53 protein-coding genes (1 of these 53 running past the window's edge) are annotated in these 56,762 nt (G+C 72.6%); 25 read left to right on the top strand and 28 right to left on the bottom strand.

Translation table 11 applies throughout. The features are described from left to right. Window positions 1-117: 117 nt before the first annotated feature. On the bottom strand, window positions 118-918 hold the full coding sequence (locus ACZDYF_RS12520) for a sigma-70 family RNA polymerase sigma factor (RefSeq protein ID WP_191791656.1): 801 nt from the start codon (window positions 916-918) through the stop codon (window positions 118-120). Between the two features lie 233 nt (window positions 919-1,151). On the opposite strand from ACZDYF_RS12520, the gene ACZDYF_RS12525 reads away from it, so the two are divergent. The 4 genes from ACZDYF_RS12525 to fliW are packed head-to-tail and all read left to right on the top strand — an operon-like array spanning window position 1,152 to window position 4,371. After that, window positions 1,152-1,640 carry a flagellar protein FlgN gene (locus ACZDYF_RS12525; RefSeq protein WP_138825802.1) on the top strand — a complete coding sequence of 163 codons (489 nt, stop codon included), beginning with the start codon at window positions 1,152-1,154 and terminating at the stop codon, window positions 1,638-1,640. A 12-nt stretch (window positions 1,641-1,652) separates the two neighbouring features. Further along, complete coding sequence (gene flgK, locus ACZDYF_RS12530) at window positions 1,653-3,071, top strand: flagellar hook-associated protein FlgK (protein ID WP_191791655.1); 1,419 nt, start codon at window positions 1,653-1,655, stop codon at window positions 3,069-3,071. A gap of 59 nt (window positions 3,072-3,130) precedes the next feature. After that, entirely contained in the window at window positions 3,131-4,006 is an 876-nt protein-coding gene (gene flgL, locus ACZDYF_RS12535; protein ID WP_307823970.1) for a flagellar hook-associated protein FlgL, read from the top strand. Further along, on the top strand, window positions 4,006-4,371 hold the full coding sequence (gene fliW, locus ACZDYF_RS12540; RefSeq protein WP_191791654.1) for a flagellar assembly protein FliW: 366 nt from the start codon (window positions 4,006-4,008) through the stop codon (window positions 4,369-4,371). Before flgL ends, fliW begins: the two co-directional genes overlap by 1 nt. 118 nt (window positions 4,372-4,489) lie before the next feature. On the opposite strand, the gene ACZDYF_RS12545 is transcribed toward fliW, so the two are convergent. The 13 genes from ACZDYF_RS12545 to ACZDYF_RS12605 form a co-directional block, all read right to left on the bottom strand. Next, window positions 4,490-4,975, bottom strand: coding sequence for a hypothetical protein (locus ACZDYF_RS12545; protein ID WP_138825808.1), 486 nt, complete (start codon window positions 4,973-4,975; stop codon window positions 4,490-4,492). A gap of 59 nt (window positions 4,976-5,034) precedes the next feature. Beyond that, window positions 5,035-5,397 (bottom strand): response regulator, encoded by a 363-nt coding sequence (locus ACZDYF_RS12550; RefSeq protein ID WP_191791652.1) that lies wholly within the window; start codon window positions 5,395-5,397, stop codon window positions 5,035-5,037. Beyond that, window positions 5,394-5,864, bottom strand: a complete 471-nt coding sequence (locus tag ACZDYF_RS12555) for a chemotaxis protein CheX (protein WP_475057219.1) — start codon at window positions 5,862-5,864, stop codon at window positions 5,394-5,396. Before ACZDYF_RS12555 ends, ACZDYF_RS12550 begins: the two co-directional genes overlap by 4 nt. Then, complete coding sequence (locus tag ACZDYF_RS12560) at window positions 5,861-6,244, bottom strand: response regulator (RefSeq protein ID WP_138825814.1); 384 nt, start codon at window positions 6,242-6,244, stop codon at window positions 5,861-5,863. The genes ACZDYF_RS12555 and ACZDYF_RS12560 overlap by 4 nt, the downstream gene beginning before the upstream one ends. Then, window positions 6,241-7,053, bottom strand: coding sequence for a CheR family methyltransferase (locus tag ACZDYF_RS12565; protein WP_475057222.1), 813 nt, complete (start codon window positions 7,051-7,053; stop codon window positions 6,241-6,243). The genes ACZDYF_RS12560 and ACZDYF_RS12565 overlap by 4 nt, the downstream gene beginning before the upstream one ends. Continuing rightward, a complete protein-coding gene (locus ACZDYF_RS12570) occupies window positions 7,050-8,114 on the bottom strand; it encodes a protein-glutamate methylesterase/protein-glutamine glutaminase (protein WP_475057224.1) in 1,065 nt (354 codons plus the stop codon). The genes ACZDYF_RS12565 and ACZDYF_RS12570 overlap by 4 nt, the downstream gene beginning before the upstream one ends. Window positions 8,115-8,217: 103 nt before the next feature. Beyond that, entirely contained in the window at window positions 8,218-9,981 is a 1,764-nt protein-coding gene (locus tag ACZDYF_RS12575; RefSeq protein WP_475057226.1) for a methyl-accepting chemotaxis protein, read from the bottom strand. A 49-nt stretch (window positions 9,982-10,030) separates the two neighbouring features. After that, entirely contained in the window at window positions 10,031-11,644 is a 1,614-nt protein-coding gene (locus ACZDYF_RS12580; RefSeq protein WP_475057228.1) for a methyl-accepting chemotaxis protein, read from the bottom strand. A 98-nt stretch (window positions 11,645-11,742) separates the two neighbouring features. After that, window positions 11,743-12,153 carry a chemotaxis protein CheW gene (locus ACZDYF_RS12585; protein WP_030152894.1) on the bottom strand — a complete coding sequence of 137 codons (411 nt, stop codon included), beginning with the start codon at window positions 12,151-12,153 and terminating at the stop codon, window positions 11,743-11,745. Next, complete coding sequence (locus ACZDYF_RS12590) at window positions 12,150-14,432, bottom strand: chemotaxis protein CheA (RefSeq protein WP_475057899.1); 2,283 nt, start codon at window positions 14,430-14,432, stop codon at window positions 12,150-12,152. Before ACZDYF_RS12590 ends, ACZDYF_RS12585 begins: the two co-directional genes overlap by 4 nt. A 186-nt stretch (window positions 14,433-14,618) precedes the next feature. Continuing rightward, window positions 14,619-14,891, bottom strand: coding sequence for a DUF7455 domain-containing protein (locus ACZDYF_RS12595; protein ID WP_191791883.1), 273 nt, complete (start codon window positions 14,889-14,891; stop codon window positions 14,619-14,621). Then, window positions 14,888-15,109 (bottom strand): hypothetical protein, encoded by a 222-nt coding sequence (locus ACZDYF_RS12600; protein WP_191791882.1) that lies wholly within the window; start codon window positions 15,107-15,109, stop codon window positions 14,888-14,890. Before ACZDYF_RS12600 ends, ACZDYF_RS12595 begins: the two co-directional genes overlap by 4 nt. Before the next feature lie 95 nt (window positions 15,110-15,204). Continuing rightward, on the bottom strand, window positions 15,205-16,479 hold the full coding sequence (locus tag ACZDYF_RS12605) for a hypothetical protein (protein WP_475057235.1): 1,275 nt from the start codon (window positions 16,477-16,479) through the stop codon (window positions 15,205-15,207). A gap of 163 nt (window positions 16,480-16,642) precedes the next feature. Between ACZDYF_RS12605 and ACZDYF_RS12610 the strand changes: the two genes are divergently transcribed. Further along, window positions 16,643-17,782: a hypothetical protein gene (locus tag ACZDYF_RS12610; protein WP_475057239.1), complete on the top strand. Its 1,140-nt coding sequence runs from the start codon at window positions 16,643-16,645 to the stop codon at window positions 17,780-17,782. On the opposite strand, the gene ACZDYF_RS12615 is transcribed toward ACZDYF_RS12610, so the two are convergent. After that, window positions 17,743-19,236 (bottom strand): helix-turn-helix domain-containing protein, encoded by a 1,494-nt coding sequence (locus tag ACZDYF_RS12615; protein ID WP_475057242.1) that lies wholly within the window; start codon window positions 19,234-19,236, stop codon window positions 17,743-17,745. The two genes, ACZDYF_RS12610 and ACZDYF_RS12615, sit on opposite strands and share 40 nt — an antisense overlap. 216 nt (window positions 19,237-19,452) lie before the next feature. Between ACZDYF_RS12615 and ACZDYF_RS12620 the strand changes: the two genes are divergently transcribed. Then, window positions 19,453-21,306 carry a phosphoenolpyruvate carboxykinase (GTP) gene (locus tag ACZDYF_RS12620; RefSeq protein WP_475057904.1) on the top strand — a complete coding sequence of 618 codons (1,854 nt, stop codon included), beginning with the start codon at window positions 19,453-19,455 and terminating at the stop codon, window positions 21,304-21,306. A 108-nt stretch (window positions 21,307-21,414) separates the two neighbouring features. On the opposite strand, the gene trpS is transcribed toward ACZDYF_RS12620, so the two are convergent. Beyond that, window positions 21,415-22,557: a tryptophan--tRNA ligase gene (trpS, locus tag ACZDYF_RS12625; RefSeq protein WP_475057244.1), complete on the bottom strand. Its 1,143-nt coding sequence runs from the start codon at window positions 22,555-22,557 to the stop codon at window positions 21,415-21,417. 187 nt (window positions 22,558-22,744) lie between these two features. On the opposite strand from trpS, the gene ACZDYF_RS12630 reads away from it, so the two are divergent. After that, on the top strand, window positions 22,745-23,614 hold the full coding sequence (locus ACZDYF_RS12630; RefSeq protein ID WP_475057246.1) for an SMP-30/gluconolactonase/LRE family protein: 870 nt from the start codon (window positions 22,745-22,747) through the stop codon (window positions 23,612-23,614). A gap of 82 nt (window positions 23,615-23,696) precedes the next feature. Here ACZDYF_RS12630 and ACZDYF_RS12635 read toward each other — a convergent pair whose 3' ends face one another. Beyond that, on the bottom strand, window positions 23,697-24,554 hold the full coding sequence (locus ACZDYF_RS12635; protein ID WP_475057911.1) for a fumarylacetoacetate hydrolase family protein: 858 nt from the start codon (window positions 24,552-24,554) through the stop codon (window positions 23,697-23,699). Between the two features lie 41 nt (window positions 24,555-24,595). Further along, complete coding sequence (locus ACZDYF_RS12640) at window positions 24,596-25,600, bottom strand: C-terminal binding protein (RefSeq protein WP_475057249.1); 1,005 nt, start codon at window positions 25,598-25,600, stop codon at window positions 24,596-24,598. A gap of 91 nt (window positions 25,601-25,691) precedes the next feature. On the opposite strand from ACZDYF_RS12640, the gene ACZDYF_RS12645 reads away from it, so the two are divergent. From ACZDYF_RS12645 to ACZDYF_RS12665, 5 genes are all read left to right on the top strand, one after another. Next, window positions 25,692-26,459, top strand: coding sequence for an SDR family NAD(P)-dependent oxidoreductase (locus tag ACZDYF_RS12645; RefSeq protein ID WP_475057251.1), 768 nt, complete (start codon window positions 25,692-25,694; stop codon window positions 26,457-26,459). Between the two features lie 42 nt (window positions 26,460-26,501). Further along, window positions 26,502-26,840 carry a nuclear transport factor 2 family protein gene (locus ACZDYF_RS12650; protein WP_191791872.1) on the top strand — a complete coding sequence of 113 codons (339 nt, stop codon included), beginning with the start codon at window positions 26,502-26,504 and terminating at the stop codon, window positions 26,838-26,840. A 202-nt stretch (window positions 26,841-27,042) separates the two neighbouring features. Beyond that, complete coding sequence (locus ACZDYF_RS12655; RefSeq protein WP_400274430.1) at window positions 27,043-27,630, top strand: hypothetical protein; 588 nt, start codon at window positions 27,043-27,045, stop codon at window positions 27,628-27,630. A 7-nt stretch (window positions 27,631-27,637) separates the two neighbouring features. After that, a complete protein-coding gene (locus tag ACZDYF_RS12660) occupies window positions 27,638-28,858 on the top strand; it encodes a sensor histidine kinase (RefSeq protein WP_475057255.1) in 1,221 nt (406 codons plus the stop codon). Continuing rightward, on the top strand, window positions 28,855-29,520 hold the full coding sequence (locus tag ACZDYF_RS12665; RefSeq protein ID WP_475057258.1) for a response regulator: 666 nt from the start codon (window positions 28,855-28,857) through the stop codon (window positions 29,518-29,520). Before ACZDYF_RS12660 ends, ACZDYF_RS12665 begins: the two co-directional genes overlap by 4 nt. A gap of 66 nt (window positions 29,521-29,586) precedes the next feature. On the opposite strand, the gene ACZDYF_RS12670 is transcribed toward ACZDYF_RS12665, so the two are convergent. From ACZDYF_RS12670 to ACZDYF_RS12690, 5 genes are all read right to left on the bottom strand, one after another. Beyond that, complete coding sequence (locus tag ACZDYF_RS12670; RefSeq protein ID WP_475057260.1) at window positions 29,587-30,666, bottom strand: fatty acid desaturase family protein; 1,080 nt, start codon at window positions 30,664-30,666, stop codon at window positions 29,587-29,589. Window positions 30,667-30,708: 42 nt separating this feature from the next. After that, window positions 30,709-31,335, bottom strand: coding sequence for a hypothetical protein (locus ACZDYF_RS12675; protein ID WP_475057262.1), 627 nt, complete (start codon window positions 31,333-31,335; stop codon window positions 30,709-30,711). Window positions 31,336-31,466: 131 nt separating this feature from the next. Beyond that, window positions 31,467-31,964 carry a DUF1269 domain-containing protein gene (locus tag ACZDYF_RS12680; RefSeq protein WP_475057264.1) on the bottom strand — a complete coding sequence of 166 codons (498 nt, stop codon included), beginning with the start codon at window positions 31,962-31,964 and terminating at the stop codon, window positions 31,467-31,469. Window positions 31,965-32,076: 112 nt separating this feature from the next. Further along, window positions 32,077-32,865: a cation diffusion facilitator family transporter gene (locus ACZDYF_RS12685; protein ID WP_475057266.1), complete on the bottom strand. Its 789-nt coding sequence runs from the start codon at window positions 32,863-32,865 to the stop codon at window positions 32,077-32,079. Continuing rightward, a complete protein-coding gene (locus tag ACZDYF_RS12690; protein WP_204807777.1) occupies window positions 32,862-33,194 on the bottom strand; it encodes an ArsR/SmtB family transcription factor in 333 nt (110 codons plus the stop codon). The genes ACZDYF_RS12685 and ACZDYF_RS12690 overlap by 4 nt, the downstream gene beginning before the upstream one ends. 185 nt (window positions 33,195-33,379) lie before the next feature. On the opposite strand from ACZDYF_RS12690, the gene ACZDYF_RS12695 reads away from it, so the two are divergent. From ACZDYF_RS12695 to ACZDYF_RS12705, 3 genes are all read left to right on the top strand, one after another. Continuing rightward, window positions 33,380-33,787, top strand: coding sequence for a nuclear transport factor 2 family protein (locus tag ACZDYF_RS12695; protein WP_475057271.1), 408 nt, complete (start codon window positions 33,380-33,382; stop codon window positions 33,785-33,787). Further along, a complete protein-coding gene (locus tag ACZDYF_RS12700) occupies window positions 33,784-36,951 on the top strand; it encodes a non-ribosomal peptide synthetase (protein WP_475057274.1) in 3,168 nt (1,055 codons plus the stop codon). The genes ACZDYF_RS12695 and ACZDYF_RS12700 overlap by 4 nt, the downstream gene beginning before the upstream one ends. Window positions 36,952-37,112: 161 nt before the next feature. After that, window positions 37,113-37,742: an RNA polymerase sigma factor gene (locus ACZDYF_RS12705; RefSeq protein WP_475057277.1), complete on the top strand. Its 630-nt coding sequence runs from the start codon at window positions 37,113-37,115 to the stop codon at window positions 37,740-37,742. 16 nt (window positions 37,743-37,758) lie between these two features. On the opposite strand, the gene ACZDYF_RS12710 is transcribed toward ACZDYF_RS12705, so the two are convergent. From ACZDYF_RS12710 to ACZDYF_RS12725, 4 genes are read right to left on the bottom strand one after another with little or no spacing between them, the layout of a single operon-like run. Beyond that, window positions 37,759-38,682 carry an SDR family NAD(P)-dependent oxidoreductase gene (locus tag ACZDYF_RS12710; RefSeq protein ID WP_475057279.1) on the bottom strand — a complete coding sequence of 308 codons (924 nt, stop codon included), beginning with the start codon at window positions 38,680-38,682 and terminating at the stop codon, window positions 37,759-37,761. Then, the gene (locus tag ACZDYF_RS12715) at window positions 38,679-40,007 is read right to left on the bottom strand and encodes an enolase C-terminal domain-like protein (protein WP_475057284.1); all 1,329 of its coding nucleotides are present in this window, start codon (window positions 40,005-40,007) and stop codon (window positions 38,679-38,681) included. Before ACZDYF_RS12715 ends, ACZDYF_RS12710 begins: the two co-directional genes overlap by 4 nt. After that, a complete protein-coding gene (locus tag ACZDYF_RS12720) occupies window positions 40,004-40,816 on the bottom strand; it encodes an SDR family NAD(P)-dependent oxidoreductase (RefSeq protein ID WP_475057286.1) in 813 nt (270 codons plus the stop codon). Before ACZDYF_RS12720 ends, ACZDYF_RS12715 begins: the two co-directional genes overlap by 4 nt. After that, window positions 40,813-42,489, bottom strand: a complete 1,677-nt coding sequence (locus ACZDYF_RS12725; protein ID WP_475057288.1) for a hypothetical protein — start codon at window positions 42,487-42,489, stop codon at window positions 40,813-40,815. The genes ACZDYF_RS12720 and ACZDYF_RS12725 overlap by 4 nt, the downstream gene beginning before the upstream one ends. Window positions 42,490-42,707: 218 nt before the next feature. Here ACZDYF_RS12725 and ACZDYF_RS12730 point away from each other — a divergent pair, with 218 nt between their 5' ends. Further along, entirely contained in the window at window positions 42,708-43,412 is a 705-nt protein-coding gene (locus ACZDYF_RS12730) for a GntR family transcriptional regulator (RefSeq protein WP_475057290.1), read from the top strand. Window positions 43,413-43,501: 89 nt separating this feature from the next. Here ACZDYF_RS12730 and ACZDYF_RS12735 read toward each other — a convergent pair whose 3' ends face one another. Next, a complete protein-coding gene (locus ACZDYF_RS12735) occupies window positions 43,502-44,218 on the bottom strand; it encodes an HAD family hydrolase (protein WP_475057292.1) in 717 nt (238 codons plus the stop codon). Between the two features lie 284 nt (window positions 44,219-44,502). On the opposite strand from ACZDYF_RS12735, the gene ACZDYF_RS12740 reads away from it, so the two are divergent. The 9 genes from ACZDYF_RS12740 to ACZDYF_RS12780 all read left to right on the top strand — a co-directional run. After that, complete coding sequence (locus ACZDYF_RS12740) at window positions 44,503-45,555, top strand: GNAT family N-acetyltransferase (RefSeq protein WP_475057294.1); 1,053 nt, start codon at window positions 44,503-44,505, stop codon at window positions 45,553-45,555. Between the two features lie 375 nt (window positions 45,556-45,930). Next, window positions 45,931-48,186 carry a peptidase C14 gene (locus tag ACZDYF_RS12745; RefSeq protein WP_475057296.1) on the top strand — a complete coding sequence of 752 codons (2,256 nt, stop codon included), beginning with the start codon at window positions 45,931-45,933 and terminating at the stop codon, window positions 48,184-48,186. A gap of 56 nt (window positions 48,187-48,242) precedes the next feature. After that, entirely contained in the window at window positions 48,243-50,498 is a 2,256-nt protein-coding gene (locus ACZDYF_RS12750; protein WP_475057298.1) for a peptidase C14, read from the top strand. A 284-nt stretch (window positions 50,499-50,782) separates the two neighbouring features. After that, complete coding sequence (locus ACZDYF_RS12755) at window positions 50,783-52,054, top strand: Gfo/Idh/MocA family protein (RefSeq protein ID WP_475057300.1); 1,272 nt, start codon at window positions 50,783-50,785, stop codon at window positions 52,052-52,054. A 139-nt stretch (window positions 52,055-52,193) separates the two neighbouring features. Next, complete coding sequence (locus ACZDYF_RS12760) at window positions 52,194-53,465, top strand: ABC transporter substrate-binding protein (protein WP_475057302.1); 1,272 nt, start codon at window positions 52,194-52,196, stop codon at window positions 53,463-53,465. Between the two features lie 78 nt (window positions 53,466-53,543). Further along, complete coding sequence (locus ACZDYF_RS12765; protein ID WP_475057304.1) at window positions 53,544-54,566, top strand: carbohydrate ABC transporter permease; 1,023 nt, start codon at window positions 53,544-53,546, stop codon at window positions 54,564-54,566. Beyond that, the gene (locus ACZDYF_RS12770; RefSeq protein WP_051703238.1) at window positions 54,563-55,489 is read left to right on the top strand and encodes a carbohydrate ABC transporter permease; all 927 of its coding nucleotides are present in this window, start codon (window positions 54,563-54,565) and stop codon (window positions 55,487-55,489) included. The genes ACZDYF_RS12765 and ACZDYF_RS12770 overlap by 4 nt, the downstream gene beginning before the upstream one ends. A gap of 5 nt (window positions 55,490-55,494) precedes the next feature. Continuing rightward, window positions 55,495-56,601 (top strand): NAD-dependent epimerase/dehydratase family protein, encoded by a 1,107-nt coding sequence (locus tag ACZDYF_RS12775; RefSeq protein WP_475057306.1) that lies wholly within the window; start codon window positions 55,495-55,497, stop codon window positions 56,599-56,601. Between the two features lie 8 nt (window positions 56,602-56,609). Further along, a protein-coding gene (locus tag ACZDYF_RS12780) for a dihydrodipicolinate synthase family protein (protein ID WP_475057307.1) crosses the window boundary here: on the top strand, window positions 56,610-56,762 show its 5' portion. The gene runs 993 nt beyond the window's last position; only the first 153 of its 1,146 coding nucleotides appear in the window; the start codon lies at window positions 56,610-56,612; the stop codon falls past the right edge of the window.

Consider the following 56,762-nt stretch of genomic DNA (forward strand, 5'->3'; position numbering starts at 1 on the left):
AGATGGTCCCCCAGCCCATCCATGGGCCGGTCGACCACGACTGTCGGCACGGATCGCGCCGTCGTCTGGCACCGAGCGGGTGAGATCTCGCCGCAGGTCGTCGCCGCGACCTCGGGGTCAGGAGGCCGCGGGGGTGGACCAGGCGGCACGGCGGGTCGCGCCACCGGCGACCCTGTCCCCCACGTCGGCCAGGTACTCGCGACGGCGCGCGGACAGCGGCGCCGTCGAGCCCCGTGCCTCCCGGTCCGAGTAGTGCGCCTCGAGCCCCTCCCGCAGCAGGCGGACCGCCTCGATCCGCGCGTGCGAGACCGTCGAGTGCCCGATGCCGAGCTCCTCGGCGAGCGCGCCCACGGTACGGCCGCCGAAGTAGACCTCCTCCACGATGTACCGCAGCTGCTCGGGCAAGGCCGCGACGGCCTCGCGCACGACGTGCCGCTCCTCGGTCGCGAGCACCTGCTCCTCGGGGCTCGGTGCATCGAGGACCACGTGCTCGTACATCGTGTCGTCGACCGCGACGATCGAGCGGCCGGCGTCGTCGCGGATCGCCCGGACGTCCGCGACCACGACGCCCATCGCCTCGGCGACCTGGGCGTCGGTCGGCTCCCGACCCAGCGACGCCGTCAGCGTGGCCTCGACCGCGGTGAGCTCCTTGATCCGCTTGCGCGCCGACCGGGGCGCCCAGTCCTGGGACCGCAGCTCGTCCGACAGGGCGCCGACGATGCGGCGTCGGGCGTACGCACCGAAGGGCACCCCCCGGGCCGGGTCGTACGCCGTCGCGGCCGTCGTCAGCGCGATCGCCCCCACCGACGCGAGGTCCTCCCGCGAGAGGTGGTCCGCTCGGGCGCACAGGTCGGACACGAGGAAGCCGACGAGGGCAAGGTTGTCGACGACGAGAGCGTTGCGCTCGGAGAGGTTCACGCCGAAGCACCTTTCTGCTGGGCATCTGCTGGGGCACCCTGCGTCGCACCGCCCCGGGTGGGCACCGGGGAGGACGCTGCGAGGTACGCGGTAGCGACCGCGTCAAGGACTCCCATGCGGATCGGTCGACGATCAGTCGCCACATCCGCGCCGCAGCGACCGACAGTGGTCTCCGAGCGGGCCTCGCGGCCCGCCGTCCCGACCGACCACGCCGCACGTAAGGGAGAGCCGCATTGGGCCCTCAGGAGCTGTCGACCCTGTTGTGGCGAGAGCGTGAGCTGTTGGAGATGCTGCTCTTCAAGCTCGAGGAGGAGCAGCTGCTCCTCACGGCCGGCCGCACCCGCTGGCTCGCGCACGCCAACCGTGAGGTAGAGACGGTCATGGAGAAGGTGCGCGAGGCGACCCTCGTGCGCACCGTCGCCTCCGAGACGGTCGCCTCGTCCTGGGGGTTGTCCCCCGACGCCACGCTGCGTGAGATCGCGGCGGCCGCGCAGAGCACCGGACCGTGGCGCGAGATCTTCGAGGGGCACCTCGCCGGCCTGACCGAGCTGACCGTGCGCATCAAGACCGTCCGGGACACCAACACCCAGATCGTCAACCACGCCTCACGTTCGACGCAGGAGACCCTCGCGACGCTCGGCGGTGAGGCGCGGACCTACGACGCGACCGGCGCCGCCACGGCGCAGTCCGCCGTCGCCCGCCTCTTCGACACGATCCTGTAAGGAACCGCGCCCATGAGCTCGTTCGCCATCCTCAACACCGCCCGTCAGGGCCTGAACGCCGCACAGGCCGGTATCGACGTGACCGGTCAGAACGTGGCCAACCTCAACACGAACGGCTACACGCGTCAGCGCATCCAGCAGTCGTCCGTCTCCCCGCTGGCCGAGATGGGCCTGGCGCGCTTCGCCCAGCCCGTGCGCAACGGCCAGGGCGTGAGCATCGACGGCGTCGCGCGGCTCGGGAACCTCTTCCTCGAGTCCCGCGTGCGGCAGACCGCGTCGAACGAGGGGTACTCCGTGGTGCGCGCCACGGCCTTCAACGCGGTCGAGGACATCCACGGCGAGCCCTCGGACACGGGCATGTCCGCGACCCTGCAGTCGTTCTGGAGCGGTTGGCAGGACGTCGCGAACGCCCCCGGGAAGGAGGCCCAGGCGCGCGTGGTCATCGAGCGCGCGGTGGGCATCGTCGACCGGCTCGTCGCGGGTCGCGCGGAGGTCGCCGGGCAGTGGCAGCAGTCCCGCACGAGCGCGACCTCCCTCGTCTCGGAGGTCAACGCGATGGCGGACAAGGTCGCGGCCCTCAACGCACAGATCCGCGACGCCGCAGGTCAGGGTGTCTCGACCAACGAGCTCGTGGACCACCGGAACCAGGTGACGGCCTCGCTCGCGCAGGTCGCCGGCGCCCAGGCCAGCATGAACCCGGACGGCACGGTCAGCGTCCTGCTGGGCGGCAACCTGCTCGTCGACGGCACCACGACCAACCCGGTCAAGCTGGCCGGGTCGCAGTCGATGGACGGCGTGACCACGGACCCTGTCCGCCTCGAGTGGGCGCACCGCGCCGGCGCGCAGGTCGCCCTCGAGGGCGGGGACCTCGCGGGGCACCTGTCCGCCCTGGCGCCCGCGTCGTCCGGTGGCGTGTACGCCCAGGCTGCGGCGGGCTACGACGCCCTCGCCTCGACGATCGCCGCCCAGGTCAACGCGCTCCACACGACGGCCCAGACGACGACGGGCGCGCCGGGCGGTCCCTTCTTCGTCTTCGACGCGGGCAAGCCCCCGGCGTCGGGCATCAAGGTCGCCGTCACCGACCCCTCGCAGGTCGCCGCTGGCGGCGGCGGTGGCGCGCTCGACGGGTCCGTCGCGGACAAGATCGCACGACTCGGCGTCGCGTCCGACGGTCCCGATGCCGGCTGGTCCGCGCACGTCGCGACGATCGCCGTGAAGTCGAGCTCGGCGACGTACGACGCGAAGCTCGCGACCATCGCGTCCACCGCGGCGTTCTCCGACCTGCTGTCCAACTCGGCCGTCTCGCTCGACGAGGAGACCGTGAACCTCGTCCAGTACCAGCACGCCTACCAGGGGGCCGCGCGCGTCCTCACCGCGGTCGACGAGATGCTCGACCAGCTCATCAACCGCACGGGCCGCGTCGGCCTGTGACCCACCAGAACCGTCCGCCGCGCCGGCCCGCCGGCCCGCCCGCCTCCTAGGGGAGAACCGTGCGCATCACCAACCAGATGCAGGCCTCGTTCGTCACACGAAGCATGCAGGCCAACCTCGCCCGGATGGCCGAGCTCCAGGAGCAGGGCACGTCCGGACGCAAGCTCGTCCGTGCGTCGAGCGACCCTTCTGCGGCGGCGGACGCCCTGTCCGTGCGCAACCAGCTCGCCACCGAGAAGCAGTACCAGCGCAACATCGAGAACGGCGACGGCTGGCTCTCGACGCTCGACTCGGCGCTGCGGTCCGTCACGGACGTCGTCCAGCGCGTGCGCGACCTCGTGATGCAGGGGGCCTCCGACACGGCGTCGCCCGACGCGCGCGAAGCCATCGCGGTCGAGCTCGACGAGCTCCGCTCCGAGCTGCTGCGCCAGTCGAACACCACCTACCTGGGGCGCAACGTGTTCGCCGGCACGTCCGACGAGGGGGTCGCGTTCCGTGACGACTACACCTTCACCGGTGTCCCTGGCAGCAGCGTCGAGCGCCGTATCGGTGCCGACTCGACCGTCCAGGTCGACATCGACGGGGCCGCGGTCTTCGGCGCCGGAGCGGGCTCCGTCTTCGCCCTCCTCGACACGGTCGTGGCCGACCTGCGGGCCGGCACGAACGTCCGGAGCCACCTCGGGGCCGTGGACTCCCGGCTGTCCGCCGTCCTGACCCAGCACACCACCGTCGGCGCACGGCAGAACCAGCTCGAACGCGCCACGGACACCAACGCCGACTCTCAGCTCGCGCTCAAGACGCAGCGCGCCGGGATCGAGGACGCCGACATCGCCGAGATCGCGATCGACCTCCAGCTCAAGCAGGTCGCCTACCAGGCGACCCTGAGCATCGGGTCCAACCTCCTGCAGCCCACTCTCATGGACTACCTCCGCTGATGACCACCATCACCTTCGTGACCCCGCCCCCCGGCCTCGCGGCCCGCCGGTTCGAGCTGCTCGAGGAGCAGACGGACGGTGTCTACACGCTCGCGGCGCTCGACACCCCTGGAGTCGACCTGCTCGTCGTCGACCCGAGCCGCTGGGTGCCCGACTACGCGCCCGCCATCCCGGCGGGCGACCTCGACCTCATCGGGGCGACCGACGAGGACCCCGTGGTCCTCGTGGTCGCGACAGCACGTGACGGGGTCGTGAGCGTCAACCTCATGGCCCCGGTCCTGGTGCACCCGGACACCGGTGCCGCGATCCAGACGATCCTCGACGGTCAGGGCCTCGACCTTCGTCGGGAGCTCGTCCCGGCCTGACCGCCGTCCGCACCGCACCGGGTGCTCTGCTCGTCCACCCTCGCTCGACGCACGACGCACGAAGAGAGGCCCGTCCGGTTCCCGGACGGGCCTCTCTTCGTGCGTGGAGACGTGACGACTACCGCAGGACGACCGTGTACGCGCCCCCGCCGTAGCCCGCGACCTCCACCTCGGCGTCGAGCCGGCGTCCCGTGCTGCGCAGGAACGACACGGCGGTGCCCGGCAGGGCGGCCCGCGTCGAGTCGAACACGTCGGCGAGCACCAGGTGCGGGGCGTCCTGGGTGTTGAACAGCCCGGCCGTAACGTTGAGAACCTCGGAGACGTTCTCGAGCAGGACGTCGCTGAGACGCCCGTCCGCCGCGGCGTCCTTCGCCGGTCCGGGAGGCATGAGCCCGATCGACGCGCCCAGGTACGCGCCCAGCGGGACGTCGACCGCGACCACGGCCTCGACCTGGCCGCGGTTGCTCAGGTACGTGGCCACGACGAGTCCCTTCGTCTCGGGCGTCATGAGCCGGCCGGCCGGCACGGCCGTGCACGCACGGCCGACCAGGCCCGCGTACAGGTCCTTGATCTCCTTGAGCTGGGGCAGGGGCGTGGTGGTCACGAGTGGGGTCCTCCGGGGTCTCTCGGTGGGTGGTGCGCTGGGGTGCGCGCGTGGTGCGGTCAGCGGAAGTGCGGGCGCAACGCCGACTCGAACGTGCCGGCGTCGAAGGGCTTGGCGATGAGGAACAGCGCCCCCTCGCTCTCCGCGAGCTCGCGCATCTGCGGCGAGCCCTCCGACGTGACGAAGCCGAACGGGACGCTCGAACCGCCCGCGCGCAGGGCACGCAGGAAGTCGATCCCGTTCATCTCGGGCATGTTCCAGTCCGACAGGACGAGGTCGGGCTTCTCCGCGCGGGTCAGGGCGAGCGCCTCGGCGCCGTCACCGGCCTGGACGACGTCCCAGTCGCCGAAGCCCGCCTGGCGCAGGGTCCGCAGGACGATCTGTCGCATGACGCGGCTGTCGTCCGCCACGAGGACTCTCACAGGTCTTCTCCGTTCGTCGAGGTCCACAGCTGGATGAGGATCGGGCCGCCCCACCAGAGCAGCGCCTGCTCGTGGTCGGCCGGGCGGGAGGCCGAGGGCTCGGAGTGCTCGACCACGGGCAGCGTCAGCGAGGCCCCCTCGGGCATCATGGCCTTGAGGTTGCCCCCGACGACGTTCGCGACCTCCCCGAGCGCGTCCTGGACGTCCTCGAGCGTCACGGGCTCGTCGTCCTCCTTGAGCAGGAGCGAGCGGGCGAGACGGTCCGCGGTCTCACGGGCCGTGACGACCAGCGTGCGCGAGACCGCCGGCCCCACGATGTCGACCCAGGCGTACAGGGGGTCGGCGATCGGCTCCTCCAGAGCCTCCATGGGCAGGAGGAGCCCCGGCTCGCCGTCGACCATCGCCGTGAACAGGTCCTGCGCCATCGGGACGACGCTCTGGGCGAGCGTCGAGGTGGTGTCGGTCATGCGAGCTCCTTCTGCGGCAGCAGCCCGAGCATGTCGAGCTTGGCCTCGAGCGCGTCAGGGGTGAACGGCTTGATGAGGTACTCGTGCGCCCCTGCCGCGAGGGCGCGCACGATCTGGTTCTGCTCGGACTCGGTCGTGACCATCATGAGCGTGAGGTCGCGCCAGTCCCGGCGCTTGCGGACCTCCTGGACGAGCTCCAGTCCGTCCATCACGGGCATGTTCCAGTCGACGCACGCCAGGTCGAAGCGTTCACCGGCCTCGAGCAGGTCGAGCGCTGCGCGCCCGTCCCCCGCCTCGGCGATCTCGAAGCCGAGACCCTTCAACGTCGACGCGACGATGCGGCGCATCACGCGCGAGTCGTCGATCACCAGCGCTCTCATGCGCTGCCTCCTCGGAGTCGGTAGATGGAGCCGTGTGCGCCGTCGACGCGTTCCCACGCGGGATCGACACCGACGGTCGTCTCGGCGGCACCCAGGATCAGGTAACCGCCAGGTCTCACCCGGCTACGGAGCCGGGCGAGGATCGACTGCTTGGTGGGCATGTCGAAGTAGATGAGGACGTTGCGCAGGAAGACCACGTCGAACGTCCCGACGCCCGGAGGCGGCGTGAGCAGGTTGTGCTTCTCGAAGGTCAGGTTCCGTCGCAGCGCGGGGTCGACCTCCCACTCCGCGCCGGCCCGCCGGAAGTGGCGGACGAGCATCGGGGCGGGCAGCCCCCGGTTGACCTCGAGCTGGCTGTACCGACCCGCACGGGCACGGTCGAGCACCTGCGCGTTGATGTCGGTCGCGAGGATCCGGAAGCGCTGGTGCCCCTGCTCGGCCAGGACCATCGCGATGCTGTATGGCTCCTGACCCGTCGAGCACGCCGCGGACCAGATCGACAGGTCACCGTCGCCGTGGGCCGGCAGCACGACCCGTCGCAGGGCCGTGAACGGTGAGGTGTCACGGAACCACGACGTCTCGTTGGTCGTCATGGCCTCGATCACGCGCACGATCTCACCGCTCGAGCCGGTGCGCACGTACCGCTGCACGTACTGCTCGACGGCGTCGATGCCGTGGAGCCCCTTCTCCCGGGCCAGCGGTCCGAGACGAGACTCGACGAGGTACTCCTTGCCGGGGGCGAGCTGGATCGCGCTGTGCCGGCGGACCAGGTCGCTCACGAACGAGAACGACTGGGTGGACACGGTCATGCGTGTGCTCCTTCGATCGCCGAGACGACGGCTCGGGCGAGGTGGTCGAGCGGGAGGACCTGGTGGGCGTGCCCGGCCGTGACCACGGCACCCGGCATGCCCCACACGACCGACGAGGCCTCGTCCTGGGCGACGACGTGTCCCCCGGCCCCGGCGACCGCACCGGCACCGTCGCGCCCGTCCGAGCCCATGCCGGTCAGGACGAGCGCGAGCAGGTCGCCACCGAGCACCTGGACCGCGGACCGGAACAGGACGTCGACCGAGGGGCGCGTGAAGTTGACCGGTGGCCCGTCTGTGACGGTGGTCGCCAGGCTGGAGCCACGGCGCACGACCTCGAGGTGCCGCCCGCCGGGCGCGAGGTAGGCGTGACCGGGCGCGAGGATCTCTCCTCCGACGGCCTCGACAACGGTCGTGGGCCCCTCACGGTCGAGCCGTTCCGCGAGCTGGCGGGTGAAGACGGGCGGCATGTGCTGGACCACGAGGACCGGCACGGGCAGCGGCTCGCGGATCGCCGAGAAGACCCGTCGCAACGCGTCGGGCCCTCCGGTCGAGGAGCCGACGACGACGGCCCGGACCGGGCGTCGCGGTGCAGCCCTGCGTGTGGTCGGCACGGTGGACGCGACCGCGCCGCCGGACCGGGCCGCCACGGGTCGGCGGGCACCTGGCACGAGCGCCTTGATCTTGGGGACGAGCTCGAGCCCGACCCGTTCGAGGGCGGTCTGCACGGAGCCCGTGCCGCTGGGCTTGGTCACGTAGTCCGTGGCCCCGGCCGTGAGCGCGTCGAGGGTCGCCCCTGCTCCGCGCTCGGTGAGCGTCGAGAACATGATGACCGGCATGCGCCGCCCCGCGGCGCGCAGCGCGCGCACCGTCTCGATCCCGTCGAGCACGGGCATCTCGATGTCGAGCGTGATCAGGTCGGGCTCGAGCTGCTCGACCTTCGCCAGGGCGAGGCGGCCGTCGGCGGCGGTCCCCACGACCGTGATCTCGGGGTCGCGCTCGAGGGTCTGCGTCACGAGGCGTCGGATGACGACCGAGTCGTCCACGACGAGCACGCGGATCACGCGTGACCTCCTGGGACCGTGGACGAGGCCGTGCGTCCGGCCGGGCACCTCGCGGTGCTCGCGGCCGGACGCACGGTCGACGGGCTGTGCTTCACCGGCGGGCTCAGATCCGGAACTGGGCGACGCGGGTGCGCAGCTCGACCGAGACCTGGGCCAGCTCGTCGACCGCGACGCTCATCCGCTGCATGGTCGCCGCGCTGTCCTGCGCGGCGGTCGCGATGCCGGTGATGTTGCCCGCGATCTCCGAGGCCCCCGTCGCGGACTCCTGCACCCCACGAGACATCTCCGTCGTCGTCGCGGTCTGCTCCTCCACCGCCGAGGCGATCGTCAGCTGATAGTCGTTGATCCGCCCGATGATGTCCGCGATCTCACCGATCGCCCCCACCGCACTCGACGTGTCGTCCTGGATCGCCTCCACCCGACGAGCGATGTCCTCCGTCGCCTTCGCCGTCTCCTGCGCCAGCTCCTTGACCTCAGAAGCCACCACCGCGAACCCCTTGCCCGCCTCCCCCGCACGAGCCGCCTCGATCGTCGCGTTCAACGCCAACAAGTTCGTCTGCTCCGCGATCGACGTGATCACCTTCACCACATCACCGATCTCCTGCGAGCTCGTCCCCAGCTTCTGCACCGTCACGTTCGTCGACGCCGCACGATCCGTCGCACGATTAGCCACCTTCGCCGCCTCGTTCGAGTTCTGCGCGATCTCCCGGATAGAAGCCCCCATCTGCTCCGCCCCCGCAGCCACCGTCCGCACGTTCTGCGACACCTGCTCCGCAGCAGCCGCCACCACCCCCGACTGAGCCGCCGTCTCCTCCGACGACGCCGAGAACTGCGACGACACCCCCGCCAACGACTCCGCACTCGACGCGATCGTCACCGACGACTCCAGGACGCCCGCGAGCGTGGCACGCAGGTTCGCCTGGGCCGAGGACAGGGCGCGGGCCATGTCCCCCAGCTCGTCCCGGCCGCGGACGTCGGGCTCGTGGGTCAGGTCGCCGTCAGCGATCGCCTCGACCGTGCGCTGCACGCCCACGATCGCGGTCTTGATCCGACCGGAGGTCAGCAAGCCCAGTACGATCCCCCCGAGCGCGCCGACCGCGATGATCACGACGAGCGTGACGATCGCCGTCGACGCCTCGCTCGCGGCCGCTTCCGTCTCTCCCGCGAGGATGTCGTCGATGTACGACTGGAGCCGGTCGAGCGCGTTCCCCATCTGCTGACCGACGTTGTCGAGGTCGGTGTCCGCCGAGCGGTACGCCGCGCGGTCCCCGCCCTCGAAGGCCGGAAGCTTGCGCTCCTCGACGATCGAGATGTACTCGTTCACGGCCCGCGCGAACGATCCGTACTGGTCGGGCACCGGCTCGCCGATCCCTGCGTAGATGTCCTCGAACGCGCGCATCTCGGCCGTGACGGCGCCGTGCGCCCCGTCGATCGCGACGAACTGCGGACCGGCGGCGTCGGGGTCGCCCATGTAGTCGCCGAGGCCGTCGGTCGCCAGGCGGTAGGACCACACGGAGCTCTGAAGGTCCATGACCCGAGCGTTGAGAGTGCTCTGGATCGTCGCGATCGTCTCCGTGCGGTCCCGGAGCGAGACCGTGGTCGAGACGGCCACCGCGCCCAGCACGATCATCGCGACCACGAGGAGCGCGACGAGGCCCAGGATCCTGGTGCGGACCGAGCGCAGGACGCTGCTCCCTGCGGTGCGTGCCGTCCGCTCACCGGTTCCCTGCGCGGGGTCCACGTCGGACACCTCGCCCGACGTCGCGCCGAGGTCGGACAGGCCGTCGGGGTAGGGCTCGACGAGCACCTCGGGCGCGTGCTCGAGCGTGGGGGCGAGGTCGTCGGGTGCTTCGCTCTGCCGGTTCACGGGCTGGTCCTTCCTCTGGGGCTGACTGCGGCGGGTCGTGGGGAGCGGGTCAGTAGACGAACTTCGCGGCGTCCGACTGAAGGTCGGCGCTCATCCGGGCGAGCTCGGCGATCGAGTCGTTCATCTGCTGGATCGCTTCCGCGGTCGACGACGCGGCGGTCGCGATGCCGGTGATGTTGCCCGCGATCTCCGAGGCCCCCGTCGCGGACTCCTGCACCCCACGAGACATCTCCGTCGTCGTCGCGGTCTGCTCCTCCACCGCCGAGGCGATCGTCAGCTGATAGTCGTTGATCCGCCCGATGATGTCCGCGATCTCACCGATCGCCCCCACCGCACTCGACGTGTCGTCCTGGATCGCCTCCACCCGACGAGCGATGTCCTCCGTCGCCTTCGCCGTCTCCTGCGCCAGCTCCTTGACCTCAGAAGCCACCACCGCGAACCCCTTGCCCGCCTCCCCCGCACGAGCCGCCTCGATCGTCGCGTTCAACGCCAACAAGTTCGTCTGCTCCGCGATCGACGTGATCACCTTCACCACATCACCGATCTCCTGCGAGCTCGTCCCCAGCTTCTGCACCGTCACGTTCGTCGACGCCGCACGATCCGTCGCACGATTAGCCACCTTCGCCGCCTCGTTCGAGTTCTGCGCGATCTCCCGGATAGAAGCCCCCATCTGCTCCGCCCCCGCAGCCACCGTCCGCACGTTCTGCGACACCTGCTCCGCAGCAGCCGCCACCACCCCCGACTGCGCCGCCGTCTCCTCCGACGACGCCGAGAACTGGGCGCCCGCGTAGGACAGGCGGTCTGCTGCACCGGCCACCTCCTGGGCCGTGCCGGCGACCGTGGAGATGATGGACCGCAGGCTCGTCTGCGCGGTCGCGAGAGCCACGGCCATCTGACCGATCTCGTCCCGGCTGTCCACGTCGGCCCGGACCGTCAGGTCGCCCTCGGCGAGCGCGACCAACGAGCGTCGCACCTTCTCGGCAGACCGGCGGATCCCGTTCGCGACCACGAGCGCGACCACCAGGGCGACCACGAGCCCGGCCAGCCCGAGGACGACCATCGTGACGACCGTCTGGTTGGCGTGGTCCGTGGCCTCGTCCGCGATCGACGCGGCGTACTCGTTCGCCGCGTCACCCGCGCGCGACAGGGCGGCGACGTGGGCGGCGATGAGAGCGTCGTTGCGCGACTGGATCTCCTGCGTCACGGCCTTGTCCTCGACCGCCGGCATGAGGGTCGAGTCGCGGTAGGCGACCCAGTCGGCCCACGCCGTCTTGAACGCCTCCCAGTTCGGCTCGGTCATCGTCCCCAGCATCGTGTCGTACGCGGCGATGTCCGCCTCGAGGTCCGCGTCCGTCGCGTCCATCTGCGCGACGACGGCGGACCGGGCCGCCCCTTCGACGATGTCGTACTGGTACGTCAGCCGCCACGCCTCCTGGGCGCCGTGGTCGATCTGAGCATTGAGGCGCAGCGCGGTGTTGCCCACGTCCGCGACGGTCGCCGTGTCGTCGAGCGTCGAGCGCAGGCCCTGCAGGGCGACGGCGACGGTCGCCACGAGCACGAGGACGAGGACGCCGAGCGCGACGATGATCCGGGTCCGGACCGAGAGGTCGCCGAATCGGGAGCGGCGCGCCCGAACGGTCGGGGGCGTCAGGGACGAGGACATGGGGGACTCCTGGGCGGTGTGATGTGCGGGGAGGGGGGTGCTGACTCGACCTGCGGGCCCGCTCGCGGGCCGGCTCGCAGGACTCGTCACGAGTCGGCTCACGACGCCACGGCGTCGACGTCGAGCGCGAGCAGGAGCTGGTCGGAGAGCTTGTAGGTGCCGAGAATCACGGCGCGCAGCGCCTCGGACAGCGTCTGGGGAGGCAGCTCGAACTGGTCCTCGTCGACCACGAGCACGTCGCCGATCCGGTCGACGAGCAGGCTCACGGTCTCGTCGCCCACGAAGACGACGGCCATCATCTGCTCGCCGTCGTGCGCGGGCATGCCGAGCCGTCGTCGCAGGTCGACCGTGAGCACGACCTGGCCGCGAAGGTTGACGAGGCCCGCGACGTCGTCCGGCGCGAGGGGCACCCGCGTGCGTGGGCGGCTCGGCAGGACCTCCTGGACCCGGTCGACGGGGATCCCGCAGAGGCGGTCGCCCAGCGTGAAGGTCACGAGTCTCGTGCTCATCGCACACCTGCCAGGAGGTCGTCGTCGAAGGCCGCCCGGTCGGCGAGGCCGTCAGGATGGTCGTCGTCGAAAAAGCCTGCGTCCGCGGCGCGGACGGCGCTGCGGACGTCGAGCAGCTCGGTGACGCGCTGGTCGAGGACGGTCGAACCGACCAGCCCGTGGTCGTCGATGTCGCTGTGCAGGCGGTCGTCGTCCTCGACGATGTCGAGGATCTCCGAGACGGCCATCGCGATGCTGCGCCCGCCGCGGGTGTACACGACGACGTCGAGCTCGTCACCGGTCGGGGCGCCCACGGCGCCGAGCACCCGGTCGAGCCGGACCAGCGGTACGAGCGCGCCCCGGTACTGCAGCACCTCGCGGGTGCCCACCTGCTCGATCCGCTCCGTGCGGATCCGTTCGAGCCGGGTGACCGCGGACAGCGGGATCGCGACGCGACGGTCCCCGGCGGCGACGACGAGCACCTGCTGGGTCGCCTTGGCGGCCTGCGCCGTCGTCTGCCGACGCACCTTCGCGAGCTCCGCGATCTCGGTGCTGAGCACACGCCGGGCGATCGCGGGGAGGTCGAGGATGAGGGCGACGCCTCCGTCGCCGAGCACCGTCGCGCCCGAGTACATGCCGATCTGCTTGAGCCGGCTCGCGAGTCCCTTGACGACGATCTCCTCCATGTTCAGGACGCGGTCGACGATCACGCCGAACCGCTGGTCGTCGGCCTCGACGACGGCGATGACGCGGCCGGCCGACTCGGAGGCGAGGTCCAGGACCTCGGCGAGCGAGACGAGCGGGAGCAGCGTCCCGCGCAGCCGGAACACCGGGGCGGTGCCGACGTGCTCGATCCGGGTGTCCTGCCCTCCGAGCGCGACGAGCTCCAGGAGGCTGACCTGCGGGATCGCGTAGACCGAGCCGCAGCACGTGACGGTGAGGGCGGGCATGATCGCGAGCGTGAGCGGGATGCGCATGCGCCACGTCGTGCCCTTGCCGACGCTCGACTCGACGTCGACCGATCCGCCGATCGCCTCGATGTTGGTCCGGACGACGTCCATGCCGACGCCGCGGCCGGAGACGTTGGTGACCTTCGCGGCGGTCGAGAAGCCGGGCAGGAACAGGAGGTCCAGCACCTCGGACGAGGACATCGCCGCGATCTCGTTGGCGCTGCGCAGCCCCTTCGAGACCGCCGAGCGTCCCACCTTCTCGGGATCGATGCCCGCGCCGTCGTCGGTGATCTCGACGACCACCTGACCGTTCGAGTGGTAGGCGCGCAACGACACGAGCCCCTGCGAGGCCTTGCCCACGGCGAGCCGCTGGTCGGGGGCCTCGATCCCGTGGTCGACGGCGTTGCGCACCAGGTGCGTCAGGGGGTCCTTCACGGCCTCGAGCAGGGAGCGGTCAAGCTCGGTGTCACCACCGGTCATCTCGACGCGCACCTCGCGCCCCAGCATCTTCGCGAGGTCCCGCACGATGCGCGGCATCTTCGACCACACGTGCTCGATGGGCTGCATACGGGTGCGCATGACACCCTCCTGCAGCTCGGAGGCGATGAGGCTCAGACGCTGCGCGGACCGCTTGGTCTCCTGGTCCTCGCCCGCACCGGCGATACGGTCGAACTGGTTGCGCACGAGCACGAGCTCGCCGACCTGTCGCACGAGGGAGTCGAGGAGGTCCACGTCGACACGGATCGAGCCGTCGGCCGCGTTGCGCCCGGGCAGCTCGATCTCCTCGTGCTTGGGCGTGGTCGCGGGCACGGGTGCCGAGGCGGGCAGGGGCTCCGGCGCGGCGAGCGCCGCGAGAGCCGTCGCGAGGACGGGTTCGACGACGGAGGGTGCCGCGGGTGCTTCGGGCTCGGGCTCGGGCCCGGGCTCGACATCGACCGCAACGGGCGCGACCGCCGCCCGCTCCTCGGCAGGGGCCGTCGCTTCCTGCACCGCCACGATCTGGGCGACCATCGGCGCGACGTCGACGTCGTCGCCGGATCCCGCCTCGACCTTGGCCAGGATGGCGCGCAGGGTGTCGACGAGAGCGAGCAGGACGTCCGTCACCTGGGGGTCCATGACCCGCTCGCCGTCGCGCAGCTCGGACAGCAGCGACTCGCCGACGTGCGAGACCTTCTCCAGGTTGCCGAAACCGAGGAAGCCGCTCGTCCCCTTGATGGTGTGCACGGTGCGGAAGATGCTGCTGAGCAGCGCGCGCGACGAGGGGTCGCTCTCCAGCGCCACGAGGTCCTGGTCCAGCTGATCGAGGTTCTCGTAGGACTCGACCAAGAACTCGTGGACGATCTCGTCCATCTCGTCCACGCCCGCACCTCCACGCCATCGCTGGCATCGTCGTCGTCGCTCGGAGCGACCTGTCGTCAGGGACACCGGTCCCCCAGCCCTGGCGTCCACCGGGGCTGTCGTCGGTGACTGTCGGTCGTCTCGTGCGGTTGGTGGGGGTGATACCGGCGCCTCGGGCAGACCCGTCGACGCTCGGGGTCAGGCCGCGTTGTCGAGCGCTCGTGCGAGGGCGAGGGCGAGGGCGATGTCGTCGTCGAGGCTGCGTCGTTCGTCGCGCACGGCGTAGCCGGCCGTGACGATCGCGCTCTCGTGCCGGCGGTAGTGCGGGTCGCAGAAGAGGAGCGGGCCCCGGCCGGTGACGGTCACGCGGACGCAGGCCGTCGCGCCGCACGCGTCGCACTGGTCGCAGCGGTCGAGCGCGTCGTGCGGGTCGGCGTCCGGGGGCTCCCACGGTCGCCGCAGGTGGTTCATGCCGCCGTGGCCTTCTGGGCTGCACGGTTGACGAGCCCTGCGGCCTCGGCGCGCGTCAGGCCCTGGATGACGAGCTCGTCGACGAGCGAGGCGATCTGCTCGTGGACGTCACCGGGATAGAGAGGGGCGCCCGCTCGTCGGCGCGCGAGCTCCTTGGTCAGGGGCGCGCAGCGTTCGGCGATCGTCTTGGGTCTGGGGCGTGCGGGGGTCGCAGCCATGGGGTGCTCCTCTCGTGGCCTCTGGTGGAGGCGTCGACGGTCCTGCTTCCTATGCAGCGACGTCGGTGGTCGTGCGGCCTGGCGACGAGGGTCGGTCAGCCTGCCTCGGCGACCCTCGTCGTCTGGCGGGCCGCGGCGACGATGTCGGCGAGCGTGCTGCGCACCTCGTCGGGGGTGCGCCCGAGCGGGCGGCCCGACAGGGCGGCGGCCGCCGCGAGGGTGTCCAGGTAGCGCGCGGTGTCGCGGGTCGACTCCCCCGTGCCGCGGTCCGGGTCCCAGGCGGAGCGGGCCTCGTGCTCGTGCTCGACGAAGACCGCGGTGAGCTCGGTGACCCAGGCCGCGTCGACCCCGCACCCTGCGACGGCCTGCTTGACCGAGACCCGGGTGCGGGACAGCGCGGGCCGCCCCGGGCGGGCGCGGTCCGCGAGGACGTCGCGCACGAGGAGGTGGGCGATCTTCTGCCCGTACTCGTGCGTGGCGACCGTCTCGAGGTGCTCGTCCTCGTAGGTCGCCCACAGGCCGGCGAGGGTCGCGATGCGCGGGTCCGACGGCGGGTCGGTGAGCGCGAGGACCGAGCGGAGGGCGAGCCCCTCGTCCTCCTCGATCCAGGCGAGCATGCGTGCCCGGACGTCCGGGTCGAGGGGGCGCTCGAGGGTCGGCAGGGCGAACGCGTCGCGGATCGCGGCGGCGTCGATGTGCATGCGCAGCACGCCGCGCTGGCGTGTGGCTGCGCTCTCGTGCGCGGCGCAGAGGCGGTCGATCTCCTCGTCGCGGCCCGCGTCGAGCACCTGGACCGCAAGGTCGGGGACCACGGGGAGCTCGTGCACGAGGCCCGCGAGGCGCCCTTCGGCGTCGATCGTGCCCTCGAGGAGGTCGGTCGAGACGATCTGCCCGACCTTGCGCGCGGACCGCACGCTCCGCAGCAGCGTCCGGTGCATGAGGGTGTAGTCGCCGAGCGCCTGACGGATCGAGCCCGCCGCGCTCGCTCCGCCCGCGAAGACCTCGAGGTCGAAGAACTTGGTGCCGTTGCGGCCTCGGGAGTCGCCCTCGGCTCCGTCGGTGCTCGGCAGGTCGAGGATCTTGCGGGTGTAGAAGTCCACGGCGGCGTCGACCATGTCGTCGTGCAGGAAGCGTGCGATCCCGTGGCGGTGGCAGTAGCGCGCGGTCTCGGAGCGCACGATCCCCGTGCGGAACACCGCTTCGAAGACGATCATGCGGGCCTCGCGCTCGGTGAGGTCGCCCGCGCGCACCCGACGGGCGACGTCGGTGGTGGTGCGGTCGAGCTCGTCGCTCGCGCGGTCGTGGACGGACGTTCGGGCAGCGGCGGTGACATCGACGTCGACGTCGGCGGTGACGGTGATGGTCTGCATGGCACGTGTGTGTGCGGCGTGCTCGCGAAAATCGGGCCTCCGAGCCCTTCGGGCGATGTGATGTGCGTCACGTCGCCTGCGAGGGCGCGCCTCCGCCCGACGCAGGCTGGCGCGTGCTCCGTCGGCATAGGCAGCCCAGACGGTCAGCGAGGAGAGGACGAACGTGGAGCACAGGCGCCGAGCGCTCGACGTCGGGCCCGGGGAGCATCTCCTCCTGCCCGCGTCGGCTCTCGACACGGCGGGGCGGCTGCACCTGTGGCGCGCCTTCACGGGGCTGTACGACGGCGAGCTCCTGCTCTCCCCGCTCACGGCGAGCCCGCTGCCCATGCCGTGGACCGTGCCTGCCGGGCACCGCCGGTGGCCCGGCCTGCGGCCGGCCGCGATGTGGCACCCCCTCCTGTGGCTGCCCGCACGCCTCCGCTCACCGATCACCCTGCGCGACCCGATGACGGGCGATACCTGGGGCGAGACCTACGACGAGTGGGCGACCCGCGTCGCGCTCGAGATGACCGAGTCGGGCCCGGTGTCCATCGACGGCGAGCGGTGGGTGCTCCTGCACGACCCGCACCACGGGCGACACGTCCGGGCGCTCGACCCCGGCGACGAGGACCTTGTTCCGTTGTACGACCCGACCACCGGGACCTGGCTCGACGTGCTCTCGACCGTCGGCCTCGACGTCGACGACCCGGCCGACCTCGCCCGGGTCGAGCGTTGGCTCGCGGGAGAGCCGGACGAGGTCCTCGACGCCGTCGACCTCGACGTGTTCCTGCAGGCCGCGGGCCGCGACCCGGCCTGGGCCCTCGACCGCACGCAGCGCCCCCTCGCCGAGGGCGCGGGCTACCGCACCTACGTCGAGGACCTGCGCGACGCGTCGTCGACCCTCGTCGCACGCGAGCTGGACGACCGCGTGACCGATCTCGCGTCCGCGCGCCTGCCCGCCCGGGAGCTCGGGCAGCACGTGGGCGCCCTGGCCCGGGCCGCCTCCACGCTCCTGTCACCGGGCGTCGACGTCGTCGACGACCTGGGCCTGAGCCTCGGGCTCGTCACTGCCCGCGCCGAGCGTGCGACCACGGTCGAGGCCGTCTCCGCCGCCGTCGCCGACCTGCGCGTGCTGCTCGGCACGGTCGCCGACGCCGCGGCCCTGGGGCTCGACCGCATCGAGCTGCGCGTCGAGATCGAGACCGCCGAGGTCCTCGGTCAGGTCGCCGAGCTCACCCGGACCACCACGCCGCCCGACGACGGCACGCACCCGCCCGTGGAGGGTCAGCCCTCGCGCGGCGCGTGCTTCTCGAGGAACGCGTAGACCTCCGAGGCGTCCACCCCGGGGAACGCCCCTGACGGCAGCGCCGACAGGACGTACTGGTGCATGCGCGCGCTGGGCCAGGCGACCTCCTCCCAGTGCCGCGCGAGCTGCGCCGCCGGCCGGCGGCAGCAGGCCTCGTCGGGGCAGGTCGAGGCACGGCGCGCGGTCGTCTCGCGTCCTCGGAACCACTTGGCCGAGGAGAACGGGACCCCGACCGTGATCGAGAACTCGCCCGTCGTCGTCGTGCCCGTCTGGGTGCTGCACCAGAAGGTGCCCGCGGGGGTGTCCGTGTACTGGTAGGACTCGGTCGCGCGGTCGCGGCGCGCGAACGCCTCGCGCGCGGCCCACCGACGGCACACGAGCTGCCCCTCGATGGCCCCCGTGACGTCCGCCGGGAACGGCAGGCCGTCGTTCGCGTAGCCCCGGTACAGGGCGCCGTCGTCACCGACGCGCATGAAGTGCACAGGGATGCCCAGGCGCGAGGTCGCGAGGTTCGTGAAGCGCTGGGACGCGGCCTCGTGCGAGACGCCGAACGCGTCGCGGAAGTCCTCGACCGCGAGGTCCTTGTCCTTCTTGCGCTGCTCCAGGAACTCGACGGCCGCCGACTGCGGCATGAGGCAGCACGCTGCGAAGTACGTGATCTCGACGCGCTGGCGCAGGAAGTTCGCGTACGACGTCGGGCGCTGGTGGCCCAGCACGCGGTGTGCGATCGCCTGGAGGCCGAGCGAGCGCAGCCCGTGGCTGCCCGGGATCGAGGCCGGCGGGAGGTAGATGCGGCCGTTGCGCAGGTCCGTGACCGTGCGCGTCGAGTGCGGCAGGTCGTCGACGTGCAGCAGCGTGAACCCGAGCTGTTCGGCCATGCGCGCGACCGTGCGGTGCGTCAGGGCGCCCGACGTGTACCCCGCGCGGCGCGTCATCTCCTCCGCGAGGTCCTCGAGCTCGGGGATGTAGTTGTTGCGCGTCTGGCGTTCCAGGCGGAGCTCGGTGTTGGCGCGGCGTGCCTCCTCGGGCGTCGCGATGGCCTCCGACGCGCGACGGGCCAGCTCGCCGTGCAGACCGACCAGGTTCTCCAGGACCGGCAGGGGCAGCTTCTGCGACGCCTTGACCGCGGGCAGGCCGAGGGTCGCGAACAGCGGGCCGCGCTGGGCCCGGTCCAGCTCGATCTCGAGCGCGGCCCGGCGCGAGGGCGGTTCGTCCGCGAGCAGGTCCGCCACGGCGACGCCGAGCGCACCCGCGAGCGCCTGCAGCAGCGAGAGCCGCGGTTCACGCTTGCCGTTCTCGATGAGCGACAGGAGGCTCGCGGTGGTGCCCACCTGCGCACCGAGCGCGTCGAGCGTGAGCCCGCAACCGGTCCGGAAGTACCGGATCCGGCGACCGAGCGTGATGAGGTCGGTGCTCGGCGGCGTGTGGACCTCGGGGGTCGTGGGGATCTTGCGGTCTTCGTCGACGGCCATTCCTTGACTCTATGTCAACATCCGCGATTCTTGACAGCGATCCAGGTGGAAAACCGGGGTGTTCCGGGTCGAAGGTGGAAACAGCAGCACCGACACCCACCGGGTGGACCCGACGACCGCCCAGGACCGGAGACCCTCATGACCGCGACCGCCCCTCCCCGCCGCACCCGCCACGCCGCCCTCACCGAGGAGCTGCCCGACGTGCTCAGCACCGCGATGGCCGGTGCCGCGTTCGGCTCCGGTACCCGCACCGCCCGCGACCCGCGTGCCTGGGTCCGGGAGATCGCGGAGCTCACCGAGCCCGACGCGGTCGTGTGGTGCGACGGCTCCGCGGCCGAGAAGCAGCGGCTCGTCGACCTCATGGTCGACGCCGGTACGCTCCTGCCCCTCAACCCCGAGCTGCGCCCCGGCAGCTACCTCGCCCGCTCGAACCCGAGCGACGTGGCCCGCGTCGAGTCGCGCACCTTCATCTGCTCGCGCGACGAGGCCGACGCCGGCCCCACCAACAACTGGCGCGAGCCCGACGCCATGCGCGCCGAGCTCCGCGACGTGTTCGACGGGTCGATGCGCGGTCGCACGATGTACGTCGTGCCGTTCTCGATGGGCCCCGTCGGCGGCCCCCTCTCGCAGGTCGGCATCCAGGTCTCCGACTCGCCCTACGTCGTGGTGAGCATGGGCGTCATGACGCGGGTCGGCAGCGACGTGCTCGCCCTGATCGACGCCGGGGCGCCGTTCGTGCCCGCCGTGCACAGCGTCGGCGCGCCGCTCGTCGACGACTCGGGAGCCGTCACGCAGGACGTGCCCTGGCCCTGCAACGACACCAAGTACATCGCCCACTTCCCCGAGACCCGCGAGATCTGGTCCTTCGGTTCCGGCTACGGCGGCAACGCGCTGCTCGGCAAGAAGTGCTTCGCGCTGCGCATCGCGTCGGCCATGGCCCGTGACGAGGGCTGGCTCGCCGAGCACATGCTGCTCATCCGGGCCACGTCGCCCGAGGGACGCGCCTACCACCTGGCCGCGGCCTTCCCCTCGGCGTGCGGCAAGACGAACCTCGCGATGCTCCAGCCGACCGTCCCCGGGTGGAAGGTCGAGACCATCGGGGACGACATCGCGTGGCTGCGCCCCGGTCCCGACGGGACGCTGCGCGCGATCAACCCCGAGGCCGGGTTCTTCGGCGTCGCCCCCGGCACGGGGATCGACACCAACCCCGTCGCGGTCGCGACGTTCGACCGCGACACCATCTTCACCAACGTCGCCCTGACCGACGACGGCGACGTCTGGTGGGAGGGCCTGACCCCCGAGGCGCCCGCACACCTCACGGACTGGCTCGGCAACGACTGGACGCCGGCCGACGGGGCCGCGGGCACGCCCGCCGCGCACCCCAACTCGCGCTTCACGGTCGCAGCCGCGCAGTGCCCGACGATCGCCGACACCTGGGAGGACCCCGCGGGCGTCCCGATCGACGCGATCGTCTTCGGCGGTCGACGTGCGACCAACGTGCCGCTCGTCGCGCAGGCGTACAGCTGGGAGCACGGCGTGTTCATGGGCGCGACGATCTCGTCGGAGCGCACCGCAGCCGCCGAGGGCGCTCTGGGCGAGCTGCGCCGCGACCCGTTCGCGATGCTCCCGTTCTGCGGTTACAACATGGCCGACCACTGGGCGCACTGGCTGAGCGTCGGAGCGGGCCTCGACCCGGAGAAGCGGCCCAAGATCTTCCAGGTCAACTGGTTCCGCAAGGACGCGGAGGGCTCGTTCCTGTGGCCCGGGTTCGGGGAGAACTCTCGCGTGGTCGAGTGGATCGCGCAGCAGGTCGACCGCTCGCGCGGCCTGCGGACCGACGCAGGGGCCGTCACGAGCCCCGTGGGCCTGCTGCCCGCGCCCGGTGCGCTGGACGTCGACGGGCTGGACCTGCCGGAGGGCGACCTGGAGGCGCTCTTCGAGGTCGACGCCGACTCCTGGCTCGCAGAGACCGAGCTCACGAGCGAGTTCTTCGACACGTTCGGCAACAGGGTCCCGGACCAGCTGTGGGCGCAGCTCGCGCGTCTGCGGTCGCGGCTCGGGGCCGAGTGAGCCGCGGACCCGGCTGAGCCCCTTCTCGCCGAGGGTGACCGGCACGCCCGCCGAGGGTGACATCTGATGTCGCCCTCGGCGGGCGTTCGCGTCACCCGGTCAGCCACGTCACCCTCGGCGGTAGACCATGCCCATCAGCTCGCGCACGTCGTCGAGCGTGCGGTCCGCGATCTCGTTGGCCCGCGCGTTGCCGCGCGCGAGGATGTCGAGCACCGCGGGACCGTCGCCCGCCGCGAGCGCCGCCCGCCGAGCCCGGATCGGTCGCAGGTGCTCGACGAGAGCCTCGGTCACGAGGGCCTTGAGCCTTCCCGCCCCCGCGCTGCCGACCTCGTCGGCGATCTCCTCCGGGGCCCGTCCGGTGCACAGCGACGCGATCGTCAGGAGGTTCGCGACCTCCGGCCGGGCCTCGGGGTCGTAGGTGATGGCCCGCTCGGCGTCGGTCTTGGCCCGCTTGACCCACCGGGCCGTCTCGTCCTCGCTCGCCCCGAGCGGCAGCGTGTTCCCGCGGCTCTTGCTCATCTTGGTCCCGTCGGTCCCGAGGATCGTGGGCGAGGACGCGAGGAGCGCGTCGGGCTCGGGGAAGTACGGGTTCGCGGCGGCGTACCGCTGGTTGAAGCGGCGCGCGACGGTGCGCGTCGTCTCGAGGTGCGGAAGCTGGTCCTGCCCGACGGGCACGAGGTTGGCGTGGCAGAACAGGATGTCGGCGGCCTGGTGCACGGGGTAGGTGAGCATGAGTCCGCTCATGGCCCGCCCGCCGGTCGCTGCGGTCTCGGCCTTGACGGTCGGGTTGCGGTCGAGCTCGGCGACGCTCACGAGGCTCAGGAACGGCAGCAGGAGCTGGTTGAGCGCGGGGACGGCGCTGTGCGTGAAGACCGTGGTCCGGTCCGGGTCGATCCCGGCCGCGAGGTAGTCGAGCAGGATCTCGCGCACGGTCCCGCGCAGGTCTCCGGCTTCGTCGCGGTCGGTGATGACCTGGTAGTCGGCGAGGATCAGGAAGACCTCGACGCCTGCCTGCTGGAGCCGCACGCGGTTGGCGACGGTCCCGAAGTAGTGCCCGATGTGCAGGGCGCCCGTCGGTCGCTCGCCCGTGAGGACGCGGAACTCCGCAGGGTTGGCGGCGATCCGTGCTTCGACCGCGCGGCTGCGGGCGCGGGCCGCGTCGAGGGTCCCGACGGCGGAGCCTGCCTCGGGCGGACGGGTCCCCTGGGCAGGGGTGGTGGCTGCGGCGGTGGCCGCGCTGGTGAGGGTCATGGTGCTCCTGAGGTCAGGAGCCGCCCTCGTCCGCCGGAGGCGACGGAGGGTCGACCCGGGCTGCACGGAGGGCAGCTCGGGGGACACGACTGGTCACGGCTGCGAGGGCAGCCACCACCAGGTGCGCGTTGTCATGGGGTCAAGGGTACGCCTCGTGTCACCCGCGGCGGTCCGGGACAATAGCCTCATGCGCGCCGAGAACATCACCGGTCCAGTCGCCCACCACGGCGAGGGGCCCGTGTGGTCCCCGACCTGGGGCGGACTGCGGTTCGTCGACATGATGGCCGGCGACCTCCTGACCCTCCAGCCCGACGCCACGGTGACCCGCCGCCACGTGGGCGACTACGCGACCATGGTGCGCCCGCGCTCCCAGGGGGGCTACGTCGTCGGGCTGGAGCGGGGGCTCGCGCTCGTGGACGACGAGGCGCCCGACTCCCCCGTGCGTCCCTTCCCCGAGCTGTGGAGCGACCCGACGGTCCGTCTCAACGACGGTTCGACCACCCCGGACGGCGCGTTCTACGCGGGGTCCATGCCGTTCGACGACCGGTCGGGCGCGGGCGCCCTGTTCCGCGTCGAGCCCGACGGCGCCGCGCGCCTCGTGCTGTCGGGCGTCACGTGCTCGAACGGGCTGGGTTTCTCGCCCGACGGGACGCTGGCCTACTACGTGGACACGCTCACGTGCCGGGTCGACGTGTTCGACTACGACGCGGGAGCGCCCGAGCCCCTCGTGAACCGGCGGGTCCTGGTCGAGATCCCGCGCGAGGACGGCCTGCCCGACGGGCTCACGGTCGATGCCGAGGGGGGCGTGTGGGTCGCGCTGTGGGGCGGCAGCGCGGTGCGCCGCTACGCGCCGGACGGGACGCTGACCGCGGTGGTCGAGCTGCCCGCCTCGCACGTCACGGCGTGCACGTTCGGCGGCGAGGACCTGGACGAGCTGTTCATCACGACGTCACGGCTCATGATTCGCGAGCCGTTCGAGCCCGAGGTCGACGCGGGGTCGGTCTTCCGGGTCGTCCCCGGGGTCGCGGGGCTGCCGGTCCTGCCGTTCGCGGGCTGATGCCCGCCGAGATGCTGCTCGTGGTCGCCGTCGTGGTGGACGGGGCGACGACGAGCAGCATCTCGGCGGGCGCAGGACGGGATCACACGACCGCGTCGCGGACCTTCTGCTCGCAGCGTCCCAGGCCCTCGATCTCGACGGCCATGACGTCGCCGTCGACCAGGTAGGGGAAGCGCCCCGAGAGGGCGACGCCCTGCGGCGTCCCGGTGTTGATGACGTCGCCCGGCTCGAGCACCATGTACTGCGACAGGTGCCACACGAGGAAGTCGACGTCGAAGATCATGTCGGCCGTCGAGGAGTCCTGGCGGATCTCCCCGTTGACCCACGAGCGCAGGCGCAGGTTCGAGGCGTCGACCTGGTCGGCAGGGACGAGCGCCGGACCCATCGGGTTGAACGTCTCGCAGCTCTTGCCCTTGGACCACTGGCCGCCCGAGACGGCCATCTGGTAGTCGCGCTCGGACACGTCGTTGGACACGGTGTACCCGGCGACGTGCGCGGCCGAGTCCGCAGGGGACGCGAGGTAGCGGGCCTTCTTCCCGATGACGATCGCGAGCTCGACCTCCCAGTCGACCTTCTGCGCGCCCGGGGGGAGCAGGACGTCGTCGTCGGGCCCGACCACGGTGTTGGAGTGCTTCCAGAAGATGATCGGGACGGTCGGCGGCTCGGAGCCCGACTCGGCCGCGTGCGCGGCGTAGTTCATGCCGACGCACACCACGGCCGTGGGGCGGGCGACCGGGGGGCCGACGCGCAGCGCGTCGGCGTCCGCGACGACGGGCAGCTCGCCCGCGTCGAGGGCCGCACGGACCCGGGAGATGCCGTCGTCCGCGAGGAACGCGCCGTCGACGTCACGCGTCAGGGAGTCGAGCGAGTACGTGGTGCCCTCGGCGGTGCGGACGACGGGGCGCTCCTGGCCGGGAAGGCCGAGGCGCATGAGCTGCAGGTGCTGCACGGGGTTGCTCCAGGTGTCGGGGGACGGGAAGGTCAGCGTGCCAGGGCGCGCGCGTAGTCCGGGTTGACGATCGAACCGACGGGACGACCCGCGAGGAAGTCGATCGCGTTGCGCGCCGTGTGCACGGGCAGGTCGGCCATGGCCTCGGGCGAGAACCACGCGGCGTGCGGGCTGAGCAGCACCTGGTCGAGCGTGCGCAGGCGCGAGTCGGCGGGCAGCGGCTCGTGCGAGAACACGTCGAGGGCCGCGGCCCCGAGGTGGCCGGCCTCGAGCGCGTCGGCGAGCGCGTCCTCGTCGATCAGCGGGCCGCGGCACGTGTTGACCACGACGGCGCCCGGCTTCATGGTCGCGATCGACGCGGCGTCGAGCAGGTGGCGGGTGGCCTCGCTGAGCGGGGCGTGCAGGCTCAGCACGTCGGCCTCGGCGATGGCCTGCTCGCGCGAGACCGGCAGGTAGCCGGCCGCGGCGACGTCGACGTCGGGCACGAAGGGGTCGTGGACCAGGACGCGGTAGCCGAGCGCGGCGCAGCTGCGCGCGACGAGCGACCCGATCCGGCCGTAGCCGATCACGGACACGGTGGTCGCGGACAGGCGCGCGGCCATGGGGCGCGGGGCGGTCGCGGCCCAGACGCCGTCGCGCACGGCACGGTCGTAGCCGACGAGCCCGCGGCTGAGGCCGAGGACCATCGCGACGGTGTGGGACGCGACCTCCTCGATGCAGTAGGTCGGGGTGTTGGCGACGGCGATGCCGCGCTCGGTCGCGGCGGCGACGTCGACCATGTCGTAGCCGATGCCCATGCGGCTGACGAAGCGCACGCCCTCGATCTCGTCGAGGACGCGGGCGGTGAGTGGCGCCCACTGGACGACCAGGGCGGACGGGGCGGCACCTGCGGCCGCGGCGTCGCGGACGAGGGCGATGACGTCGTCCTCCGTGCGGGCCGTCCCGCGCACGACACCGAGGCCGGCGGCCGTGACGGTGTCTTCGCACGCGGTGCCCGGGAGGTCGCAGTCGGTGATGACGACGGTGTCGGGGTTCATGAGCCGAAATGCTATAGCATCTAGCAACTGACGGCCAGCGTCCCTGGACAGGACGCTTGCGGTCCCCGCAATTTGCTATAGCGTTCACGTCATGGCTCGACGACTTGCGCTGATCACGGGCGCCAGTTCCGGGATCGGTTCCGCGACCGCCCTCCAGCTCGCCCGTGACGGATACGACCTCTGGCTCACCTACGCCCACGACGAGCTCGGGGCCCGCACCACCGCGGACCTCGCGACCGAGCTGGGCGCGAGCTGCCACGTCTCACGCCTCGACCTGCGCGACGTCACGTCCGTCGACAGGCTCGTCACCCAGGTCACCCGACGCTGGGGCAGGCTCCACGTCCTGGTCAACAACGGCGGCATGTGTCCCTACCGCGCGCTCGACGACATCGAGCTCGACGAGTGGGACGCCGTCATGGAGACCAATGCGCGCGGCACCTTCGTCCTCTCGCGGGCCGCGCTCCCCCTCCTGCGGGCGGCCGCCGCCCCCGAGGGCGAGGAGCCGGTCGACCGCAGCATCGTCAACGTCGCCTCGATCGCGGGCCAGCAGGGCGCGCTCAAGACCGGCGTCCACTACGCCGCGAGCAAGGGCGCGCTCCTCGCGATCACGCGGAGCTTCGCGCGCCTCCTGGCCGCCGAGGGCATCCGCGCGAACGCGGTCACGCCCGGCCCGGTCACGAGCAACATCACGAACCAGCTCGACGACGCGGGCCGCGAGGCCCTCACGTCCTCGATCCCGCTGGGGAAGTTCGGCACGCCCGACGACGTCGCCTGGGTCATCGCGTCCCTCGCCTCCCCGCGGGCCGGGTTCGTCACGGGCGCCACGTACGACGTCAACGGCGGCGTCCGCATCGACTGACCGACCGGCCCGCACGACACTCCCCACGAGACGAGGACTCCCATGCCGCAGCACCCGACCGCCCACGCCGTGGTCACCGAGCAGGTCGACGCGTTCAACGCGCACGACCTCGAGCGATTCGTCGCGACCTACGCGCAGGACGTCGTGGTCGTCGGCGTGACACCCGAGCCGATCGTCGGCAAGGACGCGCTGCGCGCCTTCTACGGCCCCCGCCTTGCAACGGGCGATGTGCATTGCACAATCGACGCCTCCGTGGCGTACGGTGAGCGATGGGTGGTCGCACGCGAGATCGTGTCGACCTCGAACGGGTCGGGCGAGACCATCGCCACCTTCGAGGTCCAGGACGGCGTCATCACCCGGGCGAGCATGCTCAAGGCCTGACGCCCCCACGGACGCGGAGCCCGGTCGGTCACCCCCCTTGATCGACCGGGCTTCGCTCTGCCCGGACGCACCCTGCGCAGGCTGCGTCTCCACCCGGCCACGGCCGGGATCTCCACCCGGATCTCCACCCACGGGCCGTGTGCGGCCGAGCACCGACCGGGCAGGCTGACGACGTCGTCCCGCCTCGCCCCAGGAGCCCACCGTGAACCCCGAGAACCTCGAGCCCGCACTGATCGCCGTCGCCGTCCTCTGCTGGCTCGGCTACCGGCAGACGACCTGGCGTGCGGTCTCGGCGCGCATGTGGACGCTCCCCGCGGTCCTGGGTGCGGTCGGGCTGCTGGCGCTCTCGTCCGCGATCACCGTCCGACCGACCGCGCTCGACCTGGTCGTGGTCACGAGCGAGCTCGTGGTCTCGGTCGGCGTCGGCGCCCTGATCGGGATGATGACCTCGTTCCGGGCGATCGACGTGGCCGCCGCACCTGCCCCGGGGGTGGCGGCCCGCCGTCGGGCCCGCGCGGTCGCCGCGGGGGCGACGCTCGAGGCCCGCGCCGGCTGGGCGGCGCTGGCACTGTGGATCGCGCTCGTCGTCGCACGCCTCGTGACCGGCATCCTCGCGGGCGCCGCCGGCGCGCACCTCGCGGCCTCGGCCGGCGTGATCCTGCTGCTCCTCGCGGCCAACCGAGCCGCCCGTGTCCTGGTCGTGAGCGCACGGGCAGGGCGCGTCGAACGCGAGCACGGTGCGTCCGCCGCTCGGGGTGCCGGTCTGCGCACCCCCGCGCAGGTCGCATGATGGTCGGGTGAGCACGCCCACCCTCGCCGAGGACATCCCCGTGACGCCCCGTGGTGAGACCACCCTGCGGCAGCAGGTCCTCGCGGCCGACACCGGGCACAGCCGGACCGGGCAGATCCTGAACCTGGCCGGGGCCGCGGTGGTCGCCTACGTGCTCGTGACCCAGCTCGCGCGGCCCCCCGCTCAGCCCCTCCCCTCCCTCGTCCTGTGGCTGGGGCTGGCCGCGGTGACCGCCTGGGTCGTCCGTGTGCTCGTCCCGCTGCGGCGCGTCGGCGTCGTCACGGCGGCCGAGGTCGTGATGACGGTCTGCGGCGCGCTCGTCGTGGTGCCCACGGGCGGCCTCACGATCGCCCCCGCCTTCGCGGCCGTCGTCATGGCGATCGGCCGACCCGCCCGCCCCCTGGGCTACGGGATCGGGCTCGCCGCGACGGCCGTCGCACTCCAGGGAACGTTCCTGGTCGTCCGCGGCGACTTCCCCGCGGTGCTCGTGCTCGGGATGGTCGCGATCTTCGTGCTCGCAGCGACGCTCGGGTTCAGCCGTCGACAGTCGCGCCTCGCGACCGCCGGAGCCCAGCTCCTCGCGGCCGAGCGGCTCGTCGCCGCGCACGACCGCGTCCGCTCCGCAGCCCTCGAGGAGCGCGCCCGGATCGCTCGCGACATCCACGACGTCCTGGCGCACAGCCTGGGCGGGCTCGTCGTCCAGCTCGACGCGATCGAGGCGCTGCTCGAGGTGGGGGACGTGGCCGGGGCGACGTCCCGCGTCGCGGCCGGACGACGGCTGGCCGCGACGGGCCTGCGGGAGGCGCGTTCCGTCGTCAGCACCCTCGCACCCCTCGCACGTCCCGAGGACGACCTCGCCGCGCTCCTCGCCGACCACCGAGAGCTCGGCGGCACGGTGAGCCTGGTCGAGTCGGGCGATCCTCGCACCCTCGACGAGCGCCAGTCGGCCGCGCTCCGCCGGGCGCTGCAGGAGGGGCTCAGCAACGCGCGCAAGCACGCCCCCGGGATGCCGGTCCGGGCGACGATCGTCTGGGACGATGCTCGCGTGCTCCTCACGCTCACCACTCCCCGCGCGCCGGGCCCCCACCCCTCCCTCGCCGGGACGGGGGCCGGTCACGGACTGGCAGGGATGCGCGCCCGGGTCGCCGCCCTCCCGCTCGGCGGTGACGTCCACGTCGACGACGGCGCCGAGACGTTCACCGTCACGGTCGCCGTGTCCCTGCGATGACCGGCGAACGCATCCGGCTCCTGGTCGTCGACGACCAGGCGATCGTGCGGGACGGCCTCGTGACGGTCCTGTCCCTCGTCCCCGACTTCGAGGTGGTCGGCGAGGCCTCCGACGGCGGGCAGGCCGTGCGGCTCGCCGCGACCCTGCACCCCGACGTGATCCTCATGGACCTGCGCATGCCGGGGGTCGACGGGGTCGAGGCCACGACCCGGATCCTCGCCGAGCACCCGGCCACCGCCGTGCTCGTCCTGACGACCCATGCCGACGACGCGTCGATCCTCGGCGCGCTGCGCGCAGGGGCCCGCGGCTACCTCACCAAGGACGCCGGACGGGCCGAGGTCGCGCACGCGATCCGCACGGTCGCGCTCGGTCAGACGCTCCTGGCGCCCGCGGTCAGCGACGTGCTCGTCGGGTCGCTGACCGGGCGGCATGTGGGGACCGTCTCCGCCCCGTCCGCCTCGCTGCCGCTGTCCCGGCGGTTCCCCGCCCTGACCGCCCGGGAGCGCGAGGTCCTGGAGCTGGTGGGGCAGGGGTTGAGCAACACCGAGATCGCCGAGCGGCTCGTCGTCGGCATGACGACCGTCAAGACCCACATCAACGCGATCTTCGCGAAGCTCGGGGTACGCGACCGGGCGCAGGCGATCACGCTCGTCCGCTCGTAGCACGGGGCGTCCCCGGCGCCCCGCACGATGACGGCCCCGGCGTCCGGGGCGCGACGAGGAGGCGCACTACCTCCCCAGCGACGCCGCGAGCGGGCACGTGAACGGCTCCTGCGCCCGCAGGCCCACGCGGTTGAGGTAGCGCACGACGATCCCGTACGACCGGAACAGCCCCACCTCGGTGTAGGGCACCCCCACGTCCTCGCAGTAGGAGTGCACGATCGGTCGCACCTTCTTGAGGTTGGGCCGCGGCATGCTCGGGAAGAGGTGGTGCTCGATCTGGTAGTTGAGGCCCCCCATGACCGCATCGACCGCGTACCCGCCGCGCACGTTGCGCGACATGAGGACCTGGCGCCGCAGGAAGTCCAGCGTCATGTCCGGGGGCACGATCGGCATTCCTTTGTGGTTCGGGGCGAAGGACCCGCCGAGCAGCACCCCGAACACGGCGAGCTGCACCCCCAGGAAGGCCGCGGCCTTCCCCGGAGGCAGGAGCAGCGCGAGCACCCCCACGTACACGGCGAGCCTTCCGAGCACCAGGGGCGCCTCGACCCCACGGTGGGGCACCGATCCCCTGCGCAGCACGGTCCGCACGCTCGCGACGTGCAGGTTCAGGCCTTCGAGAGTCAGCAGGGGGAAGAAGAACCACCCCTGGTGGTGGGCGAACCACGACCGCCACCCCGTCCTCGCCGCCAGGGCCGCAGGGGTGAACGCGATGACGCCGGGCGAGATGTCGGGGTCCTGGCCCTCCTGGTTGGGGGCCGAGTGGTGCTGCTCGTGCTTGGTCCGCCACCAGCCGTAGCTCAGGCCCACGAACCCGCCCGCGAGCACGCGGGCCGTCCAGTCGTTCCAGGCCCTGGACCGGAAGATCTGCCGGTGCGCGCTGTCGTGCCCCAGGAACGCGATCTGCGTCACGACCACGGCCATCGCGGCCGCCAGGACGAGCTGCCACCACGAGTTCCCGACGAACGCGACCGCGACCCAGATCCCCCCGAAGGCCAGCACCGCGAGGACGAGCCGCGTCCAGTAGTACCCGTAGCGGCGGCGGAGCAGGCCCGTCTCCCGGACGAGCCGGGCCAGCGCCGAGTACTCGTTCGTCACCCGGCGGGCGGCTGGTCGCGCTCTGGGGGGATCGTTCGGCACGGTGTCCATGGGGTCCTCATCACTCGACGGCCGCTCGACGACCGCTGTCGGTCACTCGAAGCGGATCTGCTCCGCCTCGACGACGACGGCGGCGGCGCGCCGGTCCTCCTCCTTCTGCAGCTCCGCGATCTCGGCCGCCAGGCGGTCGTGCTCGGCGACGAGGTCCCGGCCGAGGTCGCGCAGGGTCGGCGCGATCTCGTGCGCGAGGCCTCCTCTCAGCGCTGCGAGACTCGTGTGCTCGATGAGCAGCCGACGGTCCGAGACCCTCAGCTCGACGTCCTCGAAGCCGGCGTCCGCGAGGCGATGCCGGAGGGCGTCTGCCTCGATCACGTCCTGCTCCTCGCGGGTGACCCGCCGGGAGAAGACCGCCGGGACGGTGTACGTGACGGGCTCGTGAGGCGTGCCGATCTCGGGGGGCAGCGCCGTCGCCAGGACGCCGGTCAGCCACAAGGCGTCGGGCGGCCGCGCGGTCTCCTGGTCGGAGGCCGGCGGGTGGTGGGCGACGTGCCCGCGCTCGTGCCCGCCCTCGTTGTCCCAGTCCCGTGTCGCGTCGGCCTCGTCGGCCGGGGCGACCTCCTCGACAGGGCTCCACGCGGCCGCACCGGGCAGCTCCGCGAGCACGCCCCGTCCCCCGCTGCGGAGGGTTCCAGCCGGTCCGTGCGTGTCGTTTCCGGACATGCTTCGACGCTACGCCCGATCCGGCAGCGCGCCGGGCGCGCCGACGTGCAGGTTGCGTGTGGGTCGGACCCACGACGACGGCCCCGGTCCGCGAAGGACCGGGGCCGTACGTCTCGCGGGTGGGGAGGTCCTCAGACCGCGTCGTCGAAGGCCGCGCGGAGCTTGGCCTCCTCGTCGGCCGACAGGTTCGTCTGGATGAGCTCGCCGTGGATGCCCTGCGCCTTGAGGGCCTCGTGCACGCGGTCCATGACCGCACCGGACGTCATGACGAACAGCGCCGACGTTCCCGGCGTCACCTTGGACCGCACCGAGTCGATGAAGTCGTCGTCGATGCCCACGTCGGTCAGCGACCCCGCGAGCGCCCCAGACGCCGCGCCGATCGCGACGCCGATGAGCGGGATGAAGAAGATGATCCCGAACAGCAGGCCCCAGAACGCGCCGCCCAGCGCTCCGATGCCCGTCGTGTTGTTCGACTGGTGCGTCTTGGGCTTCTTCTTCCCCTCCTCCCACGACACGATCGCCGCGTCCTGCACCTGGATGAGCTCCTGCTTCTGCAGCGCCAGCAGGGCGTCCTCCGCCTGCTGCGCGCCCTCGGGAGTCTCGAACTTCCACACGGTCAGTGTTGCCACCACAGCCTCGTTCCGTCGTTGGTACTCGCAGGACGCCGTCCGGTCCGGGCGGGTCCTCCTCGACCGTAGGTCGGGTCGTCCGGGGCCGCCATCGGAGCCGTCTCAGCCGGGCTCAGTCGGGACAGCAGGTGCAGCCGTCCGCGGCGGTCGCTGCGCCGTCCGGGCGAGCGACCGTGCCCGACGGCGCAGCCTCCCCGCTCTGGTGGCGTGCGCCCGGCGCGTGGTGCGCCGCGGCGACGTCGGTGTGCAGGCCGGCGACCGGCGAGCAGCACGCGTCCCCGCGCCAGGCCTCGACGCCCTCCTTGATCGCGACGGCCGCGATGACGAGGGCCGCGACCGGGTCGGCCCACGTCCAGCCCAGCGTGGTGTTGAGCAGCAGCCCCACGAGCAGCACAGCCGAGAGGTAGGTGCACAGCAGCGTCTGGCGCGAGTCCGCGACGGCCGAGGCCGAGCCCAGCTCACGGCCCGTGCGACGCTCGAACCAGGACAGGAACGGCATGATCGCGAGGCTCACGGCCGCGAGCACGATCCCGACGGTCGAGTGGTCGGGCTCGGAGGCCCCCAGGAGCGTGCGCACCGCGTCGACGCTCACGAAGACCGCGAGGCCGAAGAACGACACCGCGATGAGGCGCATCGCGGTCCGCTCGCGGCGGTGCGGGTCGGGGGCCGTGAACTGCCACGCCACGGCTGCGGCGGACAGCACCTCGACCACCGAGTCGAGGCCGAACCCGACGAGCGCGGCCGATGACGCGATGCGCCCGGCGGTGATCGCGACGACCGCCTCGACCACGTTGTAGGCGATCGTCGCCGAGACGGTCCAGCGCACGCGGCGCTCGAGGAGGGCCCTGCGGGCGGGCGCGAGGCCTGCGGGCGGCCGAGGACCGATCGACACCGAGGTCATGAGCACGTGCACCCGTCGGGCGAGCAGCACGTCGGGTCGACCGTGACCACGAGGCGGAGCAGGTCGTCGAGCGCGGGTGCGAGGTGGCTGTCGGCCAGGCGGTACCAGGTGCGGCGACCGTCGGGGATCGCCTCGACGAGCCCGCAGCCGCGCAGGCACGCGAGCTGGTTGGACATGACCTGGCGGGAGACGCCGAGCGCGTCTGCGAGGTCCGAGGGGTAGGCGGGCGCCTCGCGCAGCGTGAGCAGGATGCGCGCGCGGGTCTCGTCGGACAGCGCGTGCCCGAGGCGCGCGAGCGCTGCCGTGTGCGTGAGGGTGACGGTCTCCACGCGTCGGACAGTACACGGGATCCTGAATCCAGAGAAGCAGGTACTACGCGCTGGGCAGCGGGGCGGTGATGGCAGGTGGCGGCAGGTGACGAGCGTTTCCGTGCGAACCCCGCCCGCACTGCCGGACATCCACCAGGACGAGGGACACCTCGTACCCGTCCGTCCACCGAGCAGGGAGCCAGCTGATGGCAGCGACCCAGAACCGAGAGATCCTCGACGAGGTCTACCGCGCGTTCAACCGCGGCGACGTCGACCGACTGAAAGAGCTCTTCGCCGACGACATGACCATGGTGATACCGGGGGGGACCCAGATCTCGGGCACCTTCCGCGGCCACGACCAGGTCTTCGGCGCCTTCGCGCAGATGGCGACGATCACCGGCGGCACGTCGCACGCCGCCGTCGAGCGCGTGCTGGTCGACGACGCCGGCGGGGTCGTGATCGCCGTCGACTCGGCGCGGCGGGAGGGCGAGGAGGTGCGCGCGCGGTTCGCGGACGTCTACCGCATCGAGCAGGGACGTGTGGCCGAGCTCCGCCCCTTCCCCGAGGACCCGATCGCGATGGACCACTTCTGGCGACGAGGGGGCCGGTCATGACGACGAGCCAGCGCGAGCCGCGCCCTGCGCTGACCGACCCCACCGGCCGACCCTCTGCGACAAGCGGTCCGGTCCTCGAGCAGGTCCGCAACGCCTCGTCCGTCCCCCATGCCTTCGACGCCGTTGCCGACACCTGGCCGAACCGCACGGCCGTCGAGTGGGACACGGGCCGCTGGACCTATCGGGACCTGCAGGAAGCCTCCCGGCAGGTCGAGCGCCGGCTCCGGTCCGCAGGCGTCTCGCCCGGTGCGGCCGTCGCCGTGCTCGGAGACCGGTCCGCGGAGACCTGCGCCGCGATGCTCGGCATCCTGCGGGCAGGGGCCGCCTACGTGCCGGTCGACGCGAACGTGCCCGCCGTGCGCGTCCGCGCGATGCTCGACACCGCGGGCGTGACCCTCGCGGTCCGCCCGGCCGGGAGCCGGGCAGCCGCCCCCGAGGGGGTCGACGTCGTGGACCTCGCGCCGAACCTCACCGGGGCGGACCGCGCACCGGACCGCGCTGCACCGGACCGAACCGGGCAACCGGCCGACGGGCTCGCGGCGGACGCCGCCGGCGGCGAGGTCCGGTCCGACCTCGACCGGACCGCGTACGTGATGTTCACGTCCGGCTCGACGGGGACGCCCAAGGCCGTGGCCGTACGCCAGCGCGGCGTCCTGCGCCTGGCGACCGACAACGGCTTCCTCGTCCTCGACCCCGCGAACCGCTTCATGCACGCGGCCTCGCTGTCGTTCGACTCGTCGACGCTCGAGATCTGGCCGACCCTCCTCTCGGGGGCGTGCCTCGTGATCGTCGACCAGTCGCTCCTCCTCGCTCCTGTCGCGCTGCGCGACACGCTCCGGGCCGCGCAGATCGACTCGGTCTTCTTCACGACGGGCGTCTTTCATCACGTCGCCCGGTCCTGCCCCGAGGTCTTCGACGGCCTGCTCTACGCGATCGCGGGCGGCGAGGTCCTCAACCCGGCCCTCGCCGCGCGCGCCGTGGGACGGGCCCAGCACGTCGTCAACGGCTACGGGCCGACGGAGACGACCGTCGTGGCCGTGGCCCACGTCCTCGGCGAGGCCGACGAGGGGCCCGTGCCGATCGGCACCCCGCTCCCCTACGTCTCGGTCGCCGTCCTGGCCCCGGACGGCTCCCCGGTCGCCCCGGGCGAGGACGGCGAGCTGCACGTCGCCGGGGACGGCCTCGCGGCCGGGTACCTGGGCGACCCGGAGGAGACCGCCCGACGCTTCGTGCACCTGAGCGTCGACGGCGCTCCTCCGGTCAGGTACTACCGGACCGGCGACCAGGTCCGGCGGGACGAGGACGGTCTCCTGGCGTTCCGCGGACGGCTCGACGACCAGGTCAAGGTCCGCGGTCACCGCATCGAGCTCACCGAGGTCGAGGGGGCTCTCTCGGCGGTCGAGGGCATCGGGGAGGCCGCCGTCGTGGCCGTCGAGGACGGGACGAGCCGGGTCCTGGTCGCCTTCTGCACTCCCGCGAGGCCCGACGCGCCTGTCCCCGACCTCGCGTCGGTCCGCCGCGCGCTCGCCGCTTCCCTGCCCGACTACATGCTCCCGGCGACGGTCGTGCCCGCCGAGGCCCTCCCGTTCACCACGAACGGCAAGGTCGACCGACGCGCCCTCGCCGACCGGGCGTCGGCCGCCGCGACCCGCCCCGCGACGGAGGACCCGACGGCCGCTGCACGGGACGCCCGCGAGGCCGTCGAGCGCGCCTGGCGCGAGACCCTCGCGCTCGACGTCGTCGACCCGGACGGCGACTTCTTCGCACTGGGCGGCAACTCGCTCATGGCGGCGCAGCTCATCGCGCGCGTCCAGTCGTCGCTGTCGCTCGACGGCGCCCACGGCCACGACCTGATCCGCGGCCTGCTGTCGGACCCGCGCCCTGCGGCCTTCGCCGCTGTCGTCGACGAGATCCGGGTGCGCCCGACCGGCGATCCGGCTACCGACGGCACGGACCGGTGGCGCCCCGACGTCCGCCTGCTCTCCCGACCGGCCCCGGTCGACCGAGCCCCTCGGTCCGAGCCGCCCGCAGAGGTGCTGCTCACGGGCGCGACGGGGTTCTTCGGTTCCGCGCTGCTGCGAGAGCTCGTCGACCGCACGGGCGTCACGGTCCGCTGCCTGGTCCGCGCTGCCGACGAGGACGCCGCCATGGCTCGCGTGCTCGCGGCACAGCGCAGGTACGGCCACGGTCTGCTCGACACCGACCGGGTCGTCGCCGTGCCCGGGGACCTCACGGCCCACCGCCTCGGGCTGGACGACGTGGCGTGGGAGACGCTCGCCGCACGCACCGACCTGATCTACCACTCGGGCGCCCACGTGAACTTCGTCTACCCGTACGAGTGGCTGCGGCGGACGAACGTCGACGGCACGCGCAGCCTGGTCGAGCTGGCCGAGGCCGGCGGTGGCGTCCCGCTGCACTACGTCTCGACCATCGCCGTGCTGGCGGGCTCGGGCTCGGCGGCCGTCCGGCACGTCACCGAGGACACCCCGCTCGACCACGTCGAACGGCTGTCGATGGGCTACCCGGAGAGCAAGTGGGTGGCCGAGCAGATCCTGCGCGCGGCGTCGGCACGTGGACTGCCGGTCGTTGTCCACCGGCCCTACGAGATCACGGGCAGCACCGTGGACGGCCACTGGAACACCGAGGCCGCGATCTGCGCGTTCTTCAAGGCGATCGTCGAGATGGGACGGGCTCCGGACGTCGACCTGCCGCTGGACTTCGTGCCGGTCGACCACCTGGCCCAGGCCGTGGTGCACCTCGCGCAGTCCCGGCCCGCGGAGGGGCAGACGTACCACCTCACGAACCCGCGGTACGCGCTGCTGGGGCTCATGGTCGAGCGGCTGCGGGCGCACGGCCACCCGATCGACGTCGTCGACTACGACACCTGGCTGCACGACCTCTCGGAGTTCTGCAGGTCACACCCGGAGCACCCGATCGTGTCGTTCCTGCCGATCTTCACGAACATCGCGACGTCGAGCACGCTCACGGTCAAGGAGCTCTACTTCGAGGGGACGTTCCCTCGGTTCGGTCGGGAGCGGGCGGACGAGCACCTCGCCGGGAGCGGGATCGTCTGCCCGCCGGTGGACGCGGAGATGCTCGACTCGTACATCCGGTGGTTCCACTCCGTCGGGTACATCGACCGGCCCCGGGTGGGTGCCCGCTGACCGCGTCCGATGCATCGAGGAGGCGGCCCCGGGGAACGACGCTGCCCGGGGCCGCTTCCTCTCGCCCGCGCGGGGCCCGCGGGTGACGATGGTCCGAGGGGTGCCACCGTGCGGGCAGGGGCGGAGCGGTACCCGCAGGCGGGCAGCACCAGGGGGCAGTGATGCGTGAGCAGTCGTCGGTGTTCGACGAGGGGTCCGTGGCCGAGGTGGACCTCTGGAGCCGGGTCCAGGAGGGTGACGAGCAGGCGTTCGCGGTCGTCTACCGGCGCTACTCGCGGCGTGTCCACGGCCTGTGCCGCGCGCTGCTGATGTCGGGCGGCCTGCGGGACGACGTCGCGGGGCGGTGCGAGGACCTGACCTCGGGCGTGTTCCTGGCGGCGTGGCGCCGACGTCGGGAGATGGTCGTCCGTGACTCGGTGCTCCCGTGGCTCCTCGCGACCGCGGCCAACCTCTGCTCGAACGAGCAGCGGGCCGCTCGGCGGCACCGCTGGCTGGTCGCCCGCGTCGCGCAGATGCACGGGCGGGCCGCGTCGGCGGCGGACGGTGCCGAGGAGAGCGTGCTCGCTGCGAGCCTCGCGGGTCGTGCCCGCCGCGAGATCGCGGCACTTCCCTCCGCGCTGCGCGAGGTGGCCGACCTCTGCATCCTGCACGACGTCACGACGCGTGACGCGGCCGCGTTCCTCGAGCTCCCCGAGGGCACGGTCAAGTCGAGGCTGCACCGCGCGCGGCGCCACCTGGGCCGGGCGGTCCTCGACCGCGAGGTCCGTCCCGGCGGGCAGCCCAGCCGGTAGCGCCCGGGGACCGGTCTCAGTCGAGCCCGTACCGCGCGTCGAGCCGGGCGTCGTGCGGCAGCGTCCCGAACGACGCGGTCCACGCGCCGTCGGCCGCGATCGACTGGCCGGAGACGTACGACGACTCGTCCGAGAGCAGGAACGCGACCACGGCCGCGATCTCGGCCGACTCGGCGATGCGGCCGAGCGGCGGGCCCTCGGCGAGCCCGCGCTCCTCCGCCTCGGGGTCGACGGCGTTCGCTATCTGCGCGTCGAGGTGCGGCGTGCGGACCCCGCCCGGTGCGACCGTGTTGGCCCGGATGCCGTACCGCCCGTACGTGACGGCGACGCTGCGTGCGAGGGCGTCGATCCCGCCCTTGGTCAGCTCGTAGGCCGCGTGGTCGACGAACGAGGACCGCCCGTGGATCGACCCGACGTTCACGATCGACCCGCCGCTCACCTGGTCGGTGAACGCCTCGACCGCGGCGGCGGCCCCCCAGAGGTAGCCCAGGCCGTTGATCTCGACGATGTCGCGCGCCGTGCGCTCGATCTCCGCGGCGCGCGCGGGGTCGCCGAGCGCGTGCAGCGGCGTGGTCCGGGTGATACCCGCGTTGTTGACCCAGCCCGCGAGCGGCGCGAGGGCCCGGGCGACGCGCGCGGCCTCGCGGTGCGACTCACGGTCGCGCGAGTCGGCGAGCACGACGGCCGCGCAGACGCCCTCCTCGACGGTCCCCGAGCCGGCGCTCCGTTCGAGCCCGACGACGGCCCAGCCGTCCGCGGTCAGCCGCGCCGCGATGGCACGGCCGATGCCCTTGCCGCTCCCGGTCACCACGACGCTGCGGGTCGCGGCTGGTCCTGGCACGGAGGCCTGTCCGGTCGGGTTCTGGGCGGACACCGGTCCTCGCTCGTCGTCGTGCCCGACGGCGGAGCCCGCCCGGGGCGTGCTGGTCGGGTCGGTCATCGGTCCTCCTGGTCGCCGAGCATGCGGTTGTCGTCGGTCGAGCATGCGGTTGGCGTCGTCCCGGGGCCCGTTTCGGACGCCAACCGCATGCTCGGCAGCGAGGGGGCGGGCTCGAACGTGAAGTACGTGGGCGAGAGGGTGAAGCCCAGGCCGGGGACCTCGGGCGGCAGCGCCGTGCCGGCCGAGAACTCGGGGCCGCCCTCGACGAGCAGCGGTGCCGGGTCGTAGGGGTTGCCCTGCGGCGAGCGCTCGAACGTCTCGACCCCGATCCCCTGGGCGCCACCGAGGTGCACGCTGACCTCGGGGTACACGTGGCTCGACGTCACGAGCCCCGCGTCCTGCCACGACCGGACCAGGGGGTCGGCCGCCGTGAGGCCGCCGATCCCGACCACGTCCACGCGCGCCACGTCGAGCGCGCCGAGCGCAGCGAGCCGCGCGAAGACCTCGGGGTCCGTGACCTCGTCGCCGATCGCGAGCGCCAGCCCGGTGACCTCGCGGATGCGCGCGGCCCCCGCGGCGTCCTCGGGCAGCACGGGGTCCTCGAGCCAGGCGAGCGCGGGCGGTTCCCCGGCCGGTGACGGAGCACCGATCCCCCACGCGTCGAGGTCCGCGAGCGCCTCGTCCGCGTCGCGCCAACCGAAGCCCACGTCCACGACGACACCGCTGCGACCGGCCTCGGCCTCGCGGCCCGTCACCCCGGGCAGCTCGGCGCGCAGGATCGCGAGCAGGTCGCGCATGAGGTCGCGGTCGGGGGATCGGGAGATCTTGAGCAGCGGCCAGCCCTCGCGGGCACGGTCGAGCACCTCGTCGGCGACGGCGCGGGCCGTGCGTCCGGGGGTCGGGTAGGCCGCGACCAGGATCGCCGGGCGGGCCGAGGGCGCGACCGGGCCGGACTCCAGGAGGCGCCACACCGGGACGCCCGCGACCTTGCCCGCGACGTCCCACAGCGCGACGTCGACCAGGCCGATCGCCCGGCGGACCAGGCCCACGCGCCCCACGATCGCCGAGCCGCGCAGCGCGGCGTCCCACGCCGCCCGCACCCCCGCGGCCGGGTCGTCGACCGGGAGGTCGCGGCCCACGACGTGCGGTGCGACGAGGCGCTCGACGATCTCCGCCATGGGCGCCTCGCGCGTCAGGGCGTAGGAGACGCCCGTGATCTCGGTGCCGCCCGGCAGCACCGCACGGACCTGGACGCCCACGTACTCGCGGCGCGTGACCGTCATGGCCCCGAGCTGCAGGGGCTGCGGCAGGGCGACCACGGTCGTCGACGTGCGGACCTCGGTGATGCGCGCGAGCCCGCCCGGGCTCGTGGCTCGGCTCGTCATTCCGGCTTCTTCGCGAGCGGGACGCCGTAGTCGACGATGAACCCGCCGTCGACGTAGAGGGTCTGGCCGATCACGTACCGCGACTGGTCGGACACGAGCCAGCTCACGGCGTTCGCGATCTCCGAGGCGTCGGCGAGGCGGCCCGCGGGGATGCGCGCGAGGATCGTCTCCTCCTTGAGCGTCCCGGCCGCGACGCCCTGGCGGAAGACGCCCGTGTCGATGTACCCGGGCGCGACCGCGTTGACCCGCACCCCGCGCGCGGCCCACTCGGCCCCCGCGGTCGAGGTCAGGCCGATCACGGCCGCCTTGGTCGTCGAGTACGGGGCCCGGCCCGCGGAGCCGCGCGCCGAGACCGACGAGATGTTGACGATCGCGCCGCGGCACGCAGCGAGCATGTGCCGCCCCGCAGCCTGGAGGCAGGTGAAGACGCCGTGCAGGTTGACGTCGACCACGGCCTTCCACTCGTCCCAGCTCAGGTCCTCGATACCGCGGTGACGCTGGATCCCGGCGTTGTTGACCAGGACGTCGATGCTGCCCGTCGCGGCGGCGACCGCGTCGAACGCCGCCCCCACGGCCGCGTGGTCCGTGACGTCGAGGGGCATCCAGACCAGGCTCGGCTCGGCGGGCAGGGCCGCGAGGTCGAGCGCGGGCAGGTCGTGCTGGACGACGTCCGCGCACACCACACGGTGGCCGTCGGCCGCGAGCCGCTCGGCGATCTGTCGGCCGATGCCGGCCGCGCCGCCCGTGACGATCGCGGTGCGGAGCGGGGCGCCCGTGGGTGTGCCGGTCGGGGTGGTCGTGGTGCTCACTGGTCCTCCGTGGAAGTCTGCGCGGGTGCCGGCGTCGCCGCCGTCAAGGTGTCGATGAGGTGGTTCGCGTGCTGCTCGAGCCGTGCGAGCGAGCCGGGCGCGAGCGGCGACTGCCACGCCTGGTAGGCGCCCCGCACGTACGCCTGGTCGGTCGGCAGGTACACGAAGCCCGGGCCGTTGGTCAGGTTCGCGACCACGACCGGACGGTCGCCCGCGTGCTCGCGGACAGTGCGCTGGAAGCGCGAGTAGGCCTCGCCCGGGTGCGCGACGAGGAACCCGTCCCCGATCTGCCACACCCACGTGGGGTGCTCGACGGTCGGGCCGGTCACGTAGCCGTCGCGCAGGTTGCGCGCGCGACGCAGCCGCTCGTCGCGGCTGCGCGGGTCGATGTCGGCCCACTCGGCCTCCATCTGCGCGAGGCTCGGCAGGTCCCGCAGCTCCAGCACGACGACGTCGCTCACCGCGCGCAGCACGCGTGAGCCCTCGACGGGGCGCGGCTCCCACACGCCCAGCGGCGCTCCGGACTGCACGACGTGCGTGAGTTCGAGAGCCGTGCCGGGCGGCGGCAGCTCGGCGAGCGCCGCGAGGACCGCGTGCCCCAGCGAGGTGCCGTGCCGGTCGGCGACCGCCAGGTCCCCCGTGTACTGCTCGCGCGGGGCCAGCTCGCCCGAGGCGCCCTGGAAGAACGCGACGGGGGCCCCGGTCGACTCCTCGACGAGGTTGCGCATCGCGCCCACGTAGTCCGGGGAGACCAGGGTGTTCTGCCACGCGAGCGTCGTGGGGTGGCACGCATAGTTGACGATGGTCGCGAGAGGCGTCGTGGTCGGCAGGGGCTCTCCGGTGGGCCCGGGCTCGACCCGGCTGAGGCGGCCGATCACGACGGTGTCGTCGACGGCGGCCCGCGGAACCGTCGGGTTGAAGCCGATCACGGGGAGCCCGAAGTCCTCGGTCACGTCCACCGGGGCGCCGGGACCGGCGGACGCCGTGGCACCGGACGCGTCGGGTGCCGTGACGACGGGTTCGCCGTGCGACCCGCCCGCGCCGAGGATCAGCTCGCGGTCGGCCGCGAGCGAGCAGCGCCCGGTCGTCCACTCGAGCGTCGCGGGGGCGAGCGAGGCGACGGCCTCGCGGCCCGCGTCGACGGCCTGCGCCGCGAGGTGCTCGAGGTAGGCGGGGACGAGCTCGCCACCTTCGAGGTCGGCGTCGTGGCTGCACAGCACCGGGCCCGCGTGCGTGTGGGACAACGAGACGAGCAGCCGCTCGGGCGCCAGGCCGAGGCCCGCGAGGACCGCGTCCCGGACGCCGCGCTCGTCGTCGACGCGGCGCCACCACGTGGCGTCCACGGTGATCATCACGAGAGGTTCGGCGTGGGGAACATCGGGGTGCTCAGGGGAAGCAGGGGGCTCGGGGTGAGCGGCGCCGTCGGGCGTGCTGACCTGCCCGGGGCGCGCGGCGCCGTCGGGCGTGGGGCGCGACGACGCGCTGCCGGGCGTCTCCTGCCCGAGGGCGATCGCGGTGAGGGTCATCGCGCGGTGCGTGCCCTGCGAGGCGTTCCAGTCGGCGGGCCCCCAGTTGCGGGCGCGGATGCCCACGGGCGGCGTGACGTCTCGGCGGGCGACGCCCGCCAGTCCGCGGAAACCAGGCACCTTCACCTGGTCGTGCAGGGACACCATGGATCCTCCTCGAGCCTGTGCGTCAACCCTCGAATGCTATAGCATGTAGGGAGGGGGCAAGCCGTCCGGTGGCCCTTCGCCTCGATGGTGGCACGACGGTGCGCCCCGCACAGCCCTCGCCCCGGCACGCACCGCGGGCGGGCAGCCGGGCCCAGTTCGCCGACCGCTATCCTTCGGGGCACCTCCCGGATCGGACCGCAGAACACTACGGAGAACCCATGGCGCTCAAGAGCGTGCCCGACCTGAACGTCGCCGACCGCGTGACCGTCGAGCTGCGAGAGGCGATCTTCAGCGGCGACCTCGCGCCCGGGTCGCGCCTCGTCGAGCGCAAGCTCGCCGAACGCCTCGGCACGAGCCACATCCCCGTGCGCGAGGCCCTGACCCGCCTCACCGAGGAAGGGCTCGTCGAACGCCTCCCCCACCGGGGCGCCCGCGTCGCCGCGCTCACGAGCCGCGACCTCGAGGAGATCTCGAGCTTGCGCACGCTCCTGGAGCAGTTCGTCGTCGTGCGCGTCCAGGCCGAGTGGGACGCCAAGACCGAGGCCCGCCTGCGCAAGACCGTGCAGCAGATGGTCGACGCCGCCGAGCGCGGCAGCTCGGCGCGCGTGTTCGAGCTCGACCGCCGCTTCCACGAGCAGCTCTGGGAGCTCGCCGACCACCGCATGCTCATGACCATCACGTCCCAGCTCCGCTCCCGGATCACGGGCTTCCTGCGCGCAGCGAACGTCGCGCTGGACCCCGAGGCCCGCGTCGCGCACGCCGAGACGCACAACCTCATCATCGACGCGATCGCGAGCGGCGACCCCGAGCGGGCGCGGGCCGTCATGGCCGAGCACATCGGCGAGGCCGCGGCACGGCTCGAGAGCCACACCGAGGACGGCGACGTCGCCGAGGAACCCACGGAGGAGGGCGGCGGCGCCTGACCGGGGCGCGGCGCCGCGACCGTCGCGCCGTCGCTCGCGTCGAGCGTGCAGTTCGGGTCGTCACGAACCCGGCCCTGACAGCCCGAAAGTCACACTCGGCGCGCCTCGCGGGACACGTCGAGGAGCGCGTCGAGCACCTCGACCGTCGAGCCGCGCACGACGTCGGGCGCCCACTCCTCGGTCCAGGCGCGGCCGTGCGCGACCCACCCGGTCCGCAGGCCCGCATCCCGCCCCCCGGCGACGTCCGCCACCGGGTGGTCGCCGACCATCCACGCGCGCCCCGCACCGGCGACACCCTGCCCAGCGGGAACTCCCGGGGCACCCGCCACCGCGAGCGCCGCCTCGAAGATTCGCCGGTCGGGCTTCGCGAAGCCCGCCTCCTCCGAGATCACGACCCCCGGCACGAGGTCCGCGAGGCCGGTCCGGTCGAGCTTGGCCCGCTGCTGGTCGACCGTCCCGTTCGTCACGACGACGACGGGAATCCCCGCCGAGCGCAGCGCGTCGAGACGCGCGGGCACGCCCGGGTACGGCGCGACCCAGGGAAGGTGCTCGAACAGCAGACGCTCGACCAGGTGCGGAACGTCGTCGGGCAGGTGGAACCGCGCGCACATCCGCTCGGCGAGCACGGCCCGGGGCGTGTAGCCGTCGCCGTCGGCCTCGACGAGCCACGCGGCGGCGGCGGAGCCGAGCCTGCGGTCGCTCGCGAAGGCCGAGGCCCAGGCCGCGAAGGCCCCGGCCCGGTCGACGAGGGTGTTGTCGAGGTCGACGAGCACCGCCCCGGGGACGGTGCGGCGATGGTCGACCATGCGGAAGGCGCTCCTCGAACATGCGGTGGGCGTCGGAATCGGGGCGAATCACGACCGTAGCCATCATGGTCGGCAGTGGGAAGGGGGACGGTCGAGGGATGGACACTTCGTGCGAGGTCCAGCCCGACCTCGCACGTGCTTCGTTGCCGTGCATCGTTCACTCGAGAACGTGGATGCGAGACTATTCTTGCTATAGCAAACCGTCAAGGCGAAACCGCCGACCGCCCCGCGCACACGCCTCACCTGCACCGACGCGCCCCGCTCACCGCTCACCGAGGAGCCCCATGGACTTCCGCACCGCGAATCCCGCCGACGTCCCGTCGCTGTACGCGCTGTGGGCCGCCGCGTTCGACGCGCCCCTCATGGTCCCGGTCTACGAGACCGACGAGGGCCGGCTCGACCGCACGGTCGTCGCCGTCCTCCCGGCCGTGACCGCGGCCGAGGACCGCGTCGTCGCCTCGGTCTACTGGGCCCCCCGCACGCTCATGGGCCTCTCCGGCCCCGACGGAGCGCCCACCACGCTCACCGTGGGCGGCGTCGCGAACGTCGCCTCGGCCCCGGACCTGCGCGGCCGCGGCCTCGTGCGCCTCACGCTCGCCGAGGCCGTCGTGCACATGGCCGCCGCAGGGATGGATGCCTCGCTGCTGTTCACGGGCACCCCGGGCGTCTACCGCCCGAGCGGCTGGGAGACCTTCGAGGTCCCCGTCACCCGCGGCCCCCTCCTGCCCGACGGCGCCGCTCGCCCCGAGCAGCCCGGCTCGGCCGGGATCTTCGCTCGCCACGAGCAGCCGCCCCGCGCGAACTCCCCCGTCCCCACGACGTTCCCCGCCTGGGGTGCCGACCTCCCGTGGCAGGACCTCGCACGCCTCCACGACGCGTTCCACGCCTCCCCGCTGACCACGCGCCGCACGGCCGAGCACTGGCAGCGCCGGATCCCCCTCTGGTACTCGTCGGCCGAGCTCCTCACGGCCCGGCGACCCGACGGGTCGATCGTGGGCTACCTGGTCGTGGAGGTCGAGGGCGAGGTGCTGCGCGTGCGGGAGCTCGCCGTCGGGCCTGATGCGCCCGCGCGGCGCCAGGCGCTCGGCGTGCTCGCGCTCGCTGCACGTTCGCTGGCCCGCGAGCACGGGGCGACCCACGCCGAGGTGCGCCTGCCGCGCATCCCTGCCACGGCGGTGCTCACCGACGCGCTGCTGACGCCGGGCGGACGCGAGACGACGCCCGACGTGACCGGGATGCTGCGCCCGGTCCGGCGCTCGACGGCGGAGAGCGACGCCCTGCGCGCCGCGACGGGCGGCCCCGCGGCGGGCTTCCACTGGCCCGGCGACTACCTGTGAGAGGCTCCCGCGCCACGCCCTCCAGCCGTACGGGCCGTCGCCGAGATGCGGCCAACCGGGGCCTGCGGGCGCCGTGAACCCCCGTTGGCCGCATCTCGATGCTCTCGCCCCGGCGGACCTGGCGAGTCGTCACCAACCTCTTGACATTGCTATAGCACCGGCCTAATCTCCGGGAAATGCCCGGTTCATCCGGACGCAACGAAGCGCATCCATCCTGCTGTCGCGGCCTGCCGCACACAGCCTGAACCGTCCATCTCGCCCCGTCCCTCGGTGACCGCAGCCCCGGCCCGCCGGACTCCACCCGCACGCCCGTTGCCGCGCGTCGGCCACGCCTGAACGGACCCGTCTCATCGACCTGTCCGAAGGGTGACCCACGTGAAGACCCCCCTGACTGCCCGCGACAGCGCGGCAGCCCCCGACCTCTCCCCCGACCCCACGTCCCCCACCGCCCCCTCGCGCCGCAGCCTGCTCCGCGTCGCGGGCATGGGCGCGCTGACCGCGACCGCGTTCGCGCTCTCCACGGGCCTCGCCCCCTCGGCGCTCGCCGCGCCGCTGGGTCTGAGCAAGGACGAGCCCGACGACGAGGTCCTCGTCGCGTCGTCCGTCGCCCAGCTCGTGGGCTGGCGCGCGAAGAAGATCGACGACGGGACCGTCGTCCAGCTCCTCGGCCACGCCACGCCGGGCGACGGCGCCGCACGCCTCGTCCGCTACGACGCGAAGAGCGAGGCAACCCCCAACGGCGGCACCGTCCTGGCCCCCCAGGACGCCGCGGGCAAGGGAAGGTGGCACACGCTCCACACGGGCACCGCGGACTTCCGCTGGTTCGGGCTGTTCGGGAAGGACACCCCCGCCGACGACGCGCTCGACGCCCTCGTCGACGACCCGACCGTGAGCCGCATCGAGGCACACTCCGACCTCAACTTCGTGCGCCGCCACCGGTTCACGCGCTCGCACCTCGAGCTCGACTTCGGCGCCCGGACGATCACGACCGAGGGCATCGAGCGCAACGCACACGACAACCCGTTCGGCGCCGTCATGTTCTTCCAGGGCACCGTGACGGACGTGGCCCAGCAGCGCACGCTCGCCGAGACCATGCCCGACCAGCGCGACGTGTTCGAGGTCGCGGACTCGTCCGCGTTCGCGGTCGGCGACTGGTGGACCGTGCAGGTCGATCCCCGGCCGGGCGGCGGGCGCGACGAGCGCGAGCTCCAGCGGCTCGTGCAGGTCACCGAGGTCGTCGACGCGGCGCACGTGCGCGTCGACTACCGCAACGGCTGGGAGCTCGCCCCGGGCCGCGTGCTCGAGTGGCGCAAGGTCGTGCCCGTCGAGCAGGTCCACGTGCGGAACATGACGTTCGTCGGGGCCGGGCCATACGACGGCCCGCTCGACGGCGAGCTGCCCGACGACCGCGAGTACACCGGCTCGCACCCGGTCGCCTACGAGTTCGCGGTGCGCTGCGACGTGTCGGACGTGCACGGCTCCAGGACGTGGTGGCCCGTCATCATGCGCCGCTGGAACACGTTCTTCGCGACCGAACGCTGCTCGGTCGCGAACCCGCCGACGGTCTTCTATGGCGGCGCGGGCTACCTCACGCAGCAGATCTACTGCCTGTACGGGCGGATCGCGGACTGCCGCTCGCACAACGCCCGCCACCTCAACGACCTCACGGCCTCGGCCTACTGCCTCGTCGAGAACTGCCACGGCGACGGCGACGACCAGGGCGGCAACCCCTTCACGACGCACGGCCAGTACGAGCACGACCTCGTGTTCCAGGGCAACAGCGGCCTCATGGACATCGCCAACTCGGGGGCGCAGTGGGGCATCAGCGCCAAGCGCATCACGGTCAAGGGGCACGTGGCCTCGTGGTTCACGGTGAGCACCAAGATCACGGACCTGACGCTGGAGGACGTGCACGTGGTCGCGCGCTCGACGTTCGACCAGCAGGGCAGCCTCACGGTCAACGCCGACGGCGTGCAGATGCGCGGGTGCACCGCGTCGTTCTTCGCGGTCGCGCAGCGGTCGAACCTCTCGAAGCGGCCCAACGTCATCGAGGACTGCCACTTCTCGCTGCCGGTCGCCAGCGTGCTGCACCAGACCCCGGTCGCCAACCCGGTCCACTTCGTCCGGACGAGCTTCACCGGGTTCGACGGCACGATCCTGCGCGGCGCGGGCCCGGTCACGTTCACCGACTGCACGTTCGTGGGCTCGACCGACGAGGCCTCCCCCGCGGCCCCCGCGCTCGTCGGGTCGGCCGACGTCACGATCAGCGGCGGGACCCTGACGGGGACCGGCATCCAGCTCAACGCGGTCCGCGACCAGCGGCTCACGGTCCGTGGGGCGACGGTCTCCGGCACGACGACCGCGGGCGCCCTGGTCTCGCGGGCACCTGGCCCCGGGACGGTCCAGGTGGACCTGCGAGGCGCCACGCTCGCGGCGAGCGGGACCACCGCCCACGTCGCCCTCGCGGGCACCGACGCGCTGACCGCGGTCGGCACGCGCCTGCGCGGCGGCCGGTACGACCTGGCCCCGGCCACGCGCGTGCTCCAGTCCGGCTGCGTCGAGCAGGGCGTCGACCGCACCGGCTTCCCCGAGGGCGACCACGTCCTCGTCACCGACTCGCTCGCGCTGTGAACAGCACGAGCTCCCCCTGCCCACCCGGAAGAACCCCTGATGAAAGGCCCCTGCAGATGACGAACCTCATCACGTCCGGACAGACCCCCGACGAGCCGGCGACGACGCCGACCTCGCCCCGCCAGGCCCCCACGGTCGAGGCCCCCTCGCGCCGCAACCTGCTGCGCGTCGCCGGGATCGGCGGCCTCGTGGCCGCCGGCGCCCTGATGGGCACGCACTCGGCCGCAGCCGCCACGCCCGCTGCCGCTGCGCCGTCGGGCGTGCTGCCCCTGAAGAAGGACGAGCCCGACGACGAGGTCCTCGTCGCGTCGTCCGTCGCCCAGCTCGTGGGCTGGCGCGCGAAGAAGATCGACGACGGGACCGTCGTCCAGCTCCTCGGCCACGCCACGCCGGGCGACGGCGCCGCACGCCTCGTCCGCTACGACGCGAAGAGCGAGGCGGCGGCCAACGGCGGCACCGTCCTGGCCCCCCAGGACGCCGCGGGCAAGGGAAGGTGGCACACGCTCCACACGGGCACCGCGGACTTCCGCTGGTTCGGGCTGTTCGGGAAGGACACCCCGGCCGACGACGCGCTCGACGCGCTCGTCGACGACCCGACCGTGAGCCGCATCGAGGCGCACTCCGACCTCAACTTCGTGCGCCGCCACCGGTTCACGCGCTCGCACCTCGAGCTCGACTTCGGCGGGCACACCATGACGACCGAAGGCATCGAGAAGGCCGGGCAGGACGACCCGTTCGCGGCCGTCCTGTTCTTCCGCGGCACCGTGACCGACGACGTCCGCACCCACAAGCTCACGGCCGTCATGCCCGAGCTGCGCGACGACTTCGAGGTCGCCGACTCCTCGCAGTACGCCGTGGGCGAGTGGTACGCGCTCGAGGTCAACGCGCTCGCCGGCAAGTGGGAGCGCGAGCTGCAGCTCCAGGTCCAGGTCACGCAGATCGTCGACGCGACGCACGTGCGCGTCAACTACCTCAACGGCTGGGAGCTCGCCGCGGGGCGCACGCTCACGTGGACCAAGGTCGAGCCCGTGCAGCAGGTGCACGTGCGCAACCTGTCGTTCGTGGGCGTCGCGGGCGGCGACCAGTACACGGGGTCGCACCCGCTCGCGTTCGAGTACGCGGTGAGCTGCGACGTCGAGAACGTGCACGGGGCCGCGACGTTCTGGCCCCTGGTGATGCGCCGCTGGTCGACGTACTTCACGACGACGCGCTGCTCGCTCGCCAACCCGGCCTCGATCACGTGGGGCGGCGCGGGCTACCTCACGCAGCAGATCTACTGCCTGTACGGGCACGTGTCCGACTGCCACACCTCGAACTGCCGCCACCTCAACGACTGGACGGCCTCGGCGTACGGCCTCGTGGAGAACTGCCACGGCGACGGCGACGACCAGGGCCCGTTCGTCACGCACGGCCAGTACGAGCACGACCTGACGTACGTCGGGAACTCGGGGCTCATGACGTTCGCCAACTCGGGCGCGGCGTGGGGCTCGTCGGCCAAGCGCATCACGGTCAGCAAGCACGTGTGCTCGTGGTTCGTCGCGCGCGTCAAGGTCACCGACCTGACGCTCGAGGACGTCCAGGTCATTCGCAAGGAGGGCCTCGCGGGCTCGGGCATGCTGTGGGTCAACGCCGACGGCGTCCAGCTGCGCGGCTGCCAGGCCGACGACACCCTGATCGTGTCGCAGGCGTCGAGCCGCTCGAAGCGCCCCAACGTCATCGAGGGCTCCCGCTTCAACGTCCTGCCGGGGACGCCGATCACGCAGGCCAACGTGACCAACCCCGTGCACCTGGTCCGCACGACCTTGAACGGGCTGGAGGGTGCGTCGTTCGCGGGCTCGGGCCCGGTGGTCCTGGACCAGTGCACGCTCGAGGCGGCCGAGGGCAAGGGCACCGTGACGGCGTCGGGAGACCTGACGATCCGTGGCGGCGTGGTGCGCAACGTCGCGGTCGTCGCGGCGGGCACCGCGGAGCAGACCGTGCGTGTCGGCGACGGGGCGCGGCTCGAGGGCTCGCCTACGGGTGGCACGTTCCTGAGCCGGGCGAAGGCTGACAAGCCCGTCACCTGGAACCTGGACGGTGCACGATCGGTGGCCGCGTCGGGCGACACTGGTCACGTGAAGCTAGACACAGGTATCAATCGCTGGTCGGCCGTGGGGTCCACCTTCACCGGTGGCCGCCTCCAGCTCGCCGACGGCGCGTTCGGCGCCGGCTCCTACCTCCTGCACACCGGCAACGTCGAGTCCGGCGTGCAGCGCGTCGCTATCCCGGCCGACGGCCCGACGGTCTCGACGGCAGGCACGCTCATCCTCTGACGAGCGAAGCCGAGCCTCGACCACGGGGTTGAGGTCGTCAACCGTGATGTGACGACCTCAACCCCGTTCTCGGCACCGGCCGAAGATAACGACTCGGTCGCAAGTTGACCTGACGGGCTGTCAGGGCGCAGGATCATCTGTCATAGTTGCTATAGCAAATAGCAAATGGAGCCGCACTCGCCCGGCTCTCCACCCGCACCGACCGTTCGACCCGCACCACCAGCTCTCCCCCGCAGCCCCCCGCAACGACGCAAGGACCGCTCGTGACCCGCAATGATGCACCCGTGACCGTCGCCCTCGTGGGCGCCGGCAACCGTGGTCAGACCTACGCACGCTGGATCGCCGCGCACCCCGACCGTGCGCGCCTGGTCGCGGTCGCGGACCCGCGCCCGTTCCAGCGGTCCCTCGTGAGCGACGGCGCGGCCGCGGCGAACCCCGACGCCGCCCCCGTCGCACAGTTCGCGGACTGGGAGGACCTGGTCGCAGCGGGCACCCCGGCCCGCCTCGCCGACATGGTCATCGTGGCGACGCAGGACCGCGAGCACCGCGACCCGGTCGTGGCCCTCGCGGCCCAGGGCTACGCGATCCTCGTCGAGAAGCCGCTCGCGCCGAGCGCCGAGGAGTGCCGCGACGTCGTCGACGCGGTCGAGGCCTCGGGCGTCCTGTTCGGCGTCTGCCACGTCATGCGCTACATGCCGTACACGGACCTCATGAAGTCGGTCGTGGACTCGGGCGTCCTGGGCGAGATCGTCAACGTGCAGCACCTGGAACCGGTCGGCTGGTGGCACGACGCGCACTCCTACGTGCGCGGCCCGTGGCGCTCGGAGAAGACGTCGAGCCCCATGCTGCTCGCCAAGTCGAGCCACGACCTGGACTGGATCCGGTACGTCACGGGCAAGCGCATCCAGACCGTCGCGAGCTTCGGCTCGCTCAAGCACTTCCGTCCGCAGGAGCGCCCGGCGGGTGCCGCGGACCGCTGCCTGGACTGCCCGCTCGAACCGACGTGCCCGTACTCGGCACCCCGCCTGTACCTCGGCACGCTGCGCGAGAAGGGCGCGATCTGGCCCGTCACGGTCGTCACGGACGGCACCGACGAGGCGTCGGTCATCGAGGCCCTGCGCACGGGCGACTACGGGAGGTGCGTCTACGCGTCGGACAACGACGTCGTGGACCACCAGGTCGTCGCGATGGAGCTCGAGGGCGGCGGCGCGGCCACGTTCACCATGACGGCGTTCTCGGAGCAGGACCACCGCAAGACGCAGATCTTCGGGACGCACGGCTGCCTCGACGGCGACGGCGAGAAGATCCGGGTCACCGACTTCCGGGACGGCTCGGTCACGGTCCACGACTCGGGGCACCACGGCGCGACCAACGCGGCCGACGACCACGGCGGCGGCGACTCGGGCGTCATGGACGCGTTCGTGCGCGCCGTCGCGACGGGCGACCCGAGCCACGTCCGGTCGGGCGCGGTCGAGTCCCTCCAGAGCCACCTCGCCGTGTTCGCGGCCGAGGAGTCGCGGCACTCACGCACCGTCGTCGAGGTCCCGGCCCGTTAGCAGCACGTCCCGTCCGGGCGGCCCTCCGGCCGCCCGGGCAGAGCAGCACCCCGCACGCGCGACGACGCGCAGGGCGGGCTCAACAGCACACGGATCAACCAGCACGGTAGTCATCATTCGACGTCAAAGGAGCACGAAAATGACCATGCCGAAGAAGCACGTGGTGACCGCTCTCGCAGCGATCACCGCCCTCGGCGCTCTCACGGCCTGCGGCGGCGGCGACGCGGCCGGCGGCTCGACCCCCGTCCCCTCGGACGGCGCGGCCTCGGGGTCCGTCACCATGTGGACCTACCCCGTCATCGCGGACGAGGCGGCCCACAAGGCGTTCTGGGACGAGCAGATCGCCGAGTTCACCAAGGAGAACCCGGACGTCGACGTCAAGGTCGAGATCTACCCGTGGGCGGGTCGCGACGAGACGCTCGCGACGGGCATCGCGGGCGGCAAGGGCCCCGACGTCGTCTACCTCATCCCCGACCAGCTCCCCAAGTACGCGAAGTCCCTCGCGGCGGTCGACAACTACATCACCGACAACACGGGCGACCTGCGCGAGAACGCGGCCAAGTCCGTGAGCATCGACGGGGCCATGATGGGCGCGCCGCTGATCATGAACTCGAAGCCGCTCGTGTGCAACGCAGCGGCGTTCGACGCGATCGGCGAGTCGGGCAACTACCCCGCCACGTGGGACGACCTGATGACCCTGGCCCCGAAGTTCAAGGACGCCGGGTACGACGTCACGAACTACTGGGGCGCGGTCGACGCGACGCTCAACGAGTCCTTCTACCCGCTGCTGTGGCAGGCGGGCGGCTCGGTGTTCTCCGAGGACGGCACGAAGGTCGCGTTCGACTCCCCCGAGGGCGTCGAGGCGCTCCAGTTCGTCACGGACCTCGCCGAGGGCGGCTTCGTCGAGAAGGACCTGCTGACGACCATCCCGGCGTTCGAGCAGACCCGCACCGCGCAGGGCAAGATCGCCTGCACGTGGCAGCAGGGCCCCGGCGACGTCGCGACCTTCTGGGGCGAGGAGAACACGGTCGTGCTCCCCTCCCTCAAGCAGGCCGAGTCGGTCGGCTACGGCACGGTCGGTTCGCTGGCCCTCATGAAGAAGGCCGAGAACCTGGACGCGGCGGGCAAGTGGCTCGCGTTCGCGACGCGCCCCGAGGCGTCGGCCGAGTACGCGAAGGCCGCGGGCTGGTTCACGCCGTACACCTCGCAGACCGGCCTGTACGGCGACGACGCGACCATGGCCGCGCTCGAGGCCACGCTCGACGCCACGACCTCCGGCGACCTCAACGAGAAGTCGCGCGAGGTCATGGGCATCCTCGCCCCGGAGATCCAGGCCGCGCTCATCGGCCAGAAGACCCCTGAGCAGGCCATGAAGGACGCGGCCGCCGCCGCGAACCCGCTCCTCGGCTGATCTCGCACCACACCCACCGGGCCGGGTGGCCGCCGCTGAGGCGGCCCTCGGCCCGGTGAGGCGAAGGAGAAGAACCCCATGACAGCAACCACCCCGTCCGGAGACGTCCTCGGGCCAGGTCTCGAGGGCTCCGTGCCCGACGGCGCCGCGCCCGTCGCGCGTTCCACGTCCGGTGGGCCCTCGGGCCCGTCGAAGGGGACCGGCCCGACAGGACCAGCAGGACCATCAGCGTTCCGCCGCACCATGGCCCGCCGCGAGGCACGGATCGGCCTGCTCTTCGCGCTCCCGGCCTTCCTGCTCTTCCTCGCGTTCCGCTTCGGTCCGGCGATCGCGGGCGTGGGGCTGAGCTTCTTCGAGTACACGATCGGCGGCACCGCCGAGTGGACCGGCCTCGACAACTTCGAGCGCATGGTCAACGACCCGATCTTCTGGTCCGCGATGCGCGTGACACTGATCCTCAGCGTCCTGATCGTGCCGCTGTCGCTCGCGATCTCGACCTTCATGGCGCTGCTGGTCCGCCGCTCGTTCCGCGGCTCGGGCTTCTACCGCTCGGTGTTCTTCCTGCCGGTCGTCACGAGCCTCGTGCTCGCCGCGACGGTGTTCACCTGGGTCTTCTCGACGGGCGGCCCGTGGTCGCAGCTCATGGGACTGATCGGCCTGTCGACCGACTCGTGGCTGGGGAGCACGACCCTGGTCCTGCCGGCCCTGGCGCTCGTGTCGATCTGGTCGCGCTTCGGGTACGGGATGCTCATCCTCCTGGCCCGCATGCAGGACCTGCCGCGTGAGCTCGAGGAAGCCGCGGCGCTCGACGGCGCGAACGCCTGGCACCGGTTCTGGCACATCATCATGCCGCAGCTCAAGCCGACGCTGTTCTTCCTGGCGGTCATCGAGACCACGGCGTCGTTCCAGATCTTCGACCTGGTCTACACCATGACGGGCGGCGGGCCCGCCCGCGCGAGCTACAGCCTCGTCTACCAGATCTACGACCAGGGCTTCAAGTACTTCGACCTCGGCTACGCCAGCACGCTCGGCGTCGCGCTGTTCATCATCACCATCGTCGTTGCGTTGGTGCAGCGTCGCCTCATCGGGAGGGACAAGTGACCACGCTCGCCACCCCCGGCACCCCGGGGCACCCCGGGACCGCTGCCGGCACCACCACCTCGCCTGCCCTGACACCACGCCGCAGGCGCAGCAAGAGCTCGGGCATGGACCTGACGTGGCGCGGCAAGGTCGTGCGCTACGTCGTGCTGAGCCTCGCCGCGGTCGTGACGATCTTCCCGTTCTACGCGATGGTCGTCCTCTCGCTCAAGCCGGCCGCGGCGATCCAGTTCCCGCAGAGCCTGATCCCCACGAACCTGGGCTTCGCGGCGTACGACCGCGTGCTCGGCGCGGGGAACATCTGGACCTGGTTCGGGAACACGCTCATCTACTCGGTCGTGTCCGTGGTCCTGGTCCTCGCGTTCTCCGCGATGGCCGGCTACGCGTTCGCGAAGAAGAAGTTCCCGGGCCGCGAGGCCATGTTCTGGTCGTTCCTCGCGATGGTCATGGTCCCGTACCACGTGACCCTGATCCCGACCTTCATCCTCATGGCGCAGGTCGGCGGCCTGGACACCTACTGGGGCCTGATCCTGCCGACGCTCGCGAACGCCCAGGCGGTGTTCCTCATGCGGCAGTTCATCATGGACATGCCCGACGACCTCTTCGAGGCGGCCAAGCTCGACGGCGCGTCCGAGTGGCGCATCTTCACGCGCATCGTGCTGCCGCTGTGCAAGCCGATCCTCGCGACGCTCGGCACGTTCGTCTTCCTGTGGCACTGGAACGACTTCCTGTGGCCGCTCATCATGGGCCAGGGCACCGACCACTGGACCCTGACCGTGGGCATCGCGTCGCTGCAGCAGCAGGACGTGCCGCTCAACATGATCCTCGCCGGCGCGACCATCTCCTTCGTGCCGATCTTCGCCGCCTACCTCGTGGCCCAGCGCTACTTCCAGGAGGGCGTCACCATGTCCGGAATCAAGGGATAGCACTCGTGTCTTCGACCTCACCCAGCCCCCTGCCCGCCGCCGCCGTCGCTCCTGCCGGCGCCTCCGCCGTCGGGCGCTCCGCCGGTCCGTCCTCGCTCGCCGAGCTCGAGGACCTGCTCACCACGCCCTCGCCCGCGCTCGTCGCGGACATGGCCGCCCGCTCGGGCGACCTCGTCGTCCTGGGCGCGGGCGGCAAGATGGGCCCGAGCCTCACGGTCCTCGCCCGGCGCGCGCTCGACGCCGCGGGCCGCACGGGCGACGCCGTCCACGCGGTCTCGCGCTGGTCGGACCCGGCCCAGGCCGACCACCTGCGCGACGCGGGCGTGCACGTCGTGACGGCCGACCTCATGACGGGTGACCCGGCCGTGCTGGCCGACCTGCCGGACGGCGCCGACGTCGTCTACATGGTCGGCGCCAAGTTCGGCACGTCGTCGGCCCCCTCGCTCGCGTGGGCCGCGAACGCCGCGCTCGTGAGCGACGTCGCGCGCCGCTACGCGGACTCGACAATCGCCGCGTTCTCGACCGGGAACGTCTACCCCCTCGTGCCCGTGTCCTCGGGCGGCTGCTCCGAGGACGACCCGACGGGGCCGGTCGGCGAGTACGCCATGAGCTGCCTCGGGCGCGAGCGCCTGTTCCAGCACGCGGCCCTCACGCGCGGCACCAAGGTCGCGAACATCCGCCTCAACTACGCGGTCGACCTGCGCTACGGCGTGCTGTGCGACGTCGCGGCGCCGATCCTCGCGGGCGAGCCGGTCGACCTGACCACGAGCCACGTCAACGTCGTGTGGCAGGGCTACGCGAACGAGGTCGCGCTGCGCGCGCTCGGCCACGCGTCCTCGCCCGCGTTCACGGTCAACCTCACGGGTCCGGAGACCGCGTCGGTGCGTCGCCTCGCAGGGCTGCTCGGCGCGGGCCTGGGCCGCGACGTGTCGTTCACGGGCGCCGAGGCGGGGACGGCCCTGCTCAACGACGCGAGCCTGTGCCACGAGCTGTTCGGGTATCCCGACGTCTCGCTGCGCACGCTCGTCGACTGGCAGGCGCAGTGGCTCGCCGCGGGCCTGCCCACGAGCGGCAAGGCCACCAAGTTCACCGTGCGCGACGGGAAGTTCTGATGGGCTCGGTGGGCGACGCCATGAAGCCCGAGTCGCTCGCGCTCCTGCGCGCCGGCACGGTCATCCCGGCCCAGCCGCTCGCGCTGACCGCGGACCGCCGCTTCGACGAGCGCCGCCAGCGTGCCCTGACGCGGTACTACCACGCGGCCGGGGCGGGCGGC

The organism is Oerskovia sp. PE-21s (genome assembly GCF_056158145.1).

What these genes read in the sequence shown, in the direction of transcription:
- ACZDYF_RS12630 (WP_475057246.1), top strand. Translation starts at nt 22,745, where the DNA reads ATGCGCGCCGAGAACATCACCGGTCCAGTCGCCCACCACGGCGAGGGG.
- ACZDYF_RS12645 (WP_475057251.1), top strand. Translation starts at nt 25,692, where the DNA reads ATGGCTCGACGACTTGCGCTGATCACGGGCGCCAGTTCCGGGATCGGT.
- ACZDYF_RS12565 (WP_475057222.1), bottom strand. Translation starts at nt 7,053, where the DNA reads ATGACCGTGTCCACCCAGTCGTTCTCGTTCGTGAGCGACCTGGTCCGC.
- ACZDYF_RS12650 (WP_191791872.1), top strand. Translation starts at nt 26,502, where the DNA reads ATGCCGCAGCACCCGACCGCCCACGCCGTGGTCACCGAGCAGGTCGAC.
- ACZDYF_RS12670 (WP_475057260.1), bottom strand. Translation starts at nt 30,666, where the DNA reads ATGGACACCGTGCCGAACGATCCCCCCAGAGCGCGACCAGCCGCCCGC.
- ACZDYF_RS12705 (WP_475057277.1), top strand. Translation starts at nt 37,113, where the DNA reads ATGCGTGAGCAGTCGTCGGTGTTCGACGAGGGGTCCGTGGCCGAGGTG.
- ACZDYF_RS12585 (WP_030152894.1), bottom strand. Translation starts at nt 12,153, where the DNA reads ATGAGCACGAGACTCGTGACCTTCACGCTGGGCGACCGCCTCTGCGGG.
- ACZDYF_RS12675 (WP_475057262.1), bottom strand. Translation starts at nt 31,335, where the DNA reads ATGTCCGGAAACGACACGCACGGACCGGCTGGAACCCTCCGCAGCGGG.
- ACZDYF_RS12765 (WP_475057304.1), top strand. Translation starts at nt 53,544, where the DNA reads ATGACAGCAACCACCCCGTCCGGAGACGTCCTCGGGCCAGGTCTCGAG.
- ACZDYF_RS12620 (WP_475057904.1), top strand. Translation starts at nt 19,453, where the DNA reads ATGGCCGGTGCCGCGTTCGGCTCCGGTACCCGCACCGCCCGCGACCCG.
- ACZDYF_RS12605 (WP_475057235.1), bottom strand. Translation starts at nt 16,479, where the DNA reads ATGCAGACCATCACCGTCACCGCCGACGTCGACGTCGATGTCACCGCC.
- trpS (WP_475057244.1), bottom strand. Translation starts at nt 22,557, where the DNA reads ATGACCCTCACCAGCGCGGCCACCGCCGCAGCCACCACCCCTGCCCAG.
- ACZDYF_RS12760 (WP_475057302.1), top strand. Translation starts at nt 52,194, where the DNA reads ATGACCATGCCGAAGAAGCACGTGGTGACCGCTCTCGCAGCGATCACC.
- ACZDYF_RS12740 (WP_475057294.1), top strand. Translation starts at nt 44,503, where the DNA reads ATGGACTTCCGCACCGCGAATCCCGCCGACGTCCCGTCGCTGTACGCG.
- ACZDYF_RS12590 (WP_475057899.1), bottom strand. Translation starts at nt 14,432, where the DNA reads ATGGACGAGATCGTCCACGAGTTCTTGGTCGAGTCCTACGAGAACCTC.
- ACZDYF_RS12600 (WP_191791882.1), bottom strand. Translation starts at nt 15,109, where the DNA reads ATGGCTGCGACCCCCGCACGCCCCAGACCCAAGACGATCGCCGAACGC.
- ACZDYF_RS12555 (WP_475057219.1), bottom strand. Translation starts at nt 5,864, where the DNA reads ATGACCGACACCACCTCGACGCTCGCCCAGAGCGTCGTCCCGATGGCG.
- ACZDYF_RS12615 (WP_475057242.1), bottom strand. Translation starts at nt 19,236, where the DNA reads ATGGCCGTCGACGAAGACCGCAAGATCCCCACGACCCCCGAGGTCCAC.
- ACZDYF_RS12725 (WP_475057288.1), bottom strand. Translation starts at nt 42,489, where the DNA reads ATGGTGTCCCTGCACGACCAGGTGAAGGTGCCTGGTTTCCGCGGACTG.
- ACZDYF_RS12580 (WP_475057228.1), bottom strand. Translation starts at nt 11,644, where the DNA reads ATGTCCTCGTCCCTGACGCCCCCGACCGTTCGGGCGCGCCGCTCCCGA.
- ACZDYF_RS12730 (WP_475057290.1), top strand. Translation starts at nt 42,708, where the DNA reads ATGGCGCTCAAGAGCGTGCCCGACCTGAACGTCGCCGACCGCGTGACC.
- ACZDYF_RS12715 (WP_475057284.1), bottom strand. Translation starts at nt 40,007, where the DNA reads ATGACGAGCCGAGCCACGAGCCCGGGCGGGCTCGCGCGCATCACCGAG.
- fliW (WP_191791654.1), top strand. Translation starts at nt 4,006, where the DNA reads ATGACCACCATCACCTTCGTGACCCCGCCCCCCGGCCTCGCGGCCCGC.
- ACZDYF_RS12560 (WP_138825814.1), bottom strand. Translation starts at nt 6,244, where the DNA reads ATGAGAGCGCTGGTGATCGACGACTCGCGCGTGATGCGCCGCATCGTC.
- ACZDYF_RS12750 (WP_475057298.1), top strand. Translation starts at nt 48,243, where the DNA reads ATGACGAACCTCATCACGTCCGGACAGACCCCCGACGAGCCGGCGACG.
- ACZDYF_RS12700 (WP_475057274.1), top strand. Translation starts at nt 33,784, where the DNA reads ATGACGACGAGCCAGCGCGAGCCGCGCCCTGCGCTGACCGACCCCACC.
- ACZDYF_RS12735 (WP_475057292.1), bottom strand. Translation starts at nt 44,218, where the DNA reads ATGGTCGACCATCGCCGCACCGTCCCCGGGGCGGTGCTCGTCGACCTC.
- ACZDYF_RS12640 (WP_475057249.1), bottom strand. Translation starts at nt 25,600, where the DNA reads ATGAACCCCGACACCGTCGTCATCACCGACTGCGACCTCCCGGGCACC.
- ACZDYF_RS12665 (WP_475057258.1), top strand. Translation starts at nt 28,855, where the DNA reads ATGACCGGCGAACGCATCCGGCTCCTGGTCGTCGACGACCAGGCGATC.
- ACZDYF_RS12710 (WP_475057279.1), bottom strand. Translation starts at nt 38,682, where the DNA reads ATGACCGACCCGACCAGCACGCCCCGGGCGGGCTCCGCCGTCGGGCAC.
- ACZDYF_RS12595 (WP_191791883.1), bottom strand. Translation starts at nt 14,891, where the DNA reads ATGAACCACCTGCGGCGACCGTGGGAGCCCCCGGACGCCGACCCGCAC.
- ACZDYF_RS12695 (WP_475057271.1), top strand. Translation starts at nt 33,380, where the DNA reads ATGGCAGCGACCCAGAACCGAGAGATCCTCGACGAGGTCTACCGCGCG.
- ACZDYF_RS12685 (WP_475057266.1), bottom strand. Translation starts at nt 32,865, where the DNA reads ATGACCTCGGTGTCGATCGGTCCTCGGCCGCCCGCAGGCCTCGCGCCC.
- flgK (WP_191791655.1), top strand. Translation starts at nt 1,653, where the DNA reads ATGAGCTCGTTCGCCATCCTCAACACCGCCCGTCAGGGCCTGAACGCC.